A 57157-nucleotide genomic window follows, 5' to 3' on the forward strand; every position below is an offset into this window, starting at 1 on the left:
TGACGTTAGTCATGACGCACCTCGGCGCGGGCGAGTTCAGCGAGATGCAGCAACGCTTCGGCGCAGCAGTCGAGCGCGTCGTTTGCGGAGGGCGCAAGCGCGGCGTCGCGTAGGGCGCGGTTGATAATTTGGATTTGCAGCGGAAGGGCAGTTTGCTCGGGACGAGCGAGGGTATTGCCATGCATGGCTTTGCTCCTAGACGAGACTATGGACCCGTATTTGAGACGGGCGGGCAGGAGCTCAAAACCGTGTCTAGACGGCGGGCATATTCCCCTTGCGGGTCTTTTATTAGCCGCACTCCCGCCCATTGGAGCAAAACCAATAGACGAAACAAAAGCCACAGACTGACGGGGTGGCTTGACCGCTAGACATGGTGTTTTGAGCACCGTTCCCGGAGGATAGTCGAGCAATTCGCCGTCCGTCAAGTTGTTCGCAAAATCGTACCTAACCGATGGCGCCTGTAAGCGCTCCGATCTAGCATCTCTAATTGGGTTGTTTGATTGACTGGCCTTTGAGCCAGCTATTTTCTTATCTGTCATGCGGACTCTCCGAGCAGGACCGCACGCAGCTCACCAACGTTCCACAATGCGTGGCCGCCGATGTTGCGGGGTTTCGGGAGGTCGCCGCGCTTGGAACGGTTCCAGACGGCAGAGACGCTACAGGAGCAGAGAGCAGCGACGGTTTGAACCCTGACGCCTGCCGCGGCGGGCAGGCTATCGAAGTTCCGGACTTCAGTGTTGGTCATCGTATCGACTCGAAATAGTGCGGGATTGCACTGGTCGAGACGACTTTAATAATCAATGACCTGCTGAGATAGCCGCGCGCCGAGCGGACGTAACCATATGGTCGCTCTTCGTATACGCGTGCCACGCAAGCGTATTAGGCAGACTTGTCTCTCCGTAGATCAAGGATCCATTCATAGATGGTCGTAAATGCTCTGTCTTCACTCAGCTTGCATTCGTGTCGACGGTTCATCTCTAGTGCGCCGGCCTCAAGGGCCTTTGCCGCTTGTCGAGCTGACTTGCCGTTCCACTTGCCGGCAGCGAGTTGATCACGGAGCCAATCCTTGATCGGCTGGTAACGCTCTGCGCGGGCAAGCCCCCCATTTGACGAACGCTCAAGCAGTGCTTCCCGAGCGGCTTCGCGAGCCTTTTGCGCGGCATACTGCCGTCCGGCCGACTGACTCGCGATTGAGATGCTGTTACTCGAATTGGATAGATGATTAAGCGCTGCCGTGACTTCGCCTTTTCGCAGGCATGCTCCAGCACGGTCTATCTCCGATAGTGCCTGTGCGGCCAGCATCATCAAGACGGCAGGCTGTTGAAGGAAGGGGGTCGATGCGTCAGTGCAGCCTTTAAATGGAGGCGGCAACTCGTCCAAATCGTTTTCCTTGAGCTGGGATAGCAGCAGGGAAGCCGATCCATGCTCTGGCGTGTAGGGCCAGCCGTGCTCCGCTGCTTCTTGTTGGCCCAAGGAATTCCAACGATCCTCAACCGTTTCCACCACTTTCGAAAGCGCAAAGATCGCGCTTATGCTCGCAGTGCCCGCGTATCCATGCCAACGCGGCGAACACCACGTCCTCGCGTTCTCAACGAAACCGCTTAGCCCAAGATCTGCGGCCCGACGATCGTACGGGTCGTCGAACTCCCCAATGATTTCAAACATAGCTCGCCCTATAGCAAAGCCCTATCTGGGAGCCGTGCCAGCCGGGTAGGGCACCCGGTTTTCGCCCCGTCGGGCTAGGCGCGGCAAACCTTCACGCCGGTTCATTCATGGGCAGGACGGCGCCCAGTTCGATGACCTGGTCGCAGAACGTAGCCCAGTCTTCCATCAGCCGGCGGCGCTTCTGCAGCACGTCGGAGCGCCAGTAGGCCGCCTCAGTCGCGTCGCCCTTGATGTGCGCCAACGCCACCTCGGCCAGCTCGCGTGGATAGTTGGTGTACTCGCTCGCCCAGTCCCGGAACGTCGAGCGGAAGCCGTGCGGCGTCGCATCCAGTCCTTGCCGGCGCATGATGGCGAGCAGAGACATGTCCGAAAGCGCGCGGTTTGCCCGTGGGCTTGGAAAGACGAGATGGACATCGTCCTGGCGTTCTATCGCCTTCAGGAGCCGCACGGCAGCCGCGGGCAGCGGCACACGGTGCTCCTTTCGCGCCTTCATCTTCTCGGTGGGCACGGACCAGATGCCCTTTTCGAGGTCGATCTCGCGCCAGTCGGCGGCCCGCGCTTCGCCAGACCGCGCGGCGGTCAATATCGAGAACTCCAGGCAGCGGGCGCTGACGCCTTCGATAGCGCGCAGAGTCTTCATGAATGCGCCCATCTGCACGATCGGCAGGGCGGGGTGATTGCGTACGCGCTTCGTCTTCTTCGGGGCGCTCAGGAGCTTGTCAAGGTTGCCCCGCCAGGCGGCCGGGTTGCCGCCTTCATCCCGGAAGCCTTTGACGCGCGCATAGTCGAGAATGGCCTCGATCCGGCCGCGCAGACGGCTCGCCGTCTCTGTCTTCTCTTGCCAGATCGGTTCCAGGATCTCGAGGACATGAGAGCGCGTCACGTGGCGGACCTGCATCTTGCCGATGACTGGATGAGCGTATTCGGCGAGGGTGTATGTCCACTGCGCGCCGTGCTTGGAGTTGTGCCACTCGACTTCCTTCGCCGCGATGTAACGCTCCGCCGTTTTCTCGAAGGTCATTTCCAATGCCTGGCCCGCGCGCAGCTGGCTCGCCGCTTCCTTCCTCTGCATCACAGGGTCAATGCCGCGCTTGATGTCCTCTCGAAGGGCAAGGGCTCTTTCGCGCGCCTCGGCGACGCCCATACCCTTCTGAGAGTAGGCCTCGATGCCGATTTCACGACGCTTGCCGGCGACAACGACACGGAGCACCCAGTAGCCTGCCCCAGTGTCCGAAACGTACAGGTACAAGCCAGTGACGCCGCCCACAGCGTAGCGGCCGGTTTTTTTCAGTCTGCTGACCGCCAGCGGTCCAAGTTCCTTCGCTTTTTTTGGCATTGGCGCTCGTCAAGGTTCCCACGGGCGGTGAGTACCAGGAAGCGCGGGAGCAATCTATCCACCAACGCCTCCACCATCAGCCCTCCACCATCCCATCCACCATAAAATTTACAACTGAACGCGTCGAAACGCAATGAGACGAGACGCTCGGACGTAGGAGTATCGGGCTGAGAGGCTTACTGAATGGGGGTTTGCGCGATCAAGCGCGACGAAACGAGACGAGAGAAAATAGGCGGGGTGGCGGAGGCGGTGAGATTCGAACTCACGGAAGGATCACTCCTTCGCCGGTTTTCAAGACCGGTGCCTTAAACCGCTCGGCCACACCTCCAGCAAGGCGCGTATTGTAGCGCACTCAAACGCGCTTCGGAACCATCAGCCTTCGAGCGAGCGCGTCGCTTTCAAGGCGGGAAATAGTTGCATCCATAGAAGCGCCACGGCAATCGTTCCGAGTCCGCCGATCAGCACCGCCGGCACTGCGCCGAACAAACCCGCCGTCATCCCCGATTCGAATTCGCCGAGCTGATTCGACGTCCCGATGAACAATGAATTGATCGCGCCGACGCGTCCGCGCATCTCATCGGGCGTCTGCAACTGCACGAGCGACATGCGCACGACCACGCTGATCACATCCGACGCGCCCAGCGCCGCGAGCGCCACCAGCGACAAATAAATGTTGCGCGACAAGCCGAACACGATCGTCGCAATGCCGAACGCAATCACGCCACCGAAAAGCGCCGTGCCCGCACGCTGCCGCAACGGAAAATGCGCCAGCCAGATCGAGCCGGTAAGCGCACCCACGGCCGGCGCCGCGCGCAAGACACCCAAGCCCCAAGGTCCGGTATGCAGGATGTCGCGCGCGAACACCGGCAAGAGGGCGGTCGCGCCGCCGAGCAGCACCGCGAACAAATCGAGCGACAACGCGCCAAGGATCACCGGCTTCTTGCGGATGAAGGCGATGCCCGAAAACAGCGCCTCGAACGACAGCGGCGCGCGCATGCGGACGGCTTCATCGATCCTGATCGCCGCCACGGCAAACGCCGCGCCGAGAAACGCGACGGCTACCGCGCCATACACCGTCAACGCGCCGAGGCCGTAGAGGAGGCCGCCCATCGCCGGGCCGAGAATCTGCGCCGTCTGATTTGCCGAGGTGGACCACGCCGTCGCGTGCTGCAATTGCGAACGCTGGACGAGATTGGGCAGCAACGCCGCCATCGATGGCGATTCGAACGCGCGCGCCGCGCCCGTGATCGCCGCGATCGCGTAAATGGGCGCAACGCTTTGCCAGCCATGCCACGCGCCCGCGCACAGACAGAGCGCCGCGGCGCCCTCGATGCCCTGACAAACCCACGCGATCGTGCGCCTGTCGTAACGATCCGCCACATGGCCGACGACGAGCGTGAGCACGAACATCGGCAGGAACTGCGCGAGTCCGACGAGCCCGAGCGCAAACGCGCTATGCGTGATCGAATAAACCTGCCATCCGATCGCCACCGACATCATCTGAAATGCCACCGACGACATTACCCGCGCGCTCCAGAAAAGCGCAAACGGACGATGCCGCATCACCGAGTCCGATCCCAACGTGGGCGCGCTCAATTTTGCGAATCCTTCAAGAACAGCTCCTGTAGATCGTTGAGAAAGCGCTGGCCGAGCTCGGTCGGCGCAATGCGTTCGAAGTCGCGCGTGATGAGTCCGCGCTTCTCCGCTTCGACGAGCGCGGGTTCGATAGCCGACATCGACAAGCCCGTGCGCTCGATGAACGAATGCACCGGAAAGCCTTCGACCAGACGCAGCGTGTTGAGCATGAATTCGAACGGCAGATCGCGCGGTCCGACTTCGCGCTCTTCCTGAATCGCGCTCTGGCCGGGCGAAAGCGCCTGGTCCATGAATGTCGCCGGATGCTTGAAGCGCGCCTGCCGCAAGATTTTTTGCGGAAACGAGAGCTTGGTATGCGCGCCCGCGCCGATTCCAAGGTAATCGCCGAAACGCCAGTAATTCAGGTTATGTTTGCTTTGCCGATGCGGCTTCGCATACGCCGATACTTCGTAATGCTCGTAGCCGGCATCGCGCGCGCGTTCGTGAATCCAGTCCTGCATGTCGGCGGCGGCATCGTCGTCGGGCAGCGTGGGCGGGTATTTCGCGAAGAGCGTGTTCGGCTCCATGGTCAGGTGATACAGCGACAAATGCGGCGGCGCAAAGCCGATCGCGGTGTCGATATCGCGGCGGCATTCGTCGAGCGTCTGCTTCGGCAACGCGAACATCAGGTCGAGATTGAAATTGTCGAAGTGTTTCGACGCGATTTCCACGGCTTTGCGCGCCTGCGTTGCATCGTGAATGCGGCCGAGCGCCTTTAGATGCGTTTCGTCGAAACTCTGAATGCCGATCGACAAGCGGTTCACGCCGCTCGCGCGAAACTGCGCGAACTTCGCGGCTTCGAAGGTGCCGGGATTGGCTTCGAGCGTGATCTCGGCGTCGGCGTCGATGGGCAACAAGGCGCGCGCGTCCGAGAGCAGCCGGTCGAGTCCTTTCGCGGACAAAAGGCTCGGCGTGCCGCCGCCGATGAAAATGGTGTGTACCTGCCGTCCCCACACGAGCGGCAGCGCGCTTTCGAGATCGGCACGCAAGGCGTCGAGGTAACGGTCCTCGGGGAACGCATCGCCGTTCCACTCATGCGAGTTGAAATCGCAATACGGACACTTGCGCACGCACCACGGGAAATGCACGTAAAGCGCGAGCGGCGGCAACGACTTGAGCCGGATGCTTCCCGGCGATGTGAATGCCTGCACGACATCGATTGTCTTCGGACCGGAACTCACGCAAGTTCCTTGAGATGTTGCAGCAATTCACGCAGCGCCAGCGCCCGATGCGAAAGCGCGTTCTTGCGTGCCGGATCGAGTTCGGCAGCCGTCGCGTTGAGCGTCGGCAAAAAGAAGTGCGGATCGTAGCCGAAGCCATGTGCGCCGCGCGGCGTGTCGATGACTTCTCCGTGCCAGCGGCCTTCGGCGATGAGCGGTTCTGGATCGTTCGCGTGACGCACGAGCACGAGCACGCAGAAGTAATAGGCGCGGCGGTCGGCTTTGTCGGCGAGTTCGGAGACGAGGTGCGCGTTGTTGGCCGCATCGCTTTTCACGCCGCCGCGCATCGAGGCGAAACGCGCCGAATACACGCCGGGCGCGCCGTTCAGCGCGCGTACGCAAAGGCCGGAGTCATCGGCCAAAGCGGGCAGGCCGGTGAGCGTCGCGGCGTGGCGCGCCTTGGCCAGCGCGTTTTCGACGAAAGTGGCGTGCGGTTCTTCGGCTTCCGGCACGCCGAGTTCGCCCTGCGCGATCAATTCGATTCCCGCCGCATCCAGCAGCGATGCGAATTCGCGCAGCTTGCCCGCGTTGTTCGACGCGAGCACCACGCGTCCGAGTGTTGCCGTATCAGACACCTTCTATCCCCAGTGCAGCTTTTTGCTTCGCGATCAGGCCTTTTATGCCGCTGTCCGCGAGATCGAGCAGCGCGTTCATTTCGTCGCGCGAAAATGGTGCGCCTTCCGCCGTGCCCTGAACTTCGACGAAACCGCCCGCGCCCGTCATCACGACGTTCATGTCGGTGTCGCACTGCGAGTCTTCCTCGTAGTCGAGGTCGAGCACGGGCGCGCCCTGATAGATGCCGACGGAAATGGCCGCGACGAAATCCTTGATCGGCGCTTGCGCGATACGGCCATTCGCGACGAGCTTCGTGACGGCATCATGCGCGGCGACGAACGCGCCCGTGATGCTCGCCGTGCGCGTGCCGCCGTCGGCCTGGATGACATCGCAGTCGATATTCAGCGTGCGCGGACCGAGCGCGTTCAGATCGAATACGGAGCGCAGCGCGCGGCCGATCAACCGCTGGATCTCCTGCGTGCGGCCGGTCTGCTTACCGCGCGCGGCTTCGCGGTCGTTGCGCGTATGCGTGGCGCGCGGCAGCATGCCGTATTCGGCGGTGAGCCAGCCCTGGTCGCGCCCGCGCAGGAATTCCGGCACGCGCTCGGCGATACTCGCCGTGCAGATGACCTTGGTATCGCCGAACTCGACGAGCACCGAGCCTTCCGCATGCTTCGTGTAGTGCCGCGTGATGCGCACGTCGCGCAATTGATTCGCGCGGCGGCCGCCCGGACGCGGAACGGAAGGTTTCAGCAGGGGAGAGTCGGTCATGGATGGGCCAGAGTGGAGTTGAACGCGTAGTGAAAGTGCCGGCGCTCGATAAAGACGCGGGAATAACGCGAAAGCGCGGCGTGTGCGCGATTTTATCGTTAATCCAAAGCCGGCGTTGTCGCGCGCGGCCAGCGCCGCGAGGCGTCATATCAGCGGGCGCGGCAGTAAAAATGGGATAATGCGGGTTCCTCGCCCGGCGGCCATACGCGTGCCACCGAAGCGCACCCTCAAGCGCGCCGGGCGCTCGTATCGAAACGGCCTTCGCAACGAAGGCTCACATCGCGAGACGTACCATGATCTACAGCATGACAGGCTATGCCAGCGCGACCCGCGAAGTCGTCGCGGATGGCGCGGGACCCAATGGCGCGGGCGGTTCGGGCGTCGGTGTATCGGTGGAATTGCGCACGGTGAATTCGCGCTTCCTCGATCTGAACTTCCGCATGCCCGAAGACGTGCGCGCAAGCGAGCCGCAATTGCGCGAAATGCTGATGAGCAAGCTTTCGCGCGGGAAGGTGGATATCCGTATCAATCTGAATCGCGTGGAGCAGACGGCCAACGCGGGCGCGCTCAATCGCGAAGCGCTCACGCAACTCGCCGCGCTCGAACGCGCCGTGCTCGACGTGTTTCGCGACTCCGAACGCATGCGCACTGGCGAGATTCTGCGCTGGCCTGGCGTGCTGAAGGAGAGCTCGGTGTCGCAAGACACGTTGCGCGAAGCCGTGCTCGCGTGCGGCAAGCAGGCAATCGCCGATCTCATCGACGTGCGCGCGCGTGAAGGCGCGGCGCTGGGCGCGGTGCTCATCAACAACGTGACGGAGATGGAAGCCATCGTCGCGCGCATCACGCCGCTCGTGCCGGAATTGATCGCGAAGCATCAGCAGAAGATCGTCGAACGCTTGCAAGACGCGCTCGGCATTGCGACGAACGACGGCGCCACATCGGCGAGCGTGCCGCGCGAGGAAATTGCCGAGCGCATTCGCCAGGAAGTGACGATGTACGGTATTCGTATCGATATCGCCGAGGAATTGCAGCGGCTCACCGCGCATCTGACCGAAACGCGCCACGTGTTGCAAAAGGGCGGCAAGGTCGGCAAGCGCCTCGACTTCATGATGCAGGAGCTTAATCGCGAAGCAAACACGCTCGGCTCAAAGGCCGCGGCGAAGGAACTCGCGGATGCATCGATGACGCTGAAACTGCTCATCGAACAAATGCGCGAGCAAGTACAGAATCTGGAGTAACGCAACATCATGCCGAACAACACGCACCGCTCGCACAGCAACTACACGGGCATTTATCCGGGCAACCTGTTCATGGTCGTCGCGCCTTCGGGTGCGGGCAAGTCCACGCTCGTGAACGCGCTGCTTGCACAGGACGAAGCTATCCGCCTGTCCGTTTCCTATACGACGCGCGACCCGCGCCCGAAGGAAAGCAACGGCGTGCAGTATCACTTCGTTTCCGTCGATGAATTCATGGAACGCCACAAGGCAGGCGAATTCCTCGAAAGCGCCGAAGTGCACGGCAACTACTACGCGACCTCGAAGGTGTGGATCGAGGATCAGATGCGTAACGGCAACGACGTGCTGCTCGAAATCGACTGGCAGGGTGCGCAGCAGGTGAAGAAGCAGTTCCGCAATGCGGTCGAGATTTTTATTCTGCCGCCTTCGCTGGACGCGCTCGAAGACCGTCTGAAAAAACGCGGCCAGGACTCGGAGAAAGTGATCGTGCGGCGTCTGCTTGCAGCCGGCAGCGAGATGGCGCATGCATCGGAAGCGGAGTACGTCGTGATCAACGAGAACTTCGATCGCGCGCTCGCCGAGTTGCAGTGTCTCGTCAAGGCGACGCGGCTGCGCTTCACTTCGCAATACGCGCGTCATACGGAGCTATTCGTGGAGCTCGGCATTCACTCCGCGCAGGCGCAATGACGCGAAGTAGTGGCCGGGTCATGCCGGTCACATAAGGTAGAATAAAGTACATATCGAGAAGGAAACAAACATGGCCCGCATCACCGTCGAAGACTGCCTGAAACAAATTCCTAACCGCTTCGAGCTCGCGCTTGCAGCGACCTATCGCGCGCGTCAGCTCGCACAAGGCCATACGCCGAAGATCGAAAGCCGCGACAAGCCTACGGTCGTTGCGCTGCGCGAAATCGCGGCCGGCCAGGTCGGCGTCGAAATGTTGAAGAAGGTGCCGGTTTAATTGCCTTCGCCTTCGTAATAGTCCGTGTGACCCTCATCACGGGCGCTGTTTTTTGCATGGCGTTTCAACTCTCCTAACCGGACGACATTGCGCGTCACTTACCCACGGAGGCGAACATGAGTCAAGCACCGTTGCCCGTCTCCGCCTCCGTGGAACCCGACATCGAAATCGATCAGGATTCGGTGCTCGACGCGGACAAGCCCCAAGCGGCGCGCAGATATATCGATGCGGTCCTCGAACAGTCGTTTCGCCATCTGTTCGGGCCCACCGCCACGCCGGAACAGCCGCGCAAGCACGACGTCGTTTCCATCGCGAAACTGACGAACACGCTTGCAGGCTATCTTTCGCCGGAAGAGATCAAGGAAGTCAAGTCGGCTTTCCATTTCAGCGACGAAGCGCATCTCGGGCAGTATCGTCAAAGCGGCGAGCCCTACATCACGCACCCGGTTGCCGTTGCGGAAATTTGCGCGGGCTGGAAGCTTGACGCGCAATCGATCATGGCGGCGCTACTGCATGACGTGATCGAGGATCAGGGCGTCACCAAGACGGAGATCGCGGAGCGCTTCGGCGCGAAGGTCGCCGAACTGGTCGACGGCTTGTCGAAGCTCGACAAGATGGAATTTCGCAATCGCGAGGAAGCGCAGGCGGAAAACTTCCGCAAGATGCTGCTGGCCATGGCGCGCGATGTCCGCGTCATCCTCGTCAAGTTGTCGGACCGGCTGCACAACATGCGCACGCTCGGCGCGGTGCCGTCGGAAAAGCGCCGTCGCGTCGCGCGCGAGACGCTCGACATCTACGCGCCCATTGCGCATCGGCTGGGTCTGAACAATACGTATCGCGAGCTGCAGGATTTGAGCTTTGCGAACTTCAATCCAACCCGTTACGCCACGCTCGAAAAAGCGGTGAAGGCGGCGCGCGGCAACCGGCGCGAAGTGGTCGGCAAGATTCTAGAAGCCGTTCAGCGCACCATCGCGGACGCCAAGATCAGCGCCGAAGTCACCGGCCGCGAAAAGACGATCTTCAGCATCTACAAGAAGATGCGCGACAAGCAGTTGTCGTTCTCGCAAGTGCTCGATGTTTACGGTTTTCGCGTGGTCGTGGAAAGCGCGCTCGAATGCTATACGTGCATCGGCGCGCTGCATGCGCTCTATAAGCCGGTGCCGGGCAAGTTCAAGGACTACATCGCCATTCCGAAGGTCAATGGCTATCAGTCGTTGCATACCACGCTGGTCGGTCCGTTCGGCGCGCCCATCGAGTTCCAGATTCGCACGCGCAAGATGCACGAGATCGCCGAGGCGGGCGTTGCGGCGCACTGGCTCTACAAGAACGGCGGTGCCGACCTCAACGACGTGCAAAAGCGCGCGCATCAATGGCTCAAGTCGCTGCTCGACATTCAGAGCGAAGCAGGCGATTCGAGCGAGTTCCTCGAACACGTCAAGATCGACCTGTTCCCGGACGCCGTCTACGTTTTCACGCCGAAGTCGAAGATCATGCCGCTGCCGCGCGGCGCGACCGCACTCGACTTCGCGTATTCGATCCACAGCGACCTCGGAAATCAGTGCGTCGCGGTGAAGATCAACAACGAATTGCTGCCGCTGCGCACGGAGTTGAAGAGCGGCGATATCGTCGAAGTCATTACCGCGCCGTACTCCAAGCCGAATCCGGCGTGGCTCGGCTTCGTGCGCACGGGTAAGGCGCGCTCGGCCATTCGTCACTATCTGAAGACAATGCGCCTGAACGAGTCCGTGCAGCTGGGCGAACGTCTCGTCGATCAAAGCCTCAAGGGTTACGGTCTGGCGCTTTCGGATGTCACGCCGGAAGTCTGGGAAAAGCTCGTGCAATGGACGGGCAACAAGACGCGTCAGGAAATTTTCGCGGATATCGGTCTTGGAAGGCGCGTGGCAGCGGTCATGGCCAAGCGCATCGAAGTGCTGATGAACGGCCGCGACGACGACGATCACTCGCCGCGCGATCACGTCAATACGAATACGGCGCCGCCAGTTGTCATCACGGGCACGGAAGGCATGTCGGTGCAGCTTTCCGCGTGCTGCCGCCCGATTCCCGGCGACGACATCATGGGCTATATCGGCATCGGGCTCGGCATGGCCATTCATACGACCGAATGTCGCGTGGCGCAGCGAATTCATCGGCGCGATCCGGGTCGCTGGATCGACGTCGCGTGGGCGCCGCAGCCGGGACGTTTGTTCGATGTCGCGGTGAAGGTGCTCGTCAGAAACACGAAGGGCGTTTTTGCGCGCGTCGCGGCGGACATTACGTCGGCGGATGCCAACATCGTCCATATCGCCATGGATGAAGACGTCTCGCAGGAAGCCAAGATGCTGCGCTTCGTCATCCAGGTCAGCGACCGCGTGCATCTCGCCAACGTAATGCGGCGTGTGCGGACCAATCCGGACGTCATGCGTATCGCGCGCGAGCGGCCTAGCGACGAGCCGCATCATCGCAATCAGGAAGGCGGCATGCGCATCGACCGCGAACGCGCCGACTATTGATCCACGGCGCGGGCACATCGCGTGCATGCCTGTACGACTACAGGAGAAGCGCCACATGCAAACATCCGATCTCGACGGCCAGGCACTCGACTACTGGGTAGCGCGCGGGCTGCACGATTTCATTCGCGAAATCCACTTCACCGACAGCGGACAGACGCTCTCCATTCGCGGCAACGATCGCGGCCGGCCTTGGGACGGTCGCTTCCTGCCATCGACTTCGTGGGAAGCCGCTTCGGTCGTTCTCGAGCGCGCGTGCCGGCTCGAAATGAGCGATCATGGACGCGGCGAGGTGGTCTGCAGCGTGAGCTTCGGCAAGGACGCGGACACGATGGAAGGGCGCGGACCGTCGCTGCGCGTGGCGCTTCTGCGCGCGTTCGTGCGTCACTCTTTCGGCGATACCGTGGACGACGAATTCCCGCATCGCTCGCAAATGCTGATGGGCGAACGAGCCGAGGCGATTGGCGAACCAAGCGCGGTGGCATCGGTTGAAGATTTGCCGATACCCGACGAGCGTATAGGCGATATCGGCTCGTTGCCGCGGCAGTAGAGTAACTAGCGACGAGGCAAACAAAAAGGGCCTTCCGTGTGGAAGGCCCTTCGAAAGGTGGTGCGGCTGGCAGGATTCGAACCCACGACCCCTTGGTTCGTAGCCAAGTACTCTATCCAACTGAGCTACAGCCGCACGCAAAACGGTACTGCTTCAAACGGTACTGCTTGTTTATTACATGCGCTTTTGGTTAAGCGCTTGATGCTGTTTTCCGTCCGAAGGCGGGAAACCTGAATTAAGTGGTGCGGCTGGCAGGATTCGAACCCACGACCCCTTGGTTCGTAGCCAAGTACTCTATCCAACTGAGCTACAGCCGCACGCAGAAGCGGAATTATAGCCAAGCCTGTTTGAAAAAGGAAGGGGCGTTGACCAAATTATCGCTTTAGATGCGTCCTCCACGCTCAACGCGCGTGGTAAGTTGTTGGTTTGGGGGCAGAGAAGCCCCGGAAATTCGAACTTGGTCTGTGCGATGAACAAGGCATTTGTCAAAGAGTCGGACGAAAGTGACGACGATCTCGAACTCGGTCAGCCGGACGTTCCGGCGGGGACCAAGAACTACATCACGCCAGCGGGCCACAAGCGCCTGCGCGACGAGCTGTTGCAATTGCTCGATACCGAGCGCCCCGAAGTGGTCAGGCTCGTGTCGTGGGCGGCGTCAAATGGCGACCGCTCGGAGAATGGCGATTACATTTACGGCAAGCGTCGGTTGCGAGAAATCGACCGGCGTATCCGCTTTCTCGGCAAGCGTCTCGATCTCGCGGAAGTGGTGGACAGCAGCAGGCAGGAGAACGTCGACCAGGTGTTCTTCGGTGCGACCGTCGACTATTCCGGCGACGATGGCGAGGTGCATACGGTGACGATCGTCGGCGTGGACGAGGTCGACCTGGACGTCGGTCACGTGAGTTGGATCTCGCCGGTGGCGCGCGCGCTGCTCAAGGCGAAGATCGGCGATACGGTGCCGTTGCATACGCCCGCAGGCGTGCAGCAGATCGACATCCTCGACGTGCGCTATCCGCGCTAAAAGTTTTGAAGGCGCTTCGGTGCCCGGAACGTTGGACGAAAAAAGGCCGCTCCGAAGAGCGGCCTTTTTCATACTGATGAAACCAGTCCAGCTTAGAAGCGGTGACGCAGACCAACCGTTGCCGAGACTTGGTTCGGCGTCGACGAAACGCCTACGCCGTTGATCGTCGCGCCCAGACCCGTGCCATCCAGATCCGAAACGTGTTGGTATTCGCCTTGCAGATATACGTCCGTACGCTTGGAAAGCGCGTATGCCGTTTGCAGGTCGACTTGGTGGAACTTCGGCTTCACGCCATCGATGCGGCTGTCGGTGTACGTGTAGTTCGCTGCGAGCGACAAAGCCGGCGTCAGGTTGTAACGGCCGTTGACTTCGTAGTTCGTGAAGCGAACGTGGCCGTCCGTCAGACCAACTAGGCCGGCGCCTTGCGAACCCGTGTTGCTGATGGCCGTTGCGTTGTCCAGCATCGTCTGCGTGAACACGAAGCCAACCGTTGCCGGGCCGAAAGCGTAGTTCACGCCGCCGCCGAAGATGCGTTGACGGCCAGCCACGAACGGGTTGTCGCCGCTGATCGCGCCACCGGTGTTCAGCGAACCGGCGTTGTTCAGTTGCATGTACGCGCCAGCGATGTTCAACGGGCCGTAGTTGTACGATGCGCCGACGCTGTATTGACGGTTGTCCGAGAAACCGCCTGCTTCGTTCGAGAAGCCATACTGCGCGCCAAGCTTGAAGCCGGCGTAGTTCGCGCTCGTGTACTTGACCGAGTTGTTCACGCGGAACGTGTTGTCGAGGTTGTCGTTGTCGAACGGGTGGGCGAACTGCGTGCCGCCGTATTGCGTGCCCGTCAGAGCCAGAGGCCCGAGGAAGTCGACCACGGAGTCATATTGACGACCGAGCGTGACCGTGCCGAATTGTTCGCTCGACAGACCAACGTACGCTTGACGGCCGAATTCGCGGCCACCCTGGCCCAGCGTGCCGTTAGCGATGTTGAAGCCGTTTTCCAACGTGAAGATTGCCTTCAGGCCGCCGCCGAGGTCCTCAGCGCCGCGCAAGCCCCAACGGCTGCCGTTCACCGAACCGCTGGTTTCCTTGAAGTTGCTGTGGCCGTTCTGATTGTTCGTGTAGGTGATGCCTGCATCGATCAAGCCGTACAGCGTGACGCTGCTTTGGGCGTGAGCTGCAGTGGCGAAGACACCCGAGAGGGCTGCGACGATGAGAGTCTTTTTCATCTTTGTAACTCCGAGAGCAGATTGGGCCCTAGACCCAGGCTTTGAGGAAACCTCGTTCCGGCGCGCTGCGAGAGGCGCTGTCGGAGGAGTCATGCGTCACGAAGAGACACATGTGTTTCCGGACCAGACGAAGTGTAAAGACGGCGTTACAAGCGGGGCGTTCCAATTTCCGCAATAAATCATTCTTCTAACAGCAATGATCGATGAACCGCTTATTCTTCTTTTAATACAACGCTTTAAGCGCGAATAAAGTCGTAAGGGCGGAAGTGTCAACCAACTCGCGTTGCGCAAGCGCTACATATAAGTTGGCGCAAAGCAACAGGCGCTTTCCGAAAATACGGATTGTTGAGCCAAGTGAAACAGAAGATTGCTTTTTTCGAGGGTAATTATTGCTGCAGCCGTAGCTATACTGAGGGCTCTGCTTTCCGAAGCAGACTTTTTCGTTGACGGAAAAGATCTCCAAACTTTGTCAGCGCGATCTTCGGGTCGCGCTTTTTTTTGCTTGAAACTTCGCGAACTCACGGGCCGCAATCTAGGCCGTGGCTTTCTCCTCTTCCCGCTCGACGACGTCCGCGCCGAGCGGCACTGCCCAATCCTCCATCACGTAGCGGCGGGCGTCCATGGGCGATGCGAGCAGGTTTTGCCAATGATCGCCGTGCCAGGAAGGATCGATTTGGAGCAAGCCGGCCGATGACGTTTCCGGCGCAATGGTCGGAGCGAATGCCAGTTTCAACCAATGCGCAATACGCTTGAATCGGATTATCACAGCGTCCTCCTTTACAACTGGTTGCGAGTCAGTTTCCATAATCCTTAATTGCAGAGAATTGGGCAAGACGAGTAAACACTTACGATTTTAATAAATCGGTTACGGGCGTGGTAATTTTTTCACTTAATCAATGCGTCACTGCCTGTTGCTTGGAATAACGATGACGGAAAGCAGTAATCAGGATTAGTCTGAATTACGGATTGGTTAATGTGCAACAGCGGTCGCCGTATTATCTTCCGGGCTCGATAACGATTATCGACCTCTGACTTGTGAGACCGGAGATTCGCAGGATGCACCCCATCGCGGTAGCTCGCGGCGCGCCCATCGCCGGTTGACGGCCAGCTGAAGCGGCCTCGGGCGGCGTATGGACGCTGACTGAGCGACCATCACCAAAACCCATAAGTAACCAGGGTTATCCGCCATTGTGTCAAAATTCGTGTTCAACATTGTCGCCGAAAAAAATTAATTGCAACGGCTCAAGCGTCGTAAATCGTAAATCCGGGTAATTACGTAAACCGACAATATATTCCCTTAACGAGAATTACTTACCGATTACCGCGGCTCGGCGACCAAAGCCCCGGTCACCCCCGCTGCGTTAGAATGGGCAATCTCGTCCCATCGCTTACTCCCGCGAATCCCGCAATCTCCCGCCGTCCGATAATGCATTTCGATCCACCCGCCGAATTCAAGCTTCCCACCGATCCCATCGTCTTCGTCGATCTCGAGACGACGGGCGGCACGTTCGGCATCGATCGCATCACGGAGATCGGCATCGTCGAGGTCGGGCCAAGCGGCGTGTCGCAGTGGACCACGCTCGTCAACCCGCAGAAGCCGATTCCTGGCTTCATCCAGCAATTGACGGGCATCACCGATGCCATGGTGCGCGACGCGCCCACCTTCGAAGCGCTCGCGCAAGACCTGCTCGAACGCATGAACGGGCGGCTTTTCATCGCGCACAACGCCCACTTCGATCACGGTTTCCTGAAGGGCGAATTCCGGCGGCTCGACCTGCGCTTTACGCCGGATGTGCTGTGCACCGTGCAACTTTCGCGCGCCGTGTATCCCGCCGAAAGCCGCCACGGACTCGATGCGCTCGTCGAGCGTCACGCGCTCGTGCCGTCCGCGCGTCACCGTGCTCTCGCCGATGCGGATCTGCTTTGGCAGTTCTGGCAGCATCTGCATCGCTCGCACGCGGCCGATTTACTGGGCGCGCACGTCGAACGCGTGACGCGGCGCTTTCAGATCGCGGCTCATATCGATGAAGACACGATCGAGCGCATACCGGTTGGCTGCGGCGTCTACGTCTTTCGCGGCGACGACGATGCCCCGCTATATGTCGGCCGAAGCGTGCGCTTGCGTCAACGTGTGCGTTCGCATCTGGTCGGGCCACGCCGTTCCGCGAAGGATTTGCGGTTGTCCGCGCTCGTGCGGCGCGTCGAGTGGCGCGCGACCGGTGGAGAAATCGGTGCGTTGCTTGCCGAAGCGCAACTGGTGGCGGCACTGCGGCCGGCGCATAACCGCGTGCCAAAGGCGCGTACCGGCGACATGCGTGGCGCGCCGTGGCCCTATGCGGGTCCAATCGCAATCGAAGAACGTGATCCGGCGATGGCCGAACGCGTCTGGCATGTCATCGACCGATGGCAATATCTCGGTTCGGCTCGGAGCATCGTCGACGCGCGCGCCTTGTCGGCGATTGCTTCGGCGCCCGTCTTCGAACTCGCTACCTATCGCATCCTCGGCGAGCGCCTCGCGCGCGGACTGGGGTTCGTCGCACTCGAATGCGCGCCAGCAGCTTTCGCGAATCAGGTCACCAGCTAGCCAACCGCGCCCACGCCGCCCGCCGCGCACACATGCGACAACGCGTGTGAGAGCGGATCGTTCATCGACGAGTCATAGCGCGTCAGATGCTTCCAGCGCGCCACGCTTTGTGCAAGACGCAGCGGACAATCGTCGGCTTGACGTAGCGGTTCGACGCGCGCGAGCGCGGTCATGAGCGACTGCGTCAGGCGATCGAGCTTCGGGCGCGTGTCATGCGCGAGATCGGGCGGCGTGCCTTCTGGCGCAGCCTTCGCCGCGCGCCAGTTGGCGAAGAGCGCGTTCTGCACGTCCTTGCTGGCATCGATCTGATCGCGAAAGAACTGGCGCGCGAACGCGGGATCGACCTGCGCGGCGCTGGCTTTGTCTTCGACTTGCTTCAGGAGCGCGGCTTCGCGCGGTTCATCGGTGATCGGTTCGTGACGCGCCCACTTCCAGCGCGCGACGGGTTCGGCAAGCGCAAGCCGTTGCGAGACGAGAGCAATGAGATTGGTGAAGGCGGTGTCGTCGCCATCGGCGCTAACGGGCGCCGACAACGTGAAGAGCAGAGCGGCGACGCCAGTCACCGCGAGCACGCGAGATGAAGCGAGGAGAGAAGTCAAAGATCGGCTGCGCATGGGCTCGATGCAAAAGTGCCAGCATAACGCACCGCTGTGAGAGTTCATCCCGGATAGGCGAGTCTTGCCGCACGACTCCCGGCTGCCGTCAAAAGGATAAGGCGCGACTTCGCCTGGCTTCTGCCATGAAGAGACCGTGAGGTCCGTGCGCGCCGTGCGCACTGGGCGTCGTTTTCACGACGACGGCGTGACGATCAGCGCGCCCGCCTATTTCGAGCCGGTCGAGTTGCGCTGTTCGTCGAAGAACGCGCGAACATGCTCGGGCAACTCGGTGGCGAGAAATTCGACGGCAACCGGGTCCGGGTCCGGACTGTTCACTTTGTCGGGGGTCGGGATTTTCGTCGGTCTGGCGTCCATGATGCTCTCCTCTGTGTCGACAACGATTACTTACTAGCCATTCCGCGACGCAAGCCCGTTTCATGGCTTTTGCAGCGCCGCATGCGGCCTTGCGAATTCATTACTGCGTTCTGTGTGAATGCGTTATCGGTACGCCGGCAGTCCGACTTGAGCGATTTATCCAGTACGAACGGTTTTAAATAAGCATGTGGTCACGAATTACCGAATTTAAAAATCGTCCAACGCAAAAATTACTTAAAAAGCCAGATAATCGGTAGCTCCGGAAGCCGCGCCCAGCTTGGCTCGGCGACCGTGAGGCCATCGCGCACTAATAGTTTAGCGATTCCTCTATGGATATAACGATACCGGGAAACCAGCGTTGACGCTCGATTGTGCGCAGCGGAAAATAGCTCGTTGTTGTACGAAAGCGCACATAAAGAATCAATCATCGAAGTGTGACGCCCGAATGTGAAATCGGTGTGGTGATTTCGCTGTTAATACGCAAGCGTTTCGGATCGAAACCGTACTGTTGTAATCGCACACTGAAAGCGTCTTCATGGCGTCACGCAAATCAGCTTGCGCTGCCGAATAGCTGCGCCACGACGGATCGCAGCCAGCGGTTTCCTGCTTCGTGGTGATATCGCGCATGCCAGTGCTGACGCACGGCAAATCGATCGACGGGAAAAGGGCACGGGTGAACGGCGACGTCGTTGACTCGCGCCAGCGTCTCGCCGATATTGCGCGGCAGCGTGGCGATGAGGTCGGTGGTCTTGATGATCGATCCGAGGCCGAGAAAGCCCGGCAGTTCAAGCACGACATCGCGCTCGATATGCTCGCGCAGCAGCGCCTGCTCAAGCAACTGCGCGCCCGTGCCGGCTGCGATCGCCACATGTCCCTCGGCGCAATATTGCTTTCGGCTGAGCTTCGCGCGCAGCCTCGGGTGGCTGCGGTTGGTCAGGCAAACCCAATCCTGCATATATAACTGCTGCTGGTAGATTCCTCCGCCAAGCCAGGGCACATGTCCGATCGCCAGATCCGCCTCGCCGGATTCCAGGGCGCGTTCCGTGTTGCCGTCGATTCGCGCCGCATCGAGACGCACGCCGGGCGCCTGCGCGCGCACATGCGCCAGCATCCGCGGGAGCAGCGTGATGTGACTGGCGTCGGTCATGCAGATTCGAAACCGCCGCTTGGCGGTCGATGGATCGAACGCAATTTCCCATGCAGCAAAGCGCCGCAGCGATTCGAGAATTTCCCGGCATGGACCGATCAGCGCGTCGGCCTGCGGCGTGGGCGCCATGCCGCTCGGCGTACGAATGAAAAGCGGGTCTTGCAGATGCGTTCGCAAGCGTCCGAGCCAGATGCTGATGGTCGGCTGGCTTTGTCCGAGCTGCTCTGCGACGCGCGTCACGCTGCGCACGTCGTAGAGCAAATCGAAGAGTTGCAGCAGCTTGAGGTCGGGAAGTTCGATCGGTTCCATCGGCCCATTGTCACGGAACAAGCCGCGCGAGTGATATTGCCAAACGCAATGTGGTCATTGAATTCATTGCATTGCCGATATGACCCGTGAGCCGTATCTTGGTCGCAGATCAGGGGGACGGCTGTGAAAATCGCGATTCTGGGTGCCGGTGCGCTCGGCTGCGCCATCGGTGCGGCGCTGACCGAAGGCGGCAACGAGGTGTGGTTGCTGAACCGCTCCGTCGCGCACGTGGACGCCATGCGCCGCGACGGCCTGCTCGTCGACGACGCCACCGGCTCGCGTCGCGTCACAGTGCGCGCCACGACGCAAGCCGCCGATGCCGGCGCGGCCGATCTCATCATCGTGCTGGTCAAATCTTTTCATACCGATGCCGCCATGCGCGGCGCGCTCGAACTGATCGGTCCCGAAACGGTGGTGCTGTCGCTGCAGAACGGTCTCGGGCATGAAGACGTGCTGGCGGGAATCGTCGGACGCGAACGCGTGCTGGCCGGCAAGACATACGTCGGCGGCGTCATGCGTGGCGCGGGACATATCGAGTCGGGCGTGGCCGGCAAGGCGACCATCGTGGGCGAACTCGACGGCCGCGTTACCGCGCGCGTCGCGGCCATCGCCGACACCTTCAACGCGTCCGGGCTCGCCACGACGGTCAGCGACAACATCCTCGGGACGATGTGGGACAAGCTCCTCGTCAACGTCGCCACCGGCGCGCTCACGGGCATCACGGGCCTGACTTACGGCCAGTTCTATGAAGACGCGCATCTCAAGGCCACGTCTCTCGCGGCGGTTGCCGAAGCGATGGCCGTGGCGAAAGCGGCGGGCGTCGCGCTCTCCGGCACCGATCTGGAACGGCCGTGGATTCTCGCAGGCGAAGGGCTCTCGCCCGCCTTCAAGACGTCGATGCTGCAAAGCCTGGAAAAAGGCTCCGCTACCGAGATCGATTTCATCAACGGCGCGGTCGTGCGCTGGGGCGAGCGGCACGGCGTGCCGACTCCCGTCAACGCGACGCTCGTCGCCTGCATCAAGGGCATCGAGCGGGCCATGACCGACCGAAAAGAATAAGGAGACAACCGCATGAACGGCAGCAAGGCGTATCTGGAACACGTCGCCATCTGGGTGAAGGACATCCACTGGCACATCCGTTTTTTCGAGGACGTGCTCGGCATGACCATGCGCGAAGTCGACGGCACGATCGACGAACCGCGCCAGTACTGGGCGCTCGGCGGTCTGCAGTTCATCCACAAACCGGACCATGACGCGCCCGAAGGCCGGCTCGGCCATCTGGGCGTGATGTGCGAGGACCTGGAAGCGGCGCTTCGAGCCGCGCAGCGCCACGAAGTCACTGAAATGCCGCAGGGACGCAACTGGATTCGCCTGCCGGACGGCCTTGCCGTCGAGCTGATTCAGGCCAAGCCCGCGTCGTGCGTGGCACGGGCGCTTTCCATCGATCCGCGTTCGGAGGCATGAGATGACGATTGTCGATAAATACTGGGACGACGCCCACGAAGGCGACGAGTGCACGAGCCCAACCTATACGGTCACGAAAGCGCGCATCCTCGCTTACGCCGACCTCACGGGCGACCACACGCCGGTCCACGTCGATGAGGACTACGCCAACGCGAGCCACTTCGGTTCGATCGTCGCGCATGGACTCTTCGGCTTGTCCATCGCGGACGGCCTCAAGACGCAGAGCGACTACCGCTTCCTGCCGGGCATGTCGCTTGGCTGGACGTGGGACTTCAACCTGCCGATCAAGGTCGACGACGTGCTGCATGTGAGGTTTCGCATCGGCTCGATGCGTGCCAGCAAGAGCCGTCCGGACTGGGGCATCGTCATCTTGCCGTCGGAGTTGATCAATCAGCACGGGCAGGTCGTCCAGCATGGCGAGCATCGTCTGATGGTGCCGCGCCGACCGGGAGCAAAGTAATGCAGGCACGTCCTCTGGAAGGCATGCGCGTCGTCGATTACAGCCACTTTCTGGCTGGTCCCTATGTCGGACGCTGTCTCGCGGCGCTCGGCGCGGAAGTCATCAAGGTCGAACGTCCGGTCAGCGGCGATGCGGGCCGGCAGCATGCAACCGTGCTCGACGACGAACAAAGCGCCTACTTCCTGCAACTCAACATGGGCAAGCGCGGCGTCAGCGTCAACATGCGCGATGCGCGCGGCAAGGAATTCATGCAGCGCCTGTGCGACTCGGCGGACGTGTTCGTCGAGAACTACCGGCCGGGCGCGCTCAACAAGCTCGGCCTCGGTTACGAAGAGCTGTCCGCGCGCAATCCGGGTCTCGTCTATTGCTCGATCTCGGCTTACGGTCACACGGGACCGGACGCGCATCGCGCGGGCTTCGGGCTGATCGCGGAAGCGAAGAGCGGCATCATGCAGATGATCGGCAATCCCGGCGAGCCGCCGCCCCTGATGCGTATTTCGCTCGGCGACATGTACACCGGCATTCACGCGGTCGCGGCGATCAATGCGGCGCTGCTCGGCCGCGTGAAGAGCGGGCGCGGGCAGCATATCGACATGGCGCTCTACGACACGCTCGTGTCGATGCACGAATACGCGGTCCAGTGCTACACGATGCAAGGCGTCGTGCCCGAGCAAACCGGTCATGACATGCCGACATCGACGCTCTATGGCGTGTTTCGCGCCGCCGACGGCGACCTCGTGATCGCGGCGCAAGTGGACGATGCATGGAAGCGCTTCGCCGCGCTGCTCGAAGCGCACGGCGCACCGGCGGGCTTTGGCGCCGACGCGCGCTTTCACACGCTCAACGGGCGCAATGCGAATCGGCTCGACATTCTCGCGGTGGTCAAGCCCTGGGTCGCATCGCGGCCCGTTGCCGACGTGCTTGCGTTGCTCGACAGCATCGACGTGCCGTGCGCGAAGGTGCAGCGGATCGACGAAGTGCTTGCGGACCCGCAGATCATCGCGCGTGGCATGGTGATCGAGCAGGAGCATCCGCGCTTCGGCAAGCTGCGTCTGCCGAACCTGCCGTTCCGTTTCTCCGATTGCGATACGACCATTCGCGAAGTCGGGCCGGACCTCGGTCAGCACAACGCGGAAGTCGCGCAGTCGCTGGGGTTCGACGCGGCGCAGATCGACGCCATGCAGACCGACGGCGTGCTGTATTCGAAAGCGAGGCCGCGATGAGCGATCGGTACGCGGTGATCGGCAACCCGATCGGCCACACGAAATCTCCTTTGATCCACGGCCTGTTCGCGGAAGAAACGCGGCAGGACATGCGCTACACGGCAATCGAAGGACCGCTCGAACCGCACGACGCCTTTGCCGATACGGTGCGCGCGTTCATCGCGGACGGTGGCAAGGGCATGAACGTGACCGCGCCGTTCAAGCTCAAGGCGTTCGCCATGGCCGATGAACGCAGCGAGCGCGCAACCCTTGCGGGCGCCGCCAACGCGATGAGCTTCGAAGACGGCAAGGTCGTCGCCGAGAACTTCGATGGCGTCGGCCTGGTGCGCGACATCGAGATGAATCTCGGTTTGCCGATGGCCGGCAAACGCGTGCTTCTGCTCGGCGCGGGCGGCGCGGTGCGCGGGGCGCTGCTGCCGTTTCTCGATGCGCGGCCCGCCGAACTCGTCATTGCGAACCGAACCGTGCCGAAAGCCGAAGCGCTGGTGCGCGAAGTCGGCGCGCAAGCGTCGTTGACGGCCTGCGGATACGACGCGCTCGAAGCCATGGGCGGCTTCGATCTCGTGGTCAACGCGACCTCCGCGAGTCTCACGGGTGACTTGCCGCCCGTGCCGCCAAGCGTGTTCGATCCCGACGGCGCTGCCTACGAACTCGTCTACGGCAAACGGTTGACCCCGTTCCTTCGGCTCGCGCGCAATGCCGGCGTAAGGGAAATAGCCGATGGCGTCGGCATGCTGGTGGAACAGGCAGCGGAAGCCTTCGAATGGTGGCGCGGCGTGCGTCCGCGGACGCGCGCGGTAATCGATCGGCTCACCGTTCCGCTCGACTGACGAGGCATCCATGACACCCGAAACGGTTCGATTTTGCCGCTACGAAGTCGAAGGCCCGCTCCTCATCTTGACGATCGATCGTCCCGAGGTGCTCAACGCGCTGCATCCGCAGGCGCATCGGGAACTGGCCGAAGCGTTCGATCGATACGCCGCCGATGCTTCATTACGCGTCGCCATCGTGACCGGTGCCGGCGAGCGCGCATTCTGCGTCGGCACCGACCTCAAGGCGCTGGCGGCGAGCGGCGACCATACGAAGCCCGCGACGGGTTTCGCGGGCATCACGCATCGCTTCGATCTTTACAAGCCATTGATCGCGGCGGTGAACGGCCTGTGTCTTGGCGGCGGCATGGAGATTCTCGCGGCATGCGACCTGGGTGTCGCCTCCGATCACGCGCAATTCGGTTTGCCCGAGCCGCGCGTCGGACTGGCCGCGCTGGGCGGCGGTCTCTTGCAGCGCTTGCCAAGGCAGATCGGCATGAAGGACGCAATGGGCCTCGTGTTGACCGGCAATCGCATCTCGGCCGATGAGGCGCGCCGCATCGGTCTGCTCAATGAAGTCGTGCCGGCGGCTGAACTGATGAAGCGCGCGCGCGCCCTGGCAGAAGACATTCTCGCGTGTGCGCCGCTGGCTGTTCAGGCATCCAAGCAAGTGATGCTGCAAAGCCTTGCGCAAGCGAATCTTGCCGCGACCCTGCACGAAGACTATCCGCTCGCGCGGCGCATGCTCGATAGCGACGATGCCCGCGAAGGACCGAAGGCGTTTGCCGAGAAGCGCAAGCCGAACTGGACCGGACAGTGAAGCGCCGCGTTCTAAGCGGTGCTTGCGTAGGAAAACCGGAAGAGCGCGCGGTCGCAATCCGCCGCCGATACTCCGAGCGCGTCTTGCATGGCCGCCGCGCCGCATTCCAGCGCATTGCGCGTCAATGCGCCCGCGAAAAGCAGATGACCGAAGCCGCCCGTATCCTCCGTTCCACGCATGCGCTTTTCCTCGGTCTGCCGGCCGCTGAGCGCGTCGTGGACGCGGCCGAGCCGCACGCGCGTGAGCGCATGTGCGTCGCGAAGCTCGCGAATGGTGTCGCCGATATCGACGCCTTGCTCGAGATCGAAGCGCATGCACCATTGAAAAGGCGCCAGGCCGCCGCCCACATCCACGAGCGTCTCGCACAACGCGCGCTGAACATTCCGGTAATGCGGCATCAGCTTGCGGGTCCACTCGGTCGGTGCGTCGAGTCTCGCGAGATAGGCCGGCGATTCGAGATCGCGCGCGGAATCGACGTCGATCACGCACAGATAGCGCGGCCCGTCGCCACTGATACGTTCCCATCGCTCCGCATGCCGGAAGCCGGGCAGGGCGAGCCGTTCTGGCAGATGCTCGAACGAATGCCAGCGCAGATATTCATCGACCGTGTCCGCGTCCACGTCGTGGCGGATAACGACCATGGCCTGCGTGCGCGTCGTCATGAGCGTTCCCCGTGGAAGAAGTCGTCGAATCACGAGCATGCGCGCGTCATTGCCGTAATGCAATTACCGATTGAAATACCTTTCCAAAATCGATACGCTTTCTAAGTACGTAGACGGCCGCGATCAGACGGCTGCATCGAGCGAACTGGCATCGGAGAGAGACACATGGCTTTCATCAGATACGCCGCAATCGGCTGCAGCGGCATGGGACGACGACATCTGCACGGTCTCGCGCAACTGAAGCGCAGCGGACTTGCGAACATCGAGCTTGCGGCCGTCTGCGATCTCAACGCCGAGAGCGCGCGCAGCATGGCCGACGAAGCCGCCGCGCTCTTCGGCGCGCGGCCCGCCGTGTACGCGGACATTGGCCAAATGGCGCGCGAAAATCCGGAGATCGTTGCCGCCGATATCGCCACGGACGCCGGCTCGCACATGAGCGTCGCGTTGCAGTGCTTCGCGGCCGGCCTTCACGTGCTGTGCGAAAAGCCGCTCGGCATCACGGTGTCAGAGTGCCGCAGGATCGTGAATGCGGCGAGGGATGCCGGGCGCGTGCTCTCGGTCGCGGAAAATTTCCGGCGCGATCCGATCAACCGGCTCGTGAAGGCGCTGCTCGACGATGGCGCCATCGGCACGCCGCGTCTGATGCTGGAAACGAGTATCGGCGGGCGCGATGTGATGGTGCAGACGCCGTGGCGGCATCAAAAGCCATCGGGCATGGTGGTACTCGATTCGGGCGTGCACAACGCGGACATCATCCGCTTCTACATGGGCGGCGTGGCGAGCGTCTACGGCGAAAGCCGGCTGCACGAGAAGACGCGCCGCGTGGCCGCGCGCGCAGGCGGTTCGGCATCCGAGACGGACAAGTGGTGGCGCGCGCCGGGCGGCATGCCAACGGAATTCGAAGCGAGCGGCGACGACGCCACGTATTCGCAACTGCGCTTTGCTTCGGGCGCCATCGGCCAGTGGGTGAACGATCGCGCGGGACATGGCGAGCATCGCGAGAGCCGCGTCATTCACGGCTCGAAAGGCTCCATCGTGGCGCCGGGCGACCGCAATGGCCGTCCTGTCACGCTTCATCTCGACGATGGCTCCGTCATCGCCGATGCGCGCATTCTCGAGCACGCGCCGAGCTATCGCCTGGGGCCGGTTGCTGCCGCGCTTTTCGGCGATGCGCGTCCGTGGACCTATTCGTTTGCCTTCGACGAAGTGGACCAGCGCATTCTCGCGCTTCAGCTTCACGAACTCGCCGATTGTGTGATGCACGGCAAAGCGCCCGAAGTGACCGGCGAGGAAGCGCTTGCCGATGTCGCGCTCGCGTATGCGCCGATCGAATCGGGCAGGCTCGGCCGCAGCGTGAGCCTCGCCGAGGTGATCGATGGCGAAGCCGCACCCTATCAGGCGGAAATCGACGAGATGCGCCGCCGGTCCTGACACGTCGACTTCGGGAGCGAAGTTTGAATCCACATCACGTACAGCCGCTTGCCGCCGACCGCGCGCCCGCAGCGCGCGCAGGCATCTCCACGCGCCGCCTGAACCAGATCGGCATGTTCGCGCTGCTCATCGCGGCGCTCGCCGTGCTGATCGTCCTGCCGCTCGGCGCGTTGATCCTGCGCGGCTTCGTGCGTATCGACAATGGTCATGCCAGCGCATCGCTTGCCGCTTTCGGCAAGGTATTCGGCGATATGAGCTACTGGATCGCGATGGGCAACACGCTCGTCATCGCGCTCGGTTCCATGCTGCTCGCGACCGCGCTCGGCGTCATGCTCGCGTGGTGTCTCGTGCGCACCAACGTGCCGTGGCGCGGCTTTCTCGAACGCGCCGCCGCCATGCCGATCTTCATTCCGCCGTTCATCGGCGCGTTTGCGTGGATTCTGTTCGGCGCGCCGCGCATCGGCATCTTCAACGTGGCGGCGAAGTGGATGAGCATCGGCCAGCCGTTCAACGTGTACTCGTATCTCGGCATCGTCTGGGTGATGGGCATCTACATCGCGCCTTACGTGATGATGATCGTCGCCGGCGCGCTGCGGAACATGGACCCGAGTCTCGAGGAAGCCGGGCAAGTGGCCGGCCTCAGCCGCTTTCGCACGATGCGCGTCATCACGCTGCCGGTGGTCGGTCCGTCCATTCTGTCGGGCGCGGTGCTCGCGTTCGTCATCAGTCTCGGGCTCTTCGGCACGCCTGTGCTGCTTGGCATGGCGAAGGAGATTTATCTCGTCACTACGCGCATCTACCTCGAATTGCAGCAGTTTCCGCCCGATGCGGGCATCGTTGCCGTGCTGGCGATCTATCTCATGGTGCTTTCGGTCGCGGCCAATCTCGTGCAGCAATGGATGCTGCGCGGCCGTTCCTTCGTCACCGTCACCGGCAAGGGATTCAGGCCGCGCCTGATGAAGCTCGGCGCGAGCCGTCATGCGATCGCCGCCGCGATCTGGTGCTATCTCGCGCTCACGGTCTTCGCGCCGATTGCGATCATCGCGGCGGCGGCGTTTTCGACCTACGCGTGGTCGGGACACTTCACCTGGAACAACCTGCGCTTTCTCTGGACCACGGTGGACGTGCGCACGACCTTCGTCAACAGCCTTCTCATCACGATCATCGCGGCGAGCGCGACGACGGTTCTGGGCGTCGCGGTGTCGTGGTTCACGACCCGCTCGAAGATGCGCGGCCGTCAATGGATCGAAGCCATCGTCCTTTTGCCGATGTCGGTGCCGAGTCTCGCCTTCGCGCTCGGCGTGTTCTTCTTCTGGGTCGCCATGCCGAAGTGGGTCGGCGTGTACGGCACGGTGTGGATCATCATCATCGCGCTGGTGGGGCGCTACATCAGCTACTCGGTGCGCGCCATTTCCAGCAGTCTCGTGCAGATTCATCCCGAACTCGAAGAGAGCGCGCGCATCTCGGGCTACGGCTGGACGCGCGCGCTGTCACGCATCACGTTGCCGCTCATCATGCCGAGCGTGATTTCGAGCTGGGTGATGATCTACAGCATCTTCGTGTCCGAGCTTTCCATCGTGCTGCCGCTTTATACCGCCGAGACGCGCACGCTTTCCATCCTCAGCTTCGATACCTGGTCGATCGGCCAATTCTCGCAAGTGGCCGCGCTTTCGCTGCTGCAACTGATGATGGGCGTGGGTGTCATGGCGGCGGTCGCCGTCATCACGCGCCGCCGCGAGAGTTCGATTGTCTGACGCGCGCCATACGTTCACCCGATACGAGAGTCCACGCCATGACCGTTGCCATTCAGTCCCTCACCAAGCGCTTCGGCGGCGTGCACGCCATCGACGATCTCACGGTGCAGTTCCGCCCGAACGCCATCACGGTGCTGCTGGGCGCGAGCGGCTGCGGCAAGACCACGACCTTGCGCTGCATCGCCGGGCTGGAGCAGCCGACGAGCGGCGAGATCGAGATCGACGGGCGCACCGTGTATTCATCGACGCGCAACATCGACCTGCCGCCCGAGAAACGCGAACTCGGCATGGTGTTTCAGTCGTATGCCATCTGGCCGCATTTGAGCGTGATGGAAAACGTCGCGCTGCCGCTGCGGGCGCGCGGCACGGCGCATGCGGCCATCGACACGCGCGTGCGCGACACGCTCGCTTCGGTGGGGCTCGGTCAGCAAGTGGATCGCAGCGCGATGCAACTCTCGGGCGGCCAGCAGCAGCGCGTATCGATTGCGCGCTGTCTCGTGGCCGATCCGCGTCTCATCCTGATGGACGAGCCGCTCAGCAATCTCGACGCGAAACTGCGCGTGGAGATGCGTCACGAGATTCGCAATCTGCAGCGGCGCATCGGCGCGACCATCTTGTTCGTCACGCACGATCAGGAAGAAGCCATGTCGCTCGCCGATGAAATCTTTCTATTCGATCGCGGACGTATCGTGCAGCGCGGCGCGCCCGAGGAACTGTATTTCCGGCCGGCGGTGCGCTATGTCGCGGAGTTTCTCGGCAAGGCCAATCTCTTTCCGGTTGCGCTGCGTTCGCACGCGGGCGAAACGGAAGTCGTGGCGCAATCCGGGCAGATCGTCGTGAAGGGCGATGTGACGGGCGCCGCCAACGGCAACGAAGCGCTCTGCATGGTGCGGCCCGAAGCGTGGCGCGTGCAGGCGCGCTCGCACGCGGGCGTGCCGGGCCGCGTGCGTGAAAGTTCGTTCGTCGGCGACCGGCGCGAGTTGCGCGTGGAAACGCCGCTCGGCGATCAGACCGTGGTGACGCCCGGCTTCGAACGCTACGCCAACGGCGATGAAATCACCCTGAGCGTCGCGCCCCAGCATTTGCACCTGATGAGAGGAGAGCTTCAATGATCGCTGTCGGCACCGGTCTCTTTACCATGTGGAACGACATCCCGCCCGCCTACGGCCGCGAGTTTGCGCTGATGCACACGCGCGACCACGTGCCCGAGCACATGGCCTATCTCGGCGATGACGGCATCCGCTGGGCGCGGCGCTGTATCGACGGACAAGGCGACATGCCGCGCTTCTTCACGTTTTACGGGCTGACGAGTCTTGACGTGCTCACCGACGAGAAGCACGCGAAGTGCAAGGTGACGGAGACCGCCTGGTTTCTGAAGATGCGCCCGCATTACCGCGACCGCATTGCGTATCACTGCTGGGTGCTGGCAAGCGCGGGCGGCGGCACGGGCGGCACGGTGGCGACGCTCTTGATCGACTTCGCCGACGATGCACGGCAGGATGCGCCGCGTCTCGCGGCGCTCGTGGATGACCTCACGCGTTTGTCGCCCGTGGTCGGCGCGCATCTCGCCGCGCCCGAATGGAACGTGCCGATCCGCGTCGGCGAAGCATTGCCGGCCGGGCGCGAGGGCAACGAAGCGGTGGGCGTGGTGATCCTCGAAGGTTTCGATCGATACGAACTGGCCGCGTGTCTCGAGGACGTGCGCGAGCAACTCGTGGCAAGCGGCGTCGCGGGACGCGTGCGTTCAGCCGGGCATTACGCGCAGGCGTACCGGCTGGACTATGACGAGCTTGCGCATCTCGAACACTTCCGTCGCGACGACGCGCTCATCACCGAACGCTTCGACCTGAAATAGCCGAACGACTACAAATCATCAGGAGACAACATGACCACTTCGATAAAACGGCGCCGCCTCGTCCAGACACTCTCGCTCGGAAGCGCGGCGCTCGCGCTTGGCATCTCGCCGCTGATCGCGCACGCCGAGCCCGACAGCACGCTGATCGCGGATGCGAAGAAGGAAGGCAAGCTCGTGGTGTATGGCGATCTCTTCACGGTGCAGATCATCGTCAAGGGATTCACCGCGAAGTATCCGGGCATCGACGTGACGACCGCGACCGGCGACGCCTGGCAGATCTATAACCGCTTCATCGGCGAACAGCAGGCGGGACGTCCGGTGATGGACGTGTTCTATCAGGCCGAGGACACCATCATCACGGCGGGCGCGTCGGGCACGCTCGCCGATGTGTCGTACGGCGACAAGGGCGTGCTCTTGCCCATCGCCACGCCCGCACAGGGCACGACGTATCTGCGCGGCAACGGCCAGCTGTGCCTCTTCGCCTACAACAAGCAGTCGATCGGTTCTGCGCCCATTCCCGCCGACTGGCAGGACTACGCGAAGCCGAAGGACGAATGGGACGGACTCGTGGCGACGACGAATCCGGCGTCGTCTTCCGCGACCTTCGCGGTGATCGCGAGTCTTTATCAGCATTACGGACCCGAAGCCGGCGGCGCGATCCTCAAGGGCGTGCGCAAGACCAACGCGGAACTGGTGGCCTCCATGGGCGTGATGACGACCAAGCTGCAAACCGGCGAACGTCCGCTCGATTTTTTCACCAACACGACGGCCGCGACGGGTCTCATCACGCAAGGTGTGCCGGTTGAAGTGAGAGTGCCGGCATCGGGCGCGGTGGCGCAGTTCAACGCGGTGGCGATCAGCAAGACGGCGCCGCATCCGAACGCGTCGAAGCTCTTTCTGGATTACGCATTGAGCGCGGAGACGCAGACGCGGCTCGCGGCGGCGGGCGCGTATCCGGTGCGCAAGGACGTTGCCGCGCCGAAGGGCTTGCCCGCGCTTACGAACGTCAAGCTGCTCAAGCTCGATTTGCCGCAGGCGCTGAAGGATCGCGACACGATCCTCAAGTGGTGGTCGGCGAGCACCGGTTTCAATACGCGTTGAGGAGAAACGATGATCGAGGAAGTGAATTTGCATGACGTGTCGGTGGCGAACCTGACCGTGGCGGGCGGCGCGCCCGTTGCACTGATCGAGGCCGCCGCGGCGGCGGGACTCGGCAAGGTCGGCTTGCTTTTGCGCACGGCGACGCCCAAGCCGCTCGCGCACGAAGTCATCGGCCGGCCAGACGTGGTGCGCGAGATCAAGGCGGCGTGCCGTGCGAACGACATCCGCGTGTTCGACGTGGAAGCGTTCATTCTTTCGCCCGCCGCCGATATCGACACTTATCGCGCGGCGCTCGCCACCGGGGCGGAACTGGGCGCGACGCATATCTCGGCGGTCGGCACGGAACTGCTGACCAACGACGCGTTTTTATCGGCGCCGGAACGCATCGAACTGTTCGGCCGCTTGTGCGATGCCGCCGCCGAATACGGCCTGCATGTGGGCGTCGAATTCATGCTGTATCGCGACGTGCGCACGCTTGGTGAAACGCTCGAGTGGCTGAATGCGGCGGGGCGCGCCAACGCGGGCGTGATTCTCGACGTGCTGCATTTTCATCGCAGCGGCGCGCGCCCGGAAGAACTCGACGCGGTGCCGGCCGAACGTATTGCCTACGTGCAGTTGTGCGATGCCATCGAACGAAGTCCGTCGCTCGACGGGCTCGCCAACGAAGCCCGCACCGCGCGCCTGCATCTAGGCGATGGCGTGATTCCGCTCGATGCGATTCTCGACCGCTTGCCCGCCGGCGCGCAACTCGTGATCGAGACGCCGGTTGCGGCGGATGCCGATCTATCCGATGCACGCAAGGTAGCCCATTGCACCGATGCCGCGCGTCGTTTCTTCGCGCGGCGCGCAAGCCAGCGAGGTTGAACATGACGATCAGCCAGGCATTCGAAGGACGCGTCGCCCTCGTGACGGGCGCTGCATCGGGAATTGGGCTCGCGTGCACGGAGCGCTTGATGTCGGAAGGCGCGACGGTGGTCCTATGGGACATCGACCAGAAGCGGCTCACCGCGTGCCAGGAACGTCTGGGCGAGCGCGCGATTGCGCAACGCGTCGACGTCACGAACGAGGATGAAGTACGCGCCGCGCTCGAAGCGGCGGTGGCGCAGACGGGCAAGCTCGATATCGTGGTCAATAGCGCGGGGATCGTCGGATCGAGTGCGTCGGTGTGGGAGATGCCGCTCGATGCGTGGAACAAGGTGCTGCTGCTGAACCTGACCGCAACGTTCATCGTCTGCAAGGCGGCCGTGCCGTATCTGCTCAGAAACGGTTATGGACGCGTGGTCAACATGGCGTCGATTGCGGGCAAGGAAGGCAACGCGAACCAATCGGCGTATTCGGCTTCGAAGGCGGGCGTGATCGGCCTTACGAAGTCGCTCGGCAAGGAACTGGCTCAGCGCAATATCACCGTCAATGCAATTGCGCCGGCATCCGTGCAAAGCGAGTTGCTCGCGCAGATGCCGCCCGAGCAGATGAAGATGCTGCAAGCCAAGATTCCGATGGGACGTCCCGGCACCGTGCAGGAAATCGCCGCCCTGATTCGCTGGTTGAGTAGCGAGGAGAGCTCGTTTTCCACAGGCGCGGTGTTCGATGCATCGGGCGGGCGGGCGACTTACTGACGCTTCAATGCGTCGGCGTCGGCACGCGGTTCAGGTCGAGCGGCAAAACGAGATCCTCCTGCACCGCGTCTTCGTCTTCGTAACGATGAATGCCCGCCGCATGCCGGCCCGCGACATAGCCGAAGGTCATCGCGGGACCAAGATTGATTCCGCCTGACGGATAGAATCCGCCCATCACGCTCGCCATGTCCGTGCCCACGGCGTAAAGGCCGGCGATCGCCTGGTCGTGCAAATCGAGCACTTGCGCCGAGCCGTTCGTCTTTAATCCCGCGAAGGTGCCGAAGCTGCCCGGGTACACCTTCACCGCGTAGAACGGACCGTGTTCGATAGGCGCCACACACGGGTTCGGCCCCTGATGCAACGGGTCGCCCATCTTGCGGTTATAGGGCGTCGAACCGCGTCCGAATTCCGGGTCCTCGCCGCGCCGCGCGTGGTCATTGAACGCGATGACGCTTTTAACCAGCGCATCGGAATCGATACCGCAGCGGGCGGCCAGCTCTTCCAGCGAATAACCGCGTTGCAGGTAGCCGTTGCGGATGAAGCGGCGCATCGGAACCGGGAAGGGCCGCACGTAGCCCAGGCCGTATCGGCGCAAGAATTGGTGATCGCAAATCAGCCATGACGCGACATCCTGACCGTCGGGCGCGCCCGCGACCATAGCGGCGGTGTAGTCGTAATAGCCATCGGCTTCGTTGACGAAGCGCTTGCCGTTCGACAGCACGCCGATCACGCCGGGCTTGCCGCGATCGATGATGTGCGGAAAGTGCCCGATGCTGCCATCCGAATGCGTGACGCGCGATACCGGCGCCCATGCGGCGGGCGAGGCGACATCCGTCACGAGCGAGCCGCCCGCCGATTCACCCAGGCTGATGCCATCGCCCGAGCAGCTTTCAGGCGGCAGCGCCAGATGCTCGCGGCCTGTCGGCGTGCGCGGGAAAAGCGCCTTGCGGCGCGTGAGGTCATTCGGAAAGCCGCCGGCGGCGAGCACCACGCCCTTCGCCGCGCGAATCGTGACTTCGCCTCTCTTCGTCGATACGACAGCACCATGCACCGCGCCATCCTCGACGATCAGACGCTTCGCGGGCGCGGACTCCATCAAGGTCACGCCGAGATCGTCGGCGGACTTGGCAAGACGCCCGACGAGCGCCACGCCATTCACGAGATGCATTGCGCGGCCGTGAAAAGCGAGGTCGCGCAAATGACGCGTGAAGCGCTTCGTCACGTGGATGAACGAGCCGAACGAGCGTGTCATGCTCAGAAAGGCCATGAGGTCGGCGCCCGCCATGATCGGCATGCCCATGAACGAAGTTTCGCGCATGGTCTTGCGCAGGCGCTTGTTGAGCGGACCGATTTCGCGCGCATCGTAGGGCGCGGCGATCACCTGATGCCCTTGCGTCGCGGCGCCTTCGACGTGGCCATGCACATCGGGAATCTGATTTCCGTCCACGAACCGGAGCGCGGTGTGCTCGTGAAAGAAGCCGACCATGTGCGGACAATTGTCCAGAAAGGCATCGACGCGTTCGGGATCGTAACGATCTCCCAACTCGTTCCTGAGATACGTGCGCGGCTGTTGCGGATCTTCGATGATGCCCGCGCGTCGTGCGAGCGGATTGCCCGGCACCCACATCCAGCCGCCCGACCATGCCGTGGCGCCGCCGAAGACGTCGTCCTTCTCCACGACGACCACTTTGAGCCCGTGCCACGCCGCGGTGACGGCGGCAGCGAGACCCGAGGCGCCGGAGCCCACGACCAGCAGGTCGCAGTCGATTTGATTCGGAGTATTCATGTGCCAGGCCGGTTCGTGGTGTTCGATTGTGGCTGCTTCAGTTTCGTCGACAGCGCATCAAACCCTGACGCGCACCGGAATGTCCCGCAGCCCGACCACGAATTCAGGATCGGCGACGGGCACGGCGCGCGCCGCGAATTTCGCGACACGCCATCCGAACACGAGTGCGGGTCCGAGCGTCGTTCCCGGCCCCGGATAAGTGCCACGAAAGATCGATGCGAGGTCGTTGCCGCATGCGAAGAGTCCGGGAACGGCGTTGCCGTGGTTATCGAGCACCTGACCGTCGGCGTTGCCGGACAGCCCCGCGCTGCATGCCAGATCGGCGGGCCACACCGTGACGGCGTAATACGGTCCCGCGCCGATGGGCCGCACGCAGGGATTGGGCTTCTGCGATGCATCGCCATTGAAGCGGTTCATCGCGCTTGCGCCGCGCTTGAACTGCGGGTCTTCGCCGCGCGCCGCGTCGCGGTTGTACGCGGCGACCGTGCGCTCCAAGCCGCTGGCATCGACCTTGAGCTTCGTCGCCAGTTCGGCCAACGTGTCGCCCTTGATGAGATATCCCGCCTTCACGAAGCTGGCAATGCGCGCCTGGCTGCGTTTCTTCATCACGAGTCCGAGGCCGTAATCGCGCAGGAACGCGGCATCGACGATCAGATGCGCCGGCACGCTCGTGCCCTGGCCATTGTCGCGCAGCATGCCCATCACGAAGTCGTGATAAGAATCCGATTCGTTGACGAAGCGCTCGCCACGCGCGTTCACGGCGATGAGTCCCGGCTTCGCGCGATCGAGAAGAATGTGCGGCCAGACGCTATCGGGCTTGCCTTCGCGACGCAGGATGGAGCAGGGCATCCACAGGCCGGGGCTTTCGCAGCCATCGTCGAGCCTGGCATCGAGAGTGAGCGCGCGCTCGATGCCATCGCCCGTGTGCGTTTGCGGCGAAAGCGACAACGGTTGTGCGGCAGCGGGGAACAACTGCTTGCGCAACGCCGGGTTGCGCGTGATGCCGCCCGTTGCGAGCACCACGCCCCGGCGCGCGCCGATGCGCTTCTTCGAGCCGCCTTTCTGTCCGACCACGGCGCCCGTCACCATGCCGTGCTCGACGACGAGTTCCAGCAACGGTGTCTCGAAACGCACTTCCACGTTTTGCTTGCGCAGGCTGTAGAAGAGACGCGCGGCGAGCGCGTTGCCCATGACGAGATTCGTGCCTCGCTTGTGGCGCAGACGGTCGGCGACATAACGTCCGACCACCGACAACGTGCGTGTGAAATTTTTCTTCGACGCGAACGGTTCGAGCAGCGCATCGAGGTCCGTGCGCGCGACCATCATCCCGCCTAAGCCCATGAACTCGGGGCGCGGCGGCCTTACGCGGGCGAAGTCATCGCCGAGCAGCCGGCCATCGAAGGCCACGGGCGCGAGCGCGCGTCCGCCGAACGCCGCGCCGGGACCGCTGACGTAATCGGGATGTGCCGCCGCGGCCACGAATTTGACCTCGCTGATGCGCTGAATTTCCTCGATGGCCTGCGGGCCGCTCGCCAGGAACGCCTCGCGTGCATCGTCGCCGCCGCGATCGCCGACCACCGACGCGAGGAAGCGCCGCGCGTCGTCGGTTTTATCGGGAACGCCCGCGCGCACGCTGTCGCTCGTGCCGGGCACCCAGGTCGTGCCGCCGGAGGTCGAGGTAATGCCGCCGACCGCGTCGGTCTTCTCGCAGATGAGCACCTTCAGACCTTCGTGATGCGCGACGAGCGCCGCGGTCATGCCGCCCGCGCCCGCGCCGAACACGAGCAGATCGACTTCTTCGTCCCAGGGTTGAGTCATCGAATTCATGCGCTTTGTCTCCTGTCTCATGCCGTGCGGCCGATGCTCGCTTCGGCCGTTGTTGCGACCGCCACCGGCGCTCTCGATGCGGCCGCGCGATGCACCGCGAAAGTCGTCGCGAGCGTGCGCGTTGCGTCCTCGCCTGAACAGACCGGCGCTTCCTTGCCGTCGATCACCGCCGAGAAATGCCGCAGCTGCTCGTGATACGGATCGCCGCGATGCGGTGTGCTTCGTTCGACGGTCAGCGGGTCATGCCAGCCTTTGCCGCTGCGGTAATCCCAGACATCGAGCAAGGGCAGCGTGAGCGATCCATCGGTGCCCGTCAGAAAATGCGTGTTGACGTTCTGACGCGGGTAGTGCGCCGCTTCGCCCGCCGCGAGATCCCAGTTCCAGGGCGATGCCGCGCAATCCGAGACCGCGAGCGTGCCGAGCGCACCGCTCGCAAACCGCAGCAGCACGGCGGCCGTGTCCTCCACTTCGAAGCCGCGCACCGCGTTGGATGTCTGCGCTTGAACTTCGATCACTTCGCCGAGCAGAAACCGCATGATGTCGATGTCGTGGATCAGGTTGATGAGCACCGGACCGCCGCCTTTTTCGCGGCGCCACGCCATCTCGAAGTAGCTGTCGGGTTTATAGAACGTGGCAAGCGCCATGGCCGCAACCGGCGTGCCGAGGCGGCCGGATTGGACGATCTCGCGCGCGCGCCGCAGGATCGGGTTATGCCGCCGATGATGTCCGACGATGAGCGGCACTTGCGCTTGCGACGCCGCGCGGGTCAGTTGTTCGGCTTGCTCGACGGTATCGGCGATAGGCTTTTCCATCAGCACCGCGACGCCCCGATCGATGCACGCCAGTCCGACTTGCAGGTGCGTCGCGTTCGGCGTCGCGACGATCGCGCCTCGCGGTTTGACCTCGTCGAGCATGGCGGTGTAGTCGGCGAACCAGCGCAGGCCTTCGGCGCGTGCGAACGCTTCGGCCGCCGGCGACGGATCGGCCACGGCCACGATCTCGCAATCGGGATGCAGCCGCGCGCGTTCCACATGCATGCGCCCGATCGCGCCGGCGCCGATGAGGGCGAGGGTCGTCCTGCTCATTCGTGTCTCCTGTTGTGGTGTCTCGCGCCGCGCGTGTTGCGTGAAGCGTTTGACGGCACGCAATATCCTGTTACCGCGAACTCGAAGCTATTCCGGAATAGTATTCCAATTTCAAAGTTTATTCCACACCAAATTGGATCGTGATGCCGGAGGCAATCCATGCTTCGCGCGCAGGCTCGCGAACCGAGTCGTCGATGAAGCGGAATGTGTCGCGGAGCCTACGTAGCCGGTGTCTTTGGAGTTCGAAACGGCGGTGACGCGGCTTTTAGCGAGCATCGACGGACGGCCAGCGACCGAAGGCATCGCGAAGCTAGTCTGAACGCGTTGAACGCCGCGACGTGGCTAGACGAAGCGCGCTTTATCCGTGCGTAAAGCGACGCCAACGTGATGCGTTCCCTGTTTCATCGCCTTCAGTTTTCCCGCGAGACAGCCGATAAAAAAGCGATCGGCGCACATTGCGCGTAAACCCTCGAATTGAAGACTCTCGATGAAGCTCAGCCTCAAGATTCCGCTCGCTTTTGCCGCCGCGCTCTTTTTCATGTTCGCGGGCGCGTTGTACGGTATTTTTGCCCTCAATCAATCCATCGACACCTATCGGACAGTGGTCGCGGATAACGTCGCGAGCGAACGCATGGTGTCCGCGACGCTGGTCGCCTTCAAGTTGCAAGTGCAGGAGTGGAAAGACACGCTCTTGCGCGGCAAGGACCCCGAGAAACTGCAGAAGTACTGGTCGGCTTTCCAGACTCGCGAAGCGACCGTGCACAAACTGGCCGATGAACTCAAGCGCACGCTTCCCGCGGGCGAGAGCCGCGATTTGATCGACCGCTTCGCTTCCGCACACGCCGCAATGGGCGATGGCTACCGGCGCGGCTTCGATGCGTTCAAGGCCGCGGGCTTCGAACCGTCCGCTGGCGATAACGCCGTAGCGGGCGTCGACCGCGAACCGGCCGCGCTGCTCGAACAGGCGGCCCAGAAGATTGCCGCCGATAGCGCCGAAGTGTCCGCGCACGCCGATCACGCCGCGCGGCAAGCGTCGTTCATCAGCGTCACGTTGATGCTCTTCGTGCTGGCGCTCTCGTTGATTGGCGGATATCTCTTCAGCCGCACGGTGTCCGGTCCGCTCGTCCGTGCGCTCGGTTGCGCGCGCGCCGTGGCGAAGGGCGATCTCTCGCACGAGTTCGAAACCGACGGCAAGGACGAAATCGCCGAGTTGCTGGTGGCGCTCAAGCATATGCAGACGAGTCTCGCGACGGTCGTGAGCAAGGTGCGCCAGAACGCGGAAGGCGTGGCGACCGCGAGCGCGGAAATCGCATCGGGCAATCTGAATCTGTCTTCGCGTACCGAGGAGCAGGCGGCGTCGCTCGAGGAAACGGCGGCAAGCATGGAAGAGATCACCGCGACGGTGCGTCAGAACGCGGATAACGCGGTCGCGGCTTCGTCGCTTGCGGAGAATGCATCGCAGACCGCCACGCGCGGCGGCCAGATGATGGAAAAGGTCGTCGAGACCATGCACGGCATTTCCGAGAGCGCGGGCAAGGTGGGCGAGATCATCGCCGTGATCGACGCCATCGCGTTCCAGACGAACATCCTTGCGCTGAACGCGGCCGTCGAAGCGGCGCGCGCGGGCGAGGAAGGGCGCGGTTTTGCGGTCGTGGCATCGGAAGTCCGCTCGCTCGCTCAACGCAGCGCGACGGCCGCGAAGGAGATCAAGGAGCTGATCGAGCAGTCGGCCGGCCGCGTAGAGACGGGCTCGTCGCTCGTGCGGGACGCGGGTAGCATCATTGCGGATATCGTCGGCTCGGTCGAGCGCGTGACCGATGTGGTCGGCGCGATTTCGTCGGCGTCGAAGGAACAGACCACGGGCATCGAACAGGTCAACATGGCCGTCACGCAGATGGACGAGGTGACGCAGCAAAACGCCGCGCTGGTCGAGCAGGCATCGGCGGCGGCTCAGGCGCTGGCGGAGCAGGCGAGGTCGTTGCGTGACGTGGTGGCGATTTTCAAGCTGCGGGGAGATGGTATGGGGACGATGCGGGCCGCGTAGGTGTCGGTTTCGCAGCTTGGCCGCGCGCGATGCAGGTCGTAAATGAGACCGATGCCCGCGTATGCGCCGCCGCCTTCAGCACGGTGTCGCCCTGCCAGTAGCCGAAGCGATGGTTGAAGGGCTTGCAGTGCTCGAGATCGGCATGGCAGGCCACGAACGCGACGCCATGCCAATGAGCCGGTCGATATGCGCGATAAGCCGAGCGAAGTGCCACGGTCGATGTGCGGCCGAGGCGTGACGTCTTTCGGGATTGACGAGCTCGTCCGTGTCGCGGTTCGGCTTTATTTTCCGCGGCCGTTCTTACGCTTATGACTGACGAGCTTCACGATATCGTTCGTTGGCGTGCTCGTCATGAGCCGTGGAATGTCTTCGAGATTCACCCAGCGGCATCGCGAAATTTCATTGCTCGGACGCGGCTTGGCGCGAGCGGAGATATCGCAATAGAAGACGTGATGGTGCTTTTGCTTGCCTCTGAAGTCGAAGAGATACTTGGCCGACTTGCCGGAGAGTTGTGTTTCCTCCTTGAGTTCTCGAAGCGCGGCGTCAGGGAGATGCTCCCCGCGCTTGAGGATTCCGCCTGGCAGGGCCCATTTCGATTGGCGACGTGCCACTAGAAGAATGCGTTTTCCCTTTCGACAGATAACAGTGGCGCGCTTCTTCAATTGAACTCCACTTTGTTCTTTTGGATGTGATGGCTCATATCTCATCCACCTTTGTCGTCGAATGGCTTCGGCTCTTGGCGTCAGCTGTGAAGAGCCGCTGACGGGGCAGAAACGTGCGCTAATGCTATTACAAGAAAGCGGCCTTTTGTGATCGATTTCATAAAAACACACGAATGAGAAAATCGGCGGCTTGACACAAAAGTTTCATTGAGCAGATGCGCGTCGTAGGTGCCTTGAGCGTCTTCAATGTCGATGACGCTGCCAGCGGCGATTGCACTGGCAGCGGAGCGTTCTTCGACGTTGTTAGGAGTTTCGCGATCGAGCGGCGGTCAGGCGTTTGCAGGACGGCCGGTCTTGACGGTTTCGAGCGCCTTGATCGCGGCGACGATGCGCTTTTCCGGCGCGGCGTCGAGCACGGCGAGTGCGGCGCGCAGCAGTTCGCTCTTCTTTACGCGGATGCCGTTGTCGAGACACTTCTGCTTGAGCGATGCAATCTTCGCGTAGTCCGCTTTTGGCATGGTGAAGCTGTCGCGCACGACTTTTTCCTTCTTCGCTCGCTTGGCTTTCGCCGCGGGTTTGGTCGTCGCGGCGGGTTTGGCTGTATCGGCAGGGGCGCGCGCGGTCGGTTTCTTTTCCCTGGCTTCGGTTGCCTTCGTCTTCGGCTTCGTTTTCGACTTCGTCGCGGGAGCCGAGGATGCGCCGGCTATGGGCTTGGCAACTGCTTTCTTCGCGGGCCTTTTCACTCCACCCGATGCGGGCGCCGCAGCCTTCGACCGGGTTTTCGTTGCGGTCTTCGTGGCCGGCTTCTCGTCTTTTGCGACGGCGTTCTTGGGAGCATCGACAGCCTTGGTGGCGGGGGCATCGATTTTGGGTGTGCTCATTTTTTCTCCTCTTGATGTGGAGAAAACAGTATATACGGTTTTATCTCGTGACGAATGTCGTCGTGGGTCGAGGATATGGGCGGATGTCTACCGGGGTAGTTCATGTCGATGAGCGGATGAGTCAGCGCGGCTTGCGACTCATGTTCTGCGACGAGCGCGGAGGAGGGAGGCTGAACTTGCTTCGCGGCGCGTTCAGCAGTTCGCCATTCTCAGCGGTGCTTCGGAAAACTTAGACGCACTGAGTTTTGTGGTTGCTTGATTGCCGCGCTTCGAGACTCTGCGACCGGCGTTTGCATGAAGCGCGTTTCGAGGACCGTGGCGGAGGCAACGTATGGCTTGTTTTCATGGCGTTACGTGTGCGCGGTGTTTCGGTGCCATCTGATCGCTGATATGGACTCGGTTGGCCTGCGTTTATTGGGAAGACCCCACAACGCAAAAAGCCCAGTCAACCTGACTGGGCTTTTTGCTTGATACGTTTGGTGCCGGAAAGAGGAATCGAACCCCCGACCTTCGCATTACGAATGCGCTGCTCTACCGTCTGAGCTATTCCGGCATCAGAGAAACGAGATTATAGAGACTCCTTTCCCAATTTGGCAAGACCCTGAATCAAACTTTCTTTTCCGAGTGATAACGCGTCACGCGATCGACCTCGCTCTTCGAGCCGAGAAACACCGGCACGCGCTGGTGCAGGCTCGTTGGAACGATATCCAGAATGCGTTGCTCGCCATCCGTCGCGGCGCCGCCAGCCTGCTCGACGATCAGCGCCATCGGGTTCGCTTCGTACATCAGACGCAGCTTGCCCGGGCGGTCCGGCGTGCGCTTGTCGGCGGGATACATGAAGATGCCGCCGCGATTCAAGATGCGATGCACATCCGCCACCATCGACGCGATCCAGCGCATGTTGAAGTCGTCCTTGCGCGGGCCGTCCTTGCCGTCGTTCAACTCGCCGATATACCGCTGCACCGGCTCATACCAGTGACGGCTGTTGGACGCGTTGATCGCATACTCGCGCGTTTCGGTTGGAATGCGCATGTCGCTCTGCGTCAGCACCCACGAGCCCAGCTCGCGGTCCAGCGTGAAGCAGTTAACGCCGTTGCCGGTCGTAAGCACGAGCACGGTTTGCGGGCCGTACACGGCATAGCCCGCGGCGACCTGCGCCGAACCCGGCTGCATGAACGCTTCCTCGCTCGGCTCCGCGCCGTCCGGACAGCGCAGCACCGAAAAAATGGTGCCGATCGACACGTTCACGTCGATGTTCGACGATCCATCGAGCGGATCGAAGGTCAGCAGATAGTTGCCTTTCGGATAACGATTCGGGATCGGGAAGATCTTCTCCATCTCTTCCGATGCCATTGCGGCCAGGTTGCCGCCCCATTCGTTGGCTTCGAGCAGAATTTCGTTGGACAGCACGTCGAGCTTCTTCTGCACTTCGCCCTGCACGTTTTCGCTGCCGGCCGTACCGAGCGCGTCGCCGAGTGCGCCCTTGCTCACCTGATAACCGATTTGCTTGCATGCACGCGCGACGACTTCGATCAGAAGACGCAAGTCGGCCGGCAGATTCTGGTGTTCGCGCTGCTGCTCGATCAGATATTTCGTGAGCGTAGTGCGGCTGGAGATGGACATGCTGGGCTCCGTGAGCGTTTGACGAATCCCATGATTCTAACCGCTTGCCCCATGCGCTCCGTATGACAGAGGCCGCTGATGCCCGACATAAGCAAGAACGGCCACCGCGCTAAACAACACGCAGTGGCCGCTAAACAGTAAAAAAGTGTGATGAATCAGTGATTAAGCGGCGAGCGCCTTTTCGACGACTTCGCGCACATCGCGCGATTTCGCTTTCGACGCTACTTCGGTCAACGCCGCATGCATCTTCTCGCGCAACTGCGGCGTGAAGCGGCGCCACAATTCGAGGCCGCGCGCGAGGCGGGCGGCGACTTGCGGATTGAGCGCATCGAGCGCGATGACCTGTTCGGCCCAGAACGCGTAGCCGGAACCGTCGGGCGCGTGGAATTGCGCCGGGTTGCCGCTGCAGAAACTGAAAATCAGCGAGCGCGCGCGATTCGGGTTCTTCAGCGTGAACGCCTGATGCTGCATCAACTGGCGCACGATCTCGATGATCTTGCGGTCCGGCCCGCCACGCTGCGTCGCCTGCAGCGCGAACCACTTGTCGATGACGAGCGCCTCGTGCTCGAAGCGGCGATAAAAGTCGTCGAGCGCGGTGTCGGCGACGGTGGGATCGGCGCCCGCTGTCGCGCTTGCCAGGAGCAGCGCGGAAAGCGCCGCCGAACGATCCGTCATGTTGTCGGCCGAATCGTATTGAGCCTCGGCAAGCCTGATGGCTTCGCTCGGGTCGTCGAGCTGGCTGAGGTAGGCAAGGGCGAGGTTCTTCAGGCCGCGCTTGCCCGCATCTTCCGGCGTCGGAGAATATTCGCCCGGCGTGCGGTTCGCTTCGTAAGCGGCGAGCCACTTGTCGCGCAGTCCTGCCGCGAGCTGGCGGCTCATGAACACGCGCGCCTCGTGCACGGCGGCGGGGTCGGAGACGGACATCTGCTCGGCGAGATAGCTTTCCGATGGCAGCATCATTGCGAGTTCGCGGAAAGCGGGCGTGAGCGTGGTGTCGTCGAGCACGCGGGAAAATGCCGCGATGATGTCGCTATCGAGCGTGAGCGTTTCGCCCTTGGCCGCGCGCGCTGCGAGCGCCAGCAGTTCGCGCGTGGCGAGCCGCTGACCGGCTTCCCAGCGATTGAAGGGATCGCTGTCGTGGGCCAGCAGAAACGCCAGTTGTTCGTTCGTGTAGTCGAATTCGACGATCACCGGTGCCGAGAAATTGCGCAGCAGCGAGGGCAGCGGCGCTTCGCTCACATCGACGAAAGTGAACGACTGTTCGCGCTCCGTGAATTCGAGCACGCGCGTCGTGCCGTTCGGCTCTTTTTCGCCTTCGAGACGAAGCGGCAAATCCGCGCCATTCGCGCCGATCAGACCGACCGCGAACGGAATCAGGAGCGGACCTTGTTGCGTGGCGCGCGCGGCTTCGTTGCCCTCGGCGTAGCCTTGCGCGAGCGTCAGCGTGTAGCGCTTGGCGGCGGCGTCGTAGGAAGCGCGCACCGACACACGCGGCGTGCCCGCCTGGCTGTACCAGCGCTCGTATTGCGCGAGGTCGCGGTTATTAGCGTCGGCCATGGCGTGACGGAAGTCGTCGCAAGTCACGGCCTGACCGTCGTGGCGCTGGAAGTACAGGTCCATGCCTTTGCGAAAACCCTCGCGGCCAAAGAGTGTCTGATACATCCGCACGACTTCCGAGCCTTTCTCGTAGACGGTCATCGTGTAGAAATTATTGATCTCGACGTAGCTTTCCGGGCGCACCGGATGCGCCATCGGGCCGGCGTCCTCGGCGAACTGCATCTGACGCAAGACGCGCACGTCCTCGATCCGCTTGGTCGCGCGCGCGGCCGCGCTCGCCGCGCCATCCACGTCGCCCGCGGCCATATCGGCGGAAAATTCCTGGTCGCGGAAGACAGTGAGGCCTTCTTTCAGGCTCAACTGGAACCAGTCGCGGCAGGTCACGCGGTTGCCGGTCCAGTTATGGAAGTACTCGTGTCCGACGACCGCTTCGATGTTGGAGAAGTCGATATCGGTCGCGGTTTCCGGATTGGCCAGCACGTACTTCGTGTTGAAGATATTGAGGCCCTTGTTCTCCATTGCGCCCATGTTGAAGTCGCTGACCGCGACGATCATGAAGCGGTCCAGATCCAGTTCCAGCCCGAAGCGCTTCTCGTCCCAGCGAATGGAGTGGATGAGCGAATCCATGGCGTGGCGCGTCTTGTCGAGATCGTGCGGCTCGACCCAGACCTGCAGCAGCTTCTCTCGCGAACCGGACTGAATGCGCTCTTCTATCCTCACCAGCTTGCCGGCGACCAGCGCGAAGAGATAGCTCGGCTTCTTGAACGGGTCTTCCCAGACGGCGAAGTGGCGGCCGTCGGGCAGATCGCCTTCATCGATCAGATTGCCGTTCGAGAGCAGCACCGGATACGCGGTCTTGTCGGCGCGCAGGGTCACGGTGTAGGTTGCCATCACGTCCGGACGGTCGAGGAAATAGGTGATGCGCCGGAAACCTTCCGCCTCGCACTGCGTGAAGAAGTTGCCGCTCGACACATAAAGCCCGGACAGCGTGGTGTTCGCGGCAGGATTGCAGACGCTTTCAATGACGAGTTCGAACGCGTCGCCCGGAATATTGCCGATGGACAGACCGTTATCGCTTACACGGACGTCCGTATGCGGCTTGCCGTCGATGGTCGCGCTAACGAATTCGAGTTGCTCGCCGATCAGTTCGAGCCGCGCGGTGTTGTCCGCCGCGTCCGGGTTGCGATGCAGACGCATGGTGTTTCTGACGACGGTCCGCGAGGGCACGAGATCGAACTCGAGCGCGACGGAATCGATCAGGAACGCGGGTGGCGTGTAGTCCTGGCGGCGGATCACGGTGGATGCGGTCGTTTCGGTCGTGGTGGACATGGCAAGATCTTGAGTGAGTTGAGCGGCGCGGTCGCGCTCGTGAGCCGGGTGGTTTCGGGCACAAAAGCGGGCGCGGCATGTCGAACCATTGTACTGAACGACCGCCGATCGTGAAGCCGGACGGTCAGCAAGGCGTCCGCGGCCACAGCAAGAGCGGCTCAAACCGGAACGACATTGAACGAAGCGAGGAAGACCATGATTTCCCGGATCGAAGGCAGCGGCCCGTGGCGCATGCTGGCCCGCGCGGCGCTCGCGCTTGGCGTGCTCTGGCTTGCCGGCTGCACGACCTACGTGCAGACGCAGGTCACCGCGTTCTCGGATTGGAGCGGCGGCAGCGACGCCACCCGTACCTACGCTTTCGCGCGCAACAACGATCAGCAGAACAGCATCGAGCAGACGACTTACGAGACGCTCGTCGCCACCGAGCTTTCGAAGTATTCGTTCCGTCAGGCGCCGGAAGCGAGCGCGAACTACAGGGTGGCGCTCAATTATTCGGTACGCGGCGATTTGATGACGGTGCGCCAGCCCGTCTATTACGATCCCTGGCCGATGTACGGTCCGTGGGGGCGCCCGGGCTTCGGACCATGGGGCGGCGGCTGGGGCGGCTATGGCTACGGCGGTGGCCCGTGGGGGCCGACGGGTTACGTCGATCAAAGCTTCCCGGTTTATATCCACGCGCTGCAGATTCGCATGAACGAGCGTGCTTCCGGGCGTGAAGTCTATAAGGTGACGGCGGTCAATTCCACGGAAGATCCGTCGCTCTATCACGCAATGCCGTATCTCACGCGCAGCGCGCTGGCCGACTTCCCGCTCGGCAACGGCACGGTTCGCACGGTCACCATTCCTGTCGACAAGAACGGCGGCATGTCGAGCGAAACCACGGCATCCATCGGCAACGAGCGCAGCGTACCCATCCCACCGCCCAATGCGCCACCGCCTCCGCCGCCGCGCAACGCGCCGCCGCCCGCGACCATTCAGTGATCCGCAAGCGCCCCGAATCGAAACGGGGCGCCTGTTCCGTCAAAACGAATCGGAAATATTTGCTTCGGGACGAATCGCGACAATCGTTTGCGGCGAGCGGGCATGGATCAAAACACGCGTCCGGCCCCGCTAAACAAGGTTCCGACGCCGTCGGAATGAGTCGCAATATATGCAGCTTGCGCGAAATAGCGATATATTCGCGTGATGACAAAATCGTGTCCGCCCAGCCCGAAAGCCGTTCCCGAACCATCGACATGGGACGCGCGCATTGCCCGCCGTCTCGTCACGCCACTCGTCGGAACGCCGGTAACGCCCAATCACCTTACGACACTACGGCTCGCCATCGGTCTTGGCGGCGCGTACTATTTGTCGCTCGGTTCGTTCTGGCTTTGCACGCTCGGCGCGTTGCTGATCGCACTGTCGAATTTCGTCGATCACACCGACGGCGAGCTCGCGCGTATCAGCGGTCAGTCGAGCAGGATCGGCCACCTGTACGACCTCGCGTGCGATGCGCTCGTCACCGTGCTGCTGTTCGCGGGCATCGGCTTTTACGTGAGCGTGCATCATCCGGCGTGGCTCGTTTCGGCGCAGTGGCTCGGCGGCATCGCGGGCATTGCTGTTGCGTTGATCTTTTTCCTGCGCATGCGGATCGAGTCGACGGTCGGCAAGGCCGCCACGAAGCAGGCGTCGATGGCAGGCTTCGAAACCGAGGACGTGCTTTACCTGCTGCCGGTGATTACCATCCTGAACGGCATGACGCCGTTTCTGATCGCCGCGGCCATCGGCGCGCCGCTTTTCGCGATCTACGTGGCGGTGGATTATCAACGCGTGATGCGTCGCGAGCGTCGCGCAAAGAGCTCGAGCGCGAGCCAGGCGCAAACGCGTAGCGAGAACGGCAAGGACTTCCAGGCGGTGAGATGAGCGATACGGCAACCCCACTTCACGACAAGCTCAACGAAACGAGCAACGGGACCAGCAAAGCCACGCCGAGCGCGCGCGACATCGACACGACGTTGTCCGCGCGCATCTCGACGCTGCCGACGCCGCAATTGCGCCAGGACTACGACAAGCAGGGCGCGTTTCTCTACCTCGAAGACTTTCTGCCGCGCGATTACACCGAACGCCTGATCGCCGCCGTGCACGATGTCCTGCCCGCCGTGAATCGCAATTACTTGCCGGGGCACAAGGCGGGCGGCAGCGTGAGCCGTCATACGCTCGACAAGCTCGCGCCGTTCATCGCGGACCTGTACCGCTCGGAAGCCCTCATCGAGTGGCTCGAAACGCTGACGGGCGACAAACTGCAACTCTCGCCCGAAGACGACGCGCACGCCTACGCGCTGTATTTCTATACGCGGCCAGGCGATCACATCGGCTGGCACTACGACACTTCGTATTACAACGGCCGCCGTTACACGCTGTTGCTCGGTGTCATCGACGACTCCTCCTGCCGTCTCGACTACGAACTGCACACGCGCACGCCCGGGATTCCCGATCAGCCGGGCTCGGTGCAGTATCCGCCGGGCGCGCTCGTCTTCTTCGACGGCGACAAGCTGCGTCATCGCATCACGCCGCTCGGCGAAAATGAAATGCGCGTCTCGCTTACGTTCGAATACGTGACCGACCCGAACATGAAGCCGTTTCAGCGCTTCATCTCGAACATGAAAGATTCGATCGCGTACTTCGGTTTCAAGCAGGTCTTTCGCCGCAAGGGCGGCAAGAACGGCGCCGCATGAGTCGCGCTGGCACTTTCCTGCTGTCGGCCGGCGTGGTTCTGTTCGTCGCGCTGCTCGGCTGGCAAGGCTTCGGCTCCGTGGCCTCGACGCTCGCCGCGGCGGGCTGGGGACTCGTCGCCGTCGCGGCGTTCCATTTCGTGCCGCTTTTCATCGATGCAATCGCTATCAGCACTCTCTTCTCGAACAAGGAACGCGACGTCTCCTTGCGCGATGCCTTGCTCGCGCGCTGGACGGGTGAATCGGTCAACAGCCTGATGCCCGCCGGGCAGATCGGCGGACCGATGCTCATGGTCCGCTATCTCACGCAGCGCGGCATGCGCGCCCGCGACGCCGCCGCGGTCATTACCGTCAGCACGACCATGCAGACGGTCGCGCAATTGCTTTTCGCGCTGGTCGGCGTCGTGCTCCTCACCGGTTACGCGACGGGCGGCTCCGCTTCCACCGTACGGATCGCGGTGCTCGCGGTCATCGGCGTGATCGGCGCGATGATTCTCGGCTTCTATCTGGCGCAGCGGCGCGGTCTTTTCGGTCGCGCCATGCGCTTCGCCTCCGGCATCGCGGCGCGCTTCTCGAAGAAGCACGACTGGTCTTCGCTCGTCACACGCGCCGAAGCGGTCGATACCGCCGTCCACGAGATGTATCGCGAACGCGGCAAGGTGGCGGCGAGCTTCGGCTTGAGCCTGGTCGGCTGGGTGGTTGGCACGGGCGAAGTGTGGCTCGCGCTGAGTCTGCTCGGCCACCCGGTCGGCTGGACCGAAGCGCTGCTGCTCGAAAGTCTCGGCCAGGCCATTCGCGGCGCGGCGTTCGCCATTCCCGGTTCGCTCGGCGTGCAGGAAGGCGGCTATCTGCTGCTCGCACGTCTGGTCGGCCTGCCGCCCGAAGCGGCGCTCGCGCTGTCGCTTGTGAAACGTGCGCGCGAGTTGCTGCTTGGCGTGCCGGGCATCGTCTATCTGCATTTCGTTGAAAAGGGCTGGCAGCGCCGCCGTCTCGCGCGTGTGCCGGAAATCGACTGAACCACCCTCGAAGGGAATCACACCATGCGCGCAATTATCCTTGCGGCCGGGATGGGCTTGCGCCTCGTGCAGCCCGAAGGCCAGCAAAAGCCGAAGTGTCTCTTGCGTTTCGGCGACGCGTCGCTCCTTGAGCGCCATCTGCACTTGCTGAAGGCAGCCGGTGTCGATGAAGTCGTCTTCGTGACGGGCTTCAAGCACGAACAGATCGACGCGGAACTGGCGGGCATCGACTGGAAGCCCAAGACGGAAACGGTGATCAACGCCGACTTCTCGCTTGGCAGCGTGCTCTCCGTGCATACCGCGCGCGACGCCATGACACGCGGCGGCGATGTCCTCCTGATGGACGCCGACGTGCTCTACGACGAACGCATTCTCGCGCCGCTGGTGGCGGGCGGCTCGGCGAACCGTCTTTTGATCGACCGCGACTTCGAAGCCGGCGACGAGCCGGTGAAGCTGTGCGTGGCGCACGGCGTGCCGGTCGAACTGCGCAAGCAAGTGGCGGCGGGCTTGGATTACGACACGATCGGCGAATCGGTGGGATTCTTTCGCTTCGATCAGAAGACGGCGCAGCGCCTGGCCGAAATCGTCGCGGATTACGTGGGAACCGGGCGTGCGAACTTGCCGCATGAAGAAGCGGTGCGCGACCTGTTGCTGGAAAAGCGCCACGTGTTCGATATCGCCGATGTCACCGGCGCACCGTGGATCGAAATCGACTTTCAAAACGACGTGACGCGCGCGGCTCTCGACGTGCTGCCGCAATTGAACGCCCTCAGTCAGTTTGCCGGAGCCCTGAAATGAACGCACCCTCGCAACTTCCCGTCGGTTTTTCGCGCACGCTGCGCCTGCGCGAGATGCTGCAAAGCAATCGCCTCGAATTCCTGATGGAGGCGCACAACGGCATTTCCGCGCGCATCGCCAAGGAAGCGGGCTTCAAGGCGATTTGGGGCTCGGGCCTGTCGATCTCCGCGCAGTTCGGCGTGCGCGACAACAACGAAGCAAGCTGGACGCAGGTCGTCGACAACCTCGAATTCATGGCGGACGCCAGCGACTTGCCCATTCTCCTCGACGGCGACACCGGCTACGGCAACTTCAACAACGTGCGCCGGCTCGTCAAGAAGCTGGAGCAGCGTGGCATCGCGGGCGTGTGTATCGAAGACAAGCAGTTTCCGAAGACCAACAGCTTCATCAACGGCGAAGCGCAGCCGCTCGCCGATATCGACGAATTCTGCGGCAAGATCAAAGCCGGCAAGGACTCGCAGAGCGACCCGAACTTCTCCATCGTCGCGCGCGTGGAAGCGCTGATCGCGGGCTGGGGCATGGAAGAAGCGTTGAAGCGCGCCGAGGCGTATCGCCAGGCGGGCGCGGACGCCATCCTGATTCACAGCAAGCTCTCGAAGCCCGACGAAATCCTGACCTTCGCGCGCGAATGGGCCGGGCGCGGGCCGCTCGTCATCGTGCCGACGAAGTACTACAGCACGCCGACCGATGTGTTCCGTCAGGCGGGCATCAGCACGGTGATCTGGGCGAACCATCTGATTCGCGGCGCGGTCTCGGCCATGCAGGCCATCGCGAAGGAAATCCACGATAGCGAGACGCTTATCAACGTGGAAGACCGCATTGCGTCGGTCAACGAAATTTTCCGTCTGCAGGATGCCGACGAATACTCGGCCGCCGAGAACATCTATCTGAGTTCGGCCAACGCGCAACGCAGCGCCGTGGTGCTGGCGGCAAGCCGTGGCGCGGGCCTCGAAGCGCTGACCGCCGAGCGTCCGAAAGTCATGCTGCCGGTCGCGGGCAAGCCGCTCTTGCGCCATCTGGCCGAAGCGTTCAAAAAGGAAGGCATCAACGACATCACGGTGGTCGGCGGTTATCGCGCCGATGCGATCGATGCGTCCGGTATCCGTCTCGTCGTCAACGCGGAGCACGAGACGACGGGCGAGCTGGCATCGCTCGCGTGTGCCGTGAAGCATATGAGCGGCGACACCGTGCTTTCGTACGGCGATCTTTTGTTCCGCAGCTATATCCTGCGCGATCTGGTGGAATCGGATAGCGACTTCTGCGTGGTGGTGGATTCGTCGCAGGCGCCGCAAGCGGGCGCGAGCGGCACCGACTTCGCGTATTGCTCGCACGCCGACGACCGCTCGCTCTTCGGCCAGAAAGTCTGGCTGCAAAGCGTGGTCGGCGCGGGCCAGAATCTGACCGATGGCCGCGCACCGCAAGGCCGCTGGATCGGCCTCATCAACGTGCGCGCCAACGCGCGAGAAGCATTGCAAACCACGCTCAAGCAATTGCAGCAACGCGCCGACTTCGACAAGCTCGACATGGCCGCGCTGCTCAATGCACTGGTCGCGGCGGGCAAGAAGGTCGAAGTGCAATACGTGCACGGCCACTGGCGCGGCGTGAACGACCTCGACGACTTCCGTCGCGCCGGCGATTTCGCGCACGGTCAAATGCCGGTCGGCACGGAGAACGAGCGTGATTGAAGCTGCCGGGTTCGTCGAAGCGGCGCGCGCGCGTGGCTTCGACTGGTACGCGGGCGTGCCTTGCTCGTATCTCACGCCGTTCATCAACTACGTGCTGCAGGACGACTCACTGCATTACGTCTCGGCGGCGAATGAAGGCGACGCCGTCGCGCTGATCGCGGGCGTCGCGCTCGGCGGCGCGGGCAAACGTCGCGGCATCGCCATGATGCAGAACTCCGGCTTGGGCAATGCGGTGAGTCCCCTGACGTCGCTCACGTGGACGTTTCGCCTGCCGCAGTTGCTGATCGTGACGTGGCGCGGCCAGCCAGGCGTCGCCGATGAGCCGCAACACGCGCTCATGGGTCCCGTGACGCCGCAGATGCTCGAAACGATGGAGATTCCGTGGGAACTGTTTCCGACGGAAAGCGAAGCCATCGGTCCGGCGCTCGACCGCGCGACGGCGTATATGGACAAGACGGGCCGCCCGTATGCGCTCGTCATGCAAAAGGGCAGCGTCGCGCCTTACGAGCTCAAGAAAACCGGCTTGTCGGGCGTCAAGTCGAACGCCACGCCTGCCGCCGTGCAGCGCTTCGAAGGCGAGCGCGTGACGCGTCATGCGGCGCTCGAACGCGTGATCGCGAACACGCCTGCCGGCGAAACGGTCGTGCTGGCATCGACGGGATTTTGCGGCCGCGAACTCTACGCAATCGATGACCGCGCGAACCAGCTCTATCTCGTCGGCTCGATGGGCTGCGTCACGCCGATGGCGCTCGGGCTTGCGCTGTCGCGCCCGGACCTGACCGTGGTCGCGCTCGACGGCGACGGCGCCGCGCTCATGCGCATGGGCGTGTTCGCCACGCTCGGCGCTTACGGGCCGCCGAACCTCGTGCACTTGCTGCTCGACAACGGCGCACACGAATCCACCGGCGGTCAGGCGACGGTTTCGCGCGGTGTCGATTTCGCGTCGATCGCTTCCGCCTGCGGCTACGCGCTCGCGCTCGATGGCGACGACATCGGCGTGATCGACCGCCTGCTGCAAGCGCGCGACGTGAATGGCGCGCGCTTTGCCCGGCTGTCGATTCGCGCCGGCACGCCGGGCGACTTGCCGCGTCCTAAGATCACGCCCGAAGACGTGCGCGCGCGTCTGCAACGACACATTGGAGACCGCTGATGCTGCTGCTCAATCCTGGTCCCGTCACGCTGTCCGAACGCGTGCGCAAGAGCCTTTTACAGACCGACTTGTGCCATCGCGAGCCGGAGTTCTTCGACCTTCAGGACGAAGCGCGCAAGCGTCTCGTCGCCGCTTACGAACTCGATCCCGCGAAGTGGAGCGCCGTGTTGATGACCGGCTCGGGCACGGCGGCCGTCGAGAGCATGATTGCGGGCATCGTGCCGGAAGGCGGGCGGCTTCTGATCGTCGAGAACGGCGTGTATGGCGAGCGCATCGCGCAGATCGCGAAGCAGTACCGCATCGACCATGAAGTCGTGAAATACGAGTGGATGCAGGCGCCGGATACCGATGCGATCATCGCGCGTCTCGATGGCTTCTCGCATGTCGCGATCATCCATCACGAGACCACGACGGGGCGCCTGAACCCGCTCGACACGCTGTCACGCGCGTGCGCCGAACGCGGCATCGGGTTGCTCGTCGATGCCGTCAGCAGCTTCGGCGCCGAGGCGATCGACTTCGACGGCGGCGGCATCGTCGCGGTGGCGGCGACAGCCAACAAATGCCTGCACGGCGTGCCGGGCGCGGCGTTCGTCATCGCGCGGCGCGATGCCTTGCAGAACGCCGCGAGCCGCACGTACTACCTTGGCATCGCGCGTCTGGCCAAACTGCAGGACGAGCGCAATACGCCGTTCACGCCATCGGTGCATGCGTATTACGCCCTCGTCGAAGCACTGCGCGAGTTCGAGGAAGAAGGCGGCTGGCGCGCGCGGCATCGGCGTTACGCGACGCTCGCCGAGCAGGTGCGCGCGGGTTTGGCTGCGCTCGGCATCGAGAGCGCGTTGCCGGCGCAGGAGTCGTCGGTGGTATTGCGGGCGTATCGCCTGCCTGCTGGCGTGAATTACGAGAAGATGCACGACGCGTTGAAGGCGAAAGGTTTCGTCATTTACGCAGGGCAGGGCGGCTTGTCGAAGGAACTGTTCCGTATCTCGACGATGGGCGCGCTGGATTCCAACGACATGCAGCGCCTGCTTTCGTCGGTTGCGGAATTGCTGCGCTAGGAACGCTTGCAAAAAATCGCCGTGATGAAGGGCGCGACGTGGTGCACGACCGCGTCGCTGCCCGCATCGCGCACCTTCTTCAGCACTTCGTCGTCGCCGCCCCAAACGACGGCGCCGTAGGATGAATCGCCGATCGGGTCGCCCTTGCCTTCCTTGAAGATCGGATCGTTCTTCTGATATCCCACCACCGCGTAAATCTTGAATCCGTAAGCCGTGAGATTCACGCCCTTGACCGGCCGGAACGCGTTGATCGAATTCGGCTCGACGCGCATGGGCTTGGTTTCGATGAGATTGGTTTCCAGGAGCGGCGCGATGAAATCATGCGCGTTGGAATGGCAGTCGAGCGGGCCTTCGATTCCAAAAGCCTGACAGAGCGCCGGCAACGCGAGCAATGAAACGAGAGCGGTCTTGACGGCGATGTGGGAAGTGCGCGCGGTGTGCTTCATGGAGGCCATTGCGAACGAATGGTTGAACGCGGAGGCTCCACTTTATCCGCTATGCACACGCCATGCTCGAATGGCGGCCATCGTTCTAAAAAGAAACGGGCTACTGGCTGCCGGTTGGCAATCAGTAACCCGAACTTCGCGGAACTCCGCAGCGTAATGCTCGACTACGCCGCCAGTTCCAGCGCCGCCGTCTGCCGACGCTCGCGCGAATGCACGCGCTTGCCGGCCGCATACGTCTCGTACACCGCGCGATCGTCGCCGAGAAGCGCGAACGCGAACAGCAGTTCCTCAAGCGTATTCACGCGCTGCGTGCGGCGTGCGAGCAGCGGCGTCGCAGCCGGGTCGAGTACGACGAAATCCGCTTCGCTGCCGGGCGCGAGCGTGCCGATCTTGTCGTCGAGTTCGAGCACTTGCGCCGCGCCCGTCGTCGCGAGCCAGAACATGCGCGTCGCCGTCAGATGATGCCCCGTCAGACGCGCGACCTTGTGCGCTTCGTTCATGGTCTGCAGCATGGAGAACGAGGTGCCGCCGCCGACGTCCGTTGCGAGCGCAACCGGCATGTTCGAGGCGCCGGCCTTGTCGAAGTCGAAGAGGCCGCTGCCGAGAAACAGGTTCGACGTGGGACAGTGTGACGCCACCGCGCCCGTTTCGGCCATGCGCTGACGGTCGGCATCGTCGAGATAGATGCAGTGGCCGTACACCGCGCGGCGTCGCAACAGACCGTAGTGATCGTAGATGTCGAGATAGCTGCGGTGTCCCGGAAACAGGCTCTCGACCCACTTGATCTCGTCGGTGTTCTCCGCCACGTGACTCTGGATGAACACGTCCCGATGCTTCTGCGCGAGCACGCCGCAGGCTTCGAGCTGCGCTTCCGTCGAGGTCGGCGCGAAGCGCGGCGTGAGCGCATATTGCTGACGCCCGCGGCCATGCCAACGCCCGATCAGTTCGTCGCTGTCGTCGTAGCCCGACTGCGCGGTGTCGCGCAGGAACTCGGGACAATTGCGGTCCATCAGCACCTTGCCCGCGACCATGCGCAGGTTGCGCGCTTCGCTTTCGGTAAAGAAGGCATCGGCGGATTGCTTGTGGACCGTGCAATAGACGAGCGCGGTGGTCGTGCCGCTGGCCAGCAGTTCGTCGATGAAGAAGCTCGCCGTTTCGCGCGCGACCGCCGGATTCTCGAAGCCGCGTTCCGTCGGAAACGTGTACGTGTTGAGCCACGGCAAGAGGCCCGGCGCGGGCGACGCGATCATGTCCGTCTGCGGATAGTGGATGTGCGAGTCGATGAAGCCCGGCACGATCAGCTTGTCGCGCAGCGTATGCACGGTGGCGTCCGCGGCGAGCTTGTCGCGCACCGACGCATACGAACCCGCCGCGACCACCTTGCCATCTTCGACGATCAAGAGGCCATCGGCCTCATGGACCGCGCCGTCGGCGGCATGCGCGGGATCTTCCCGGAAGGTGAGCAGCTGGGCGCGGTAGGCGGTTTGAGTCATGATGCAACGTCTCCAATCTCGTGGTTTTCAAAGCTGTGAAAGCAGCACTAACGAAAAGCCCGCGATGATCCACATCGCCGGCTTGATTTCCTTCGCGCGTCCTGTCGCCGACTTGAGCACGACGAACGCGAGAAAGCCATACGCGACACCGTCCGTGATCGAATACGTGAGCGGGATGAGGATCATCGCGAGGAACGCGGGGATGGCTTCGTCGAAGCGCTGCCATTCGATCTTGGTGATGGCTTCCATCATGAACACGCCGACGAGCACCAGCGCGGGCGCGGTGGCGATGGCGGGCACGAGCGACAGAAGCGGCGAGAGAAACAGGAACGGCAGGAAGCACAGGCCCGCGACGACGGCGACGAGTCCCGTGCGCCCGCCCGCCGAAATGCCCGCCGCCGACTCGATATACGCGTTCGCCGGACTCGTGCCGAGCGGCGCGGAAACGAGCGCGGAGAAGGCGTCGACCATCATCGACTGGCGGATGTTGCGCGGGTTGCCGTCCTTATCGTAGAGCTTGCCGGCTTCGGAGATCGCCATGAAAGTGGAGAGCGCGTCGAAGAAGGACGTGAACAGCATCACGAAGATGAATGGCCAGTAGGCCACCTTCAGCGCGCCGATCAAATCGAGCTGGCCGAGCGCGGAAAAGTCCGGCGCGGACACGAACCCGTTCCAGTTGACGAGCGTTTTCGTGGCGATGGCGGCGGGCCAGTAAGCGGTGCCGTCGCCCCAATAGCGGCCGATGGGAATCGCGATGATCGTCGTGAACACGATGCCGAGCATGAGCGCGCCGGTGGTCTTGCGCGCCACCAATATGGTCGTCACGGCAAGCCCGATCAGGAACGTGATGACCACCGGATTGAGCGATGCCGAATGCACGATGGTCACCGGATCGCCCACCACGAACTTCGCGTTCACGAGCCCGATGAGGCTGATGAACAAGCCGATGCCGCACGAAACCGCGTGCCGCAGATTGTCGGGAATGGCGTCGACCACGAGCTTGCGCGCGTTGAAGATCGCGAGCACCGCGAAGATCACGCCGGCCCAGAACACGCAGCCGAGCGCGGTCTGCCACGGCATCTTGCCGCCGTGAACCATGACGAACGCAAAGAGCGCGT

The 57157-nt window shown here is 62.6% G+C and carries 52 protein-coding genes and 4 tRNA genes (1 of these 56 cut by a window edge); 30 read left to right on the plus strand and 26 right to left on the minus strand.

All coding sequences use genetic code 11. The features are described 5' to 3' along the window. Positions 1–879: 879 nt before the first annotated feature. The 7 genes from NCT04_RS04065 to rph all read right to left on the minus strand — a co-directional run bounded on the left by NCT04_RS04065 (position 880) and on the right by rph (position 7182). Positions 880–1665, minus strand: coding sequence for a hypothetical protein (locus NCT04_RS04065; RefSeq protein WP_250463783.1), 786 nt, complete (start codon positions 1663–1665; stop codon positions 880–882). A gap of 91 nt (positions 1666–1756) precedes the next feature. After that, positions 1757–3001 carry a tyrosine-type recombinase/integrase gene (locus NCT04_RS04070; protein WP_250463786.1) on the minus strand — a complete coding sequence of 415 codons (1245 nt, stop codon included), beginning with the start codon at positions 2999–3001 and terminating at the stop codon, positions 1757–1759. Between the two features lie 238 nt (positions 3002–3239). Continuing rightward, a tRNA-Ser gene (locus NCT04_RS04075) sits at positions 3240–3329 on the minus strand. Between the two features lie 44 nt (positions 3330–3373). Beyond that, positions 3374–4564 carry an MFS transporter gene (locus NCT04_RS04080; RefSeq protein ID WP_244827984.1) on the minus strand — a complete coding sequence of 397 codons (1191 nt, stop codon included), beginning with the start codon at positions 4562–4564 and terminating at the stop codon, positions 3374–3376. Between the two features lie 29 nt (positions 4565–4593). Next, a complete protein-coding gene (gene hemW / locus NCT04_RS04085; RefSeq protein ID WP_250463788.1) occupies positions 4594–5817 on the minus strand; it encodes a radical SAM family heme chaperone HemW in 1224 nt (407 codons plus the stop codon). Next, positions 5814–6431 carry an RdgB/HAM1 family non-canonical purine NTP pyrophosphatase gene (gene rdgB, locus NCT04_RS04090; RefSeq protein ID WP_250463791.1) on the minus strand — a complete coding sequence of 206 codons (618 nt, stop codon included), beginning with the start codon at positions 6429–6431 and terminating at the stop codon, positions 5814–5816. Before rdgB ends, hemW begins: the two co-directional genes overlap by 4 nt. Further along, positions 6424–7182: a ribonuclease PH gene (gene rph, locus NCT04_RS04095; RefSeq protein ID WP_250463794.1), complete on the minus strand. Its 759-nt coding sequence runs from the start codon at positions 7180–7182 to the stop codon at positions 6424–6426. The genes rdgB and rph overlap by 8 nt, the downstream gene beginning before the upstream one ends. 293 nt (positions 7183–7475) lie before the next feature. On the opposite strand from rph, the gene NCT04_RS04100 reads away from it, so the two are divergent. From NCT04_RS04100 to NCT04_RS04120, 5 genes are all read left to right on the plus strand, one after another. Next, positions 7476–8420: a YicC/YloC family endoribonuclease gene (locus NCT04_RS04100; protein ID WP_244827352.1), complete on the plus strand. Its 945-nt coding sequence runs from the start codon at positions 7476–7478 to the stop codon at positions 8418–8420. Between the two features lie 9 nt (positions 8421–8429). Beyond that, entirely contained in the window at positions 8430–9104 is a 675-nt protein-coding gene (gmk, locus tag NCT04_RS04105; RefSeq protein WP_244827353.1) for a guanylate kinase, read from the plus strand. A gap of 70 nt (positions 9105–9174) precedes the next feature. Beyond that, positions 9175–9378: a DNA-directed RNA polymerase subunit omega gene (gene rpoZ, locus NCT04_RS04110; protein WP_006025620.1), complete on the plus strand. Its 204-nt coding sequence runs from the start codon at positions 9175–9177 to the stop codon at positions 9376–9378. A 116-nt stretch (positions 9379–9494) separates the two neighbouring features. Beyond that, complete coding sequence (locus NCT04_RS04115; RefSeq protein WP_250463796.1) at positions 9495–11888, plus strand: RelA/SpoT family protein; 2394 nt, start codon at positions 9495–9497, stop codon at positions 11886–11888. Positions 11889–11943: 55 nt separating this feature from the next. Beyond that, positions 11944–12435 carry a phage protein NinX family protein gene (locus NCT04_RS04120; protein ID WP_250463799.1) on the plus strand — a complete coding sequence of 164 codons (492 nt, stop codon included), beginning with the start codon at positions 11944–11946 and terminating at the stop codon, positions 12433–12435. 58 nt (positions 12436–12493) lie between these two features. Here NCT04_RS04120 and NCT04_RS04125 read toward each other — a convergent pair. Together NCT04_RS04125 and NCT04_RS04130 are read right to left on the minus strand one after the other, a co-directional pair. After that, positions 12494–12570, minus strand: a tRNA-Arg gene (locus tag NCT04_RS04125). Between the two features lie 105 nt (positions 12571–12675). Continuing rightward, positions 12676–12752, minus strand: a tRNA-Arg gene (locus tag NCT04_RS04130). A gap of 152 nt (positions 12753–12904) precedes the next feature. Here NCT04_RS04130 and greB point away from each other — a divergent pair. Then, entirely contained in the window at positions 12905–13456 is a 552-nt protein-coding gene (greB, locus tag NCT04_RS04135; protein ID WP_250463802.1) for a transcription elongation factor GreB, read from the plus strand. 92 nt (positions 13457–13548) lie between these two features. On the opposite strand, the gene NCT04_RS04140 is transcribed toward greB, so the two are convergent. Next, positions 13549–14682, minus strand: coding sequence for a porin (locus NCT04_RS04140; protein ID WP_244827357.1), 1134 nt, complete (start codon positions 14680–14682; stop codon positions 13549–13551). 532 nt (positions 14683–15214) lie between these two features. After that, positions 15215–15448: a hypothetical protein gene (locus tag NCT04_RS04145; protein ID WP_250464028.1), complete on the minus strand. Its 234-nt coding sequence runs from the start codon at positions 15446–15448 to the stop codon at positions 15215–15217. Positions 15449–16108: 660 nt separating this feature from the next. Here NCT04_RS04145 and NCT04_RS04150 point away from each other — a divergent pair. Next, a complete protein-coding gene (locus NCT04_RS04150; RefSeq protein WP_250463804.1) occupies positions 16109–17266 on the plus strand; it encodes an exonuclease domain-containing protein in 1158 nt (385 codons plus the stop codon). Here NCT04_RS04150 and NCT04_RS04155 read toward each other — a convergent pair. From NCT04_RS04155 to NCT04_RS04165, 3 genes are all read right to left on the minus strand, one after another. Beyond that, positions 17263–17880, minus strand: a complete 618-nt coding sequence (locus NCT04_RS04155; protein WP_250463807.1) for a chorismate mutase — start codon at positions 17878–17880, stop codon at positions 17263–17265. The two genes, NCT04_RS04150 and NCT04_RS04155, sit on opposite strands and share 4 nt — an antisense overlap. 207 nt (positions 17881–18087) lie before the next feature. Continuing rightward, entirely contained in the window at positions 18088–18237 is a 150-nt protein-coding gene (locus NCT04_RS04160; protein ID WP_244827361.1) for a hypothetical protein, read from the minus strand. A 550-nt stretch (positions 18238–18787) separates the two neighbouring features. Continuing rightward, positions 18788–19693, minus strand: coding sequence for a LysR family transcriptional regulator (locus NCT04_RS04165; RefSeq protein ID WP_250463810.1), 906 nt, complete (start codon positions 19691–19693; stop codon positions 18788–18790). Between the two features lie 123 nt (positions 19694–19816). On the opposite strand from NCT04_RS04165, the gene NCT04_RS04170 reads away from it, so the two are divergent. The 6 genes from NCT04_RS04170 to NCT04_RS04195 are packed head-to-tail and all read left to right on the plus strand — an operon-like array spanning position 19817 to position 24469. Continuing rightward, positions 19817–20752, plus strand: a complete 936-nt coding sequence (locus NCT04_RS04170; RefSeq protein WP_250463813.1) for a ketopantoate reductase family protein — start codon at positions 19817–19819, stop codon at positions 20750–20752. 12 nt (positions 20753–20764) lie between these two features. Next, positions 20765–21157 (plus strand): VOC family protein, encoded by a 393-nt coding sequence (locus NCT04_RS04175; RefSeq protein WP_250463815.1) that lies wholly within the window; start codon positions 20765–20767, stop codon positions 21155–21157. A gap of 1 nt (position 21158) precedes the next feature. Next, positions 21159–21617 carry a MaoC family dehydratase gene (locus tag NCT04_RS04180; protein WP_250463818.1) on the plus strand — a complete coding sequence of 153 codons (459 nt, stop codon included), beginning with the start codon at positions 21159–21161 and terminating at the stop codon, positions 21615–21617. Next, entirely contained in the window at positions 21617–22840 is a 1224-nt protein-coding gene (locus tag NCT04_RS04185) for a CaiB/BaiF CoA transferase family protein (protein WP_250463821.1), read from the plus strand. Before NCT04_RS04180 ends, NCT04_RS04185 begins: the two co-directional genes overlap by 1 nt. Further along, positions 22837–23670 carry a shikimate dehydrogenase gene (gene aroE, locus NCT04_RS04190; RefSeq protein ID WP_250463824.1) on the plus strand — a complete coding sequence of 278 codons (834 nt, stop codon included), beginning with the start codon at positions 22837–22839 and terminating at the stop codon, positions 23668–23670. Before NCT04_RS04185 ends, aroE begins: the two co-directional genes overlap by 4 nt. Before the next feature lie 10 nt (positions 23671–23680). Beyond that, complete coding sequence (locus NCT04_RS04195) at positions 23681–24469, plus strand: enoyl-CoA hydratase-related protein (protein ID WP_250463827.1); 789 nt, start codon at positions 23681–23683, stop codon at positions 24467–24469. 11 nt (positions 24470–24480) lie between these two features. Here the strand turns inward: NCT04_RS04195 and NCT04_RS04200 are convergent, their stop codons facing one another. Continuing rightward, on the minus strand, positions 24481–25131 hold the full coding sequence (locus NCT04_RS04200; protein WP_250463830.1) for a DUF4286 family protein: 651 nt from the start codon (positions 25129–25131) through the stop codon (positions 24481–24483). A 165-nt stretch (positions 25132–25296) separates the two neighbouring features. Here NCT04_RS04200 and NCT04_RS04205 point away from each other — a divergent pair, with 165 nt between their 5' ends. From NCT04_RS04205 to NCT04_RS04235, 7 genes are read left to right on the plus strand one after another with little or no spacing between them, the layout of a single operon-like run. Continuing rightward, positions 25297–26562, plus strand: coding sequence for a Gfo/Idh/MocA family protein (locus NCT04_RS04205; RefSeq protein ID WP_250463832.1), 1266 nt, complete (start codon positions 25297–25299; stop codon positions 26560–26562). A 23-nt stretch (positions 26563–26585) separates the two neighbouring features. Continuing rightward, positions 26586–28316: an ABC transporter permease gene (locus NCT04_RS04210; protein WP_250463835.1), complete on the plus strand. Its 1731-nt coding sequence runs from the start codon at positions 26586–26588 to the stop codon at positions 28314–28316. Positions 28317–28354: 38 nt separating this feature from the next. After that, positions 28355–29428: an ABC transporter ATP-binding protein gene (locus NCT04_RS04215; RefSeq protein ID WP_244827372.1), complete on the plus strand. Its 1074-nt coding sequence runs from the start codon at positions 28355–28357 to the stop codon at positions 29426–29428. Continuing rightward, a complete protein-coding gene (locus NCT04_RS04220; RefSeq protein WP_250463837.1) occupies positions 29425–30171 on the plus strand; it encodes a hypothetical protein in 747 nt (248 codons plus the stop codon). The genes NCT04_RS04215 and NCT04_RS04220 overlap by 4 nt, the downstream gene beginning before the upstream one ends. Before the next feature lie 30 nt (positions 30172–30201). Beyond that, entirely contained in the window at positions 30202–31272 is a 1071-nt protein-coding gene (locus tag NCT04_RS04225) for an ABC transporter substrate-binding protein (RefSeq protein ID WP_250463878.1), read from the plus strand. 9 nt (positions 31273–31281) lie between these two features. Continuing rightward, positions 31282–32136, plus strand: a complete 855-nt coding sequence (locus NCT04_RS04230) for a sugar phosphate isomerase/epimerase family protein (protein WP_250463881.1) — start codon at positions 31282–31284, stop codon at positions 32134–32136. Between the two features lie 2 nt (positions 32137–32138). After that, positions 32139–32888 (plus strand): SDR family NAD(P)-dependent oxidoreductase, encoded by a 750-nt coding sequence (locus tag NCT04_RS04235; protein WP_284507686.1) that lies wholly within the window; start codon positions 32139–32141, stop codon positions 32886–32888. Between the two features lie 4 nt (positions 32889–32892). Here NCT04_RS04235 and NCT04_RS04240 read toward each other — a convergent pair whose 3' ends face one another. The 3 genes from NCT04_RS04240 to NCT04_RS04250 are packed head-to-tail and all read right to left on the minus strand — an operon-like array spanning position 32893 to position 37586. Continuing rightward, positions 32893–34674, minus strand: coding sequence for an FAD-dependent oxidoreductase (locus tag NCT04_RS04240; RefSeq protein WP_250463884.1), 1782 nt, complete (start codon positions 34672–34674; stop codon positions 32893–32895). 57 nt (positions 34675–34731) lie between these two features. Further along, on the minus strand, positions 34732–36501 hold the full coding sequence (locus NCT04_RS04245; RefSeq protein WP_250463887.1) for an FAD-dependent oxidoreductase: 1770 nt from the start codon (positions 36499–36501) through the stop codon (positions 34732–34734). Positions 36502–36518: 17 nt separating this feature from the next. Beyond that, on the minus strand, positions 36519–37586 hold the full coding sequence (locus NCT04_RS04250) for a Gfo/Idh/MocA family protein (protein WP_250463890.1): 1068 nt from the start codon (positions 37584–37586) through the stop codon (positions 36519–36521). Between the two features lie 487 nt (positions 37587–38073). Between NCT04_RS04250 and NCT04_RS04255 the strand changes: the two genes are divergently transcribed. Further along, complete coding sequence (locus NCT04_RS04255) at positions 38074–39630, plus strand: methyl-accepting chemotaxis protein (RefSeq protein ID WP_250463893.1); 1557 nt, start codon at positions 38074–38076, stop codon at positions 39628–39630. Between the two features lie 281 nt (positions 39631–39911). On the opposite strand, the gene NCT04_RS04260 is transcribed toward NCT04_RS04255, so the two are convergent. Both NCT04_RS04260 and NCT04_RS34655 read right to left on the minus strand, forming a co-directional pair. After that, positions 39912–40292 (minus strand): NUDIX hydrolase, encoded by a 381-nt coding sequence (locus NCT04_RS04260; RefSeq protein WP_250463896.1) that lies wholly within the window; start codon positions 40290–40292, stop codon positions 39912–39914. Positions 40293–40621: 329 nt separating this feature from the next. Continuing rightward, positions 40622–40828 carry a hypothetical protein gene (locus tag NCT04_RS34655; protein ID WP_250525555.1) on the minus strand — a complete coding sequence of 69 codons (207 nt, stop codon included), beginning with the start codon at positions 40826–40828 and terminating at the stop codon, positions 40622–40624. On the opposite strand from NCT04_RS34655, the gene NCT04_RS34660 reads away from it, so the two are divergent. Further along, positions 40809–41285 (plus strand): hypothetical protein, encoded by a 477-nt coding sequence (locus NCT04_RS34660; RefSeq protein WP_350029997.1) that lies wholly within the window; start codon positions 40809–40811, stop codon positions 41283–41285. The two genes, NCT04_RS34655 and NCT04_RS34660, sit on opposite strands and share 20 nt — an antisense overlap. Positions 41286–41650: 365 nt before the next feature. Here NCT04_RS34660 and NCT04_RS04270 read toward each other — a convergent pair. The 3 genes from NCT04_RS04270 to pepN all read right to left on the minus strand — a co-directional run bounded on the left by NCT04_RS04270 (position 41651) and on the right by pepN (position 45682). Next, positions 41651–41726, minus strand: a tRNA-Thr gene (locus NCT04_RS04270). Between the two features lie 53 nt (positions 41727–41779). Further along, positions 41780–42796 (minus strand): class 1 fructose-bisphosphatase, encoded by a 1017-nt coding sequence (locus NCT04_RS04275; protein ID WP_244827384.1) that lies wholly within the window; start codon positions 42794–42796, stop codon positions 41780–41782. A 162-nt stretch (positions 42797–42958) separates the two neighbouring features. Next, on the minus strand, positions 42959–45682 hold the full coding sequence (gene pepN, locus NCT04_RS04280; protein WP_250463901.1) for an aminopeptidase N: 2724 nt from the start codon (positions 45680–45682) through the stop codon (positions 42959–42961). A 195-nt stretch (positions 45683–45877) separates the two neighbouring features. Here pepN and NCT04_RS04285 point away from each other — a divergent pair, with 195 nt between their 5' ends. From NCT04_RS04285 to NCT04_RS04320, 8 genes are all read left to right on the plus strand, one after another. Beyond that, entirely contained in the window at positions 45878–46663 is a 786-nt protein-coding gene (locus tag NCT04_RS04285; protein WP_502800345.1) for a DUF4136 domain-containing protein, read from the plus strand. 204 nt (positions 46664–46867) lie between these two features. After that, positions 46868–47584: a CDP-alcohol phosphatidyltransferase family protein gene (locus tag NCT04_RS04290; RefSeq protein WP_250464018.1), complete on the plus strand. Its 717-nt coding sequence runs from the start codon at positions 46868–46870 to the stop codon at positions 47582–47584. Next, the gene (locus NCT04_RS04295; RefSeq protein ID WP_250463904.1) at positions 47581–48396 is read left to right on the plus strand and encodes a HalD/BesD family halogenase; all 816 of its coding nucleotides are present in this window, start codon (positions 47581–47583) and stop codon (positions 48394–48396) included. The genes NCT04_RS04290 and NCT04_RS04295 overlap by 4 nt, the downstream gene beginning before the upstream one ends. Further along, positions 48393–49409 (plus strand): flippase-like domain-containing protein, encoded by a 1017-nt coding sequence (locus NCT04_RS04300; protein ID WP_244827387.1) that lies wholly within the window; start codon positions 48393–48395, stop codon positions 49407–49409. Before NCT04_RS04295 ends, NCT04_RS04300 begins: the two co-directional genes overlap by 4 nt. A gap of 24 nt (positions 49410–49433) precedes the next feature. After that, complete coding sequence (locus tag NCT04_RS04305) at positions 49434–50207, plus strand: phosphocholine cytidylyltransferase family protein (protein ID WP_250463907.1); 774 nt, start codon at positions 49434–49436, stop codon at positions 50205–50207. Then, positions 50204–51892: a phosphoenolpyruvate mutase gene (gene aepX, locus NCT04_RS04310; RefSeq protein ID WP_244827389.1), complete on the plus strand. Its 1689-nt coding sequence runs from the start codon at positions 50204–50206 to the stop codon at positions 51890–51892. The genes NCT04_RS04305 and aepX overlap by 4 nt, the downstream gene beginning before the upstream one ends. Next, complete coding sequence (gene aepY, locus NCT04_RS04315) at positions 51885–53042, plus strand: phosphonopyruvate decarboxylase (protein ID WP_250463909.1); 1158 nt, start codon at positions 51885–51887, stop codon at positions 53040–53042. The genes aepX and aepY overlap by 8 nt, the downstream gene beginning before the upstream one ends. Then, entirely contained in the window at positions 53042–54100 is a 1059-nt protein-coding gene (locus NCT04_RS04320) for a 2-aminoethylphosphonate aminotransferase (RefSeq protein WP_250463911.1), read from the plus strand. Before aepY ends, NCT04_RS04320 begins: the two co-directional genes overlap by 1 nt. Here NCT04_RS04320 and NCT04_RS04325 read toward each other — a convergent pair. The 3 genes from NCT04_RS04325 to NCT04_RS04335 all read right to left on the minus strand — a co-directional run. Continuing rightward, positions 54097–54546 carry a hypothetical protein gene (locus NCT04_RS04325; RefSeq protein WP_250463913.1) on the minus strand — a complete coding sequence of 150 codons (450 nt, stop codon included), beginning with the start codon at positions 54544–54546 and terminating at the stop codon, positions 54097–54099. The two genes, NCT04_RS04320 and NCT04_RS04325, sit on opposite strands and share 4 nt — an antisense overlap. Before the next feature lie 164 nt (positions 54547–54710). Further along, positions 54711–56039, minus strand: a complete 1329-nt coding sequence (gene guaD, locus NCT04_RS04330) for a guanine deaminase (protein ID WP_244827393.1) — start codon at positions 56037–56039, stop codon at positions 54711–54713. Between the two features lie 27 nt (positions 56040–56066). Beyond that, positions 56067–57157 carry the 3' portion of an NCS2 family permease gene (locus NCT04_RS04335; protein WP_244827394.1) on the minus strand. 280 nt of this gene lie beyond the right edge of the window, so only the last 1091 of its 1371 coding nucleotides appear in the window; the start codon falls outside the window, past its right edge — the gene reads right to left on this strand; it ends in the stop codon at positions 56067–56069.

The sequence above is a fragment of the Caballeronia sp. GAFFF2 genome, from assembly GCF_023631485.1.
Taxonomy (GTDB): Bacteria; Pseudomonadota; Gammaproteobacteria; order Burkholderiales; family Burkholderiaceae; genus Caballeronia.

Coding starts and splice junctions, on each gene's coding strand:
- NCT04_RS04065 (WP_250463783.1), bottom strand. CDS start 1,665: ATGTTTGAAATCATTGGGGAGTTCGACGACCCGTACGATCGTCGGGCC.
- NCT04_RS04070 (WP_250463786.1), bottom strand. CDS start 3,001: ATGCCAAAAAAAGCGAAGGAACTTGGACCGCTGGCGGTCAGCAGACTG.
- NCT04_RS04080 (WP_244827984.1), bottom strand. CDS start 4,564: ATGCGGCATCGTCCGTTTGCGCTTTTCTGGAGCGCGCGGGTAATGTCG.
- rph (WP_250463794.1), bottom strand. CDS start 7,182: ATGACCGACTCTCCCCTGCTGAAACCTTCCGTTCCGCGTCCGGGCGGC.
- NCT04_RS04100 (WP_244827352.1), top strand. CDS start 7,476: ATGATCTACAGCATGACAGGCTATGCCAGCGCGACCCGCGAAGTCGTC.
- gmk (WP_244827353.1), top strand. CDS start 8,430: ATGCCGAACAACACGCACCGCTCGCACAGCAACTACACGGGCATTTAT.
- rpoZ (WP_006025620.1), top strand. CDS start 9,175: ATGGCCCGCATCACCGTCGAAGACTGCCTGAAACAAATTCCTAACCGC.
- NCT04_RS04115 (WP_250463796.1), top strand. CDS start 9,495: ATGAGTCAAGCACCGTTGCCCGTCTCCGCCTCCGTGGAACCCGACATC.
- NCT04_RS04120 (WP_250463799.1), top strand. CDS start 11,944: ATGCAAACATCCGATCTCGACGGCCAGGCACTCGACTACTGGGTAGCG.
- greB (WP_250463802.1), top strand. CDS start 12,905: ATGAACAAGGCATTTGTCAAAGAGTCGGACGAAAGTGACGACGATCTC.
- NCT04_RS04140 (WP_244827357.1), bottom strand. CDS start 14,682: ATGAAAAAGACTCTCATCGTCGCAGCCCTCTCGGGTGTCTTCGCCACT.
- NCT04_RS04150 (WP_250463804.1), top strand. CDS start 16,109: ATGCATTTCGATCCACCCGCCGAATTCAAGCTTCCCACCGATCCCATC.
- NCT04_RS04155 (WP_250463807.1), bottom strand. CDS start 17,880: ATGCGCAGCCGATCTTTGACTTCTCTCCTCGCTTCATCTCGCGTGCTC.
- NCT04_RS04160 (WP_244827361.1), bottom strand. CDS start 18,237: ATGGACGCCAGACCGACGAAAATCCCGACCCCCGACAAAGTGAACAGT.
- NCT04_RS04165 (WP_250463810.1), bottom strand. CDS start 19,693: ATGGAACCGATCGAACTTCCCGACCTCAAGCTGCTGCAACTCTTCGAT.
- NCT04_RS04175 (WP_250463815.1), top strand. CDS start 20,765: ATGAACGGCAGCAAGGCGTATCTGGAACACGTCGCCATCTGGGTGAAG.
- NCT04_RS04180 (WP_250463818.1), top strand. CDS start 21,159: ATGACGATTGTCGATAAATACTGGGACGACGCCCACGAAGGCGACGAG.
- NCT04_RS04185 (WP_250463821.1), top strand. CDS start 21,617: ATGCAGGCACGTCCTCTGGAAGGCATGCGCGTCGTCGATTACAGCCAC.
- aroE (WP_250463824.1), top strand. CDS start 22,837: ATGAGCGATCGGTACGCGGTGATCGGCAACCCGATCGGCCACACGAAA.
- NCT04_RS04195 (WP_250463827.1), top strand. CDS start 23,681: ATGACACCCGAAACGGTTCGATTTTGCCGCTACGAAGTCGAAGGCCCG.
- NCT04_RS04200 (WP_250463830.1), bottom strand. CDS start 25,131: ATGACGACGCGCACGCAGGCCATGGTCGTTATCCGCCACGACGTGGAC.
- NCT04_RS04205 (WP_250463832.1), top strand. CDS start 25,297: ATGGCTTTCATCAGATACGCCGCAATCGGCTGCAGCGGCATGGGACGA.
- NCT04_RS04215 (WP_244827372.1), top strand. CDS start 28,355: ATGACCGTTGCCATTCAGTCCCTCACCAAGCGCTTCGGCGGCGTGCAC.
- NCT04_RS04220 (WP_250463837.1), top strand. CDS start 29,425: ATGATCGCTGTCGGCACCGGTCTCTTTACCATGTGGAACGACATCCCG.
- NCT04_RS04225 (WP_250463878.1), top strand. CDS start 30,202: ATGACCACTTCGATAAAACGGCGCCGCCTCGTCCAGACACTCTCGCTC.
- NCT04_RS04230 (WP_250463881.1), top strand. CDS start 31,282: ATGATCGAGGAAGTGAATTTGCATGACGTGTCGGTGGCGAACCTGACC.
- NCT04_RS04235 (WP_284507686.1), top strand. CDS start 32,139: ATGACGATCAGCCAGGCATTCGAAGGACGCGTCGCCCTCGTGACGGGC.
- NCT04_RS04240 (WP_250463884.1), bottom strand. CDS start 34,674: ATGAATACTCCGAATCAAATCGACTGCGACCTGCTGGTCGTGGGCTCC.
- NCT04_RS04245 (WP_250463887.1), bottom strand. CDS start 36,501: ATGAATTCGATGACTCAACCCTGGGACGAAGAAGTCGATCTGCTCGTG.
- NCT04_RS04250 (WP_250463890.1), bottom strand. CDS start 37,586: ATGAGCAGGACGACCCTCGCCCTCATCGGCGCCGGCGCGATCGGGCGC.
- NCT04_RS04255 (WP_250463893.1), top strand. CDS start 38,074: ATGAAGCTCAGCCTCAAGATTCCGCTCGCTTTTGCCGCCGCGCTCTTT.
- NCT04_RS34660 (WP_350029997.1), top strand. CDS start 40,809: ATGGTGAAGCTGTCGCGCACGACTTTTTCCTTCTTCGCTCGCTTGGCT.
- NCT04_RS04275 (WP_244827384.1), bottom strand. CDS start 42,796: ATGTCCATCTCCAGCCGCACTACGCTCACGAAATATCTGATCGAGCAG.
- pepN (WP_250463901.1), bottom strand. CDS start 45,682: ATGTCCACCACGACCGAAACGACCGCATCCACCGTGATCCGCCGCCAG.
- NCT04_RS04285 (WP_502800345.1), top strand. CDS start 45,878: ATGATTTCCCGGATCGAAGGCAGCGGCCCGTGGCGCATGCTGGCCCGC.
- NCT04_RS04290 (WP_250464018.1), top strand. CDS start 46,868: ATGACAAAATCGTGTCCGCCCAGCCCGAAAGCCGTTCCCGAACCATCG.
- NCT04_RS04295 (WP_250463904.1), top strand. CDS start 47,581: ATGAGCGATACGGCAACCCCACTTCACGACAAGCTCAACGAAACGAGC.
- NCT04_RS04300 (WP_244827387.1), top strand. CDS start 48,393: ATGAGTCGCGCTGGCACTTTCCTGCTGTCGGCCGGCGTGGTTCTGTTC.
- NCT04_RS04305 (WP_250463907.1), top strand. CDS start 49,434: ATGCGCGCAATTATCCTTGCGGCCGGGATGGGCTTGCGCCTCGTGCAG.
- aepX (WP_244827389.1), top strand. CDS start 50,204: ATGAACGCACCCTCGCAACTTCCCGTCGGTTTTTCGCGCACGCTGCGC.
- NCT04_RS04320 (WP_250463911.1), top strand. CDS start 53,042: ATGCTGCTGCTCAATCCTGGTCCCGTCACGCTGTCCGAACGCGTGCGC.
- NCT04_RS04325 (WP_250463913.1), bottom strand. CDS start 54,546: ATGAAGCACACCGCGCGCACTTCCCACATCGCCGTCAAGACCGCTCTC.
- guaD (WP_244827393.1), bottom strand. CDS start 56,039: ATGACTCAAACCGCCTACCGCGCCCAGCTGCTCACCTTCCGGGAAGAT.